50 protein-coding genes and 1 tRNA gene (1 of these 51 running past the window's edge) are annotated in these 57671 nt (G+C 38.4%); 29 read left to right on the top strand and 22 right to left on the bottom strand.

Annotated features, from left to right (window positions below):
* The 8 genes from ACHWSC_RS09845 to ACHWSC_RS09810 form a co-directional block, all read left to right on the top strand.
* Positions 1-709: the 3' portion of a hypothetical protein gene (locus tag ACHWSC_RS09845; RefSeq protein WP_317667650.1), read on the top strand. It extends 131 nt beyond the left edge of the window; the window shows 709 of its 840 coding nt (coding positions 132-840); the start codon falls outside the window, past its left edge; it ends in the stop codon at positions 707-709.
* 240 nt (positions 710-949) lie between these two features.
* Entirely contained in the window at positions 950-2149 is a 1200-nt protein-coding gene (tyrS, locus tag ACHWSC_RS09840; RefSeq protein ID WP_394676619.1) for a tyrosine--tRNA ligase, read from the top strand.
* 133 nt (positions 2150-2282) lie between these two features.
* Positions 2283-4040: an aromatic amino acid hydroxylase gene (locus ACHWSC_RS09835; RefSeq protein WP_394676618.1), complete on the top strand. Its 1758-nt coding sequence runs from the start codon at positions 2283-2285 to the stop codon at positions 4038-4040.
* A gap of 81 nt (positions 4041-4121) precedes the next feature.
* Positions 4122-4481, top strand: coding sequence for an S-adenosylmethionine decarboxylase family protein (locus ACHWSC_RS09830; protein WP_088160879.1), 360 nt, complete (start codon positions 4122-4124; stop codon positions 4479-4481).
* 3 nt (positions 4482-4484) lie between these two features.
* Positions 4485-5903 carry a hypothetical protein gene (locus ACHWSC_RS09825; RefSeq protein ID WP_394676617.1) on the top strand — a complete coding sequence of 473 codons (1419 nt, stop codon included), beginning with the start codon at positions 4485-4487 and terminating at the stop codon, positions 5901-5903.
* Between the two features lie 13 nt (positions 5904-5916).
* Complete coding sequence (locus tag ACHWSC_RS09820) at positions 5917-6135, top strand: DUF350 domain-containing protein (RefSeq protein WP_088163497.1); 219 nt, start codon at positions 5917-5919, stop codon at positions 6133-6135.
* The gene (locus ACHWSC_RS09815; protein WP_394676616.1) at positions 6128-7645 is read left to right on the top strand and encodes a polyamine aminopropyltransferase; all 1518 of its coding nucleotides are present in this window, start codon (positions 6128-6130) and stop codon (positions 7643-7645) included. Before ACHWSC_RS09820 ends, ACHWSC_RS09815 begins: the two co-directional genes overlap by 8 nt.
* Positions 7623-9239 (top strand): FAD-dependent oxidoreductase, encoded by a 1617-nt coding sequence (locus ACHWSC_RS09810; RefSeq protein WP_394676615.1) that lies wholly within the window; start codon positions 7623-7625, stop codon positions 9237-9239. The genes ACHWSC_RS09815 and ACHWSC_RS09810 overlap by 23 nt, the downstream gene beginning before the upstream one ends.
* A gap of 106 nt (positions 9240-9345) precedes the next feature.
* On the opposite strand, the gene ACHWSC_RS09805 is transcribed toward ACHWSC_RS09810, so the two are convergent.
* The gene (locus ACHWSC_RS09805; RefSeq protein WP_286732542.1) at positions 9346-10245 is read right to left on the bottom strand and encodes a flavin reductase family protein; all 900 of its coding nucleotides are present in this window, start codon (positions 10243-10245) and stop codon (positions 9346-9348) included.
* 10 nt (positions 10246-10255) lie between these two features.
* The gene (locus ACHWSC_RS09800; RefSeq protein WP_394676614.1) at positions 10256-11230 is read right to left on the bottom strand and encodes a fumarylacetoacetate hydrolase family protein; all 975 of its coding nucleotides are present in this window, start codon (positions 11228-11230) and stop codon (positions 10256-10258) included.
* Positions 11231-11547: 317 nt separating this feature from the next.
* On the opposite strand from ACHWSC_RS09800, the gene ACHWSC_RS09795 reads away from it, so the two are divergent.
* The 8 genes from ACHWSC_RS09795 (at position 11548) to ACHWSC_RS09760 (ending at position 21486) form a co-directional block, all read left to right on the top strand.
* Entirely contained in the window at positions 11548-12705 is a 1158-nt protein-coding gene (locus ACHWSC_RS09795; protein ID WP_394676613.1) for a homogentisate 1,2-dioxygenase, read from the top strand.
* Positions 12706-12736: 31 nt separating this feature from the next.
* Positions 12737-13864 (top strand): 4-hydroxyphenylpyruvate dioxygenase, encoded by a 1128-nt coding sequence (gene hppD / locus ACHWSC_RS09790; RefSeq protein WP_088160885.1) that lies wholly within the window; start codon positions 12737-12739, stop codon positions 13862-13864.
* The gene (locus tag ACHWSC_RS09785) at positions 13836-15122 is read left to right on the top strand and encodes a Glu/Leu/Phe/Val dehydrogenase dimerization domain-containing protein (protein WP_286732538.1); all 1287 of its coding nucleotides are present in this window, start codon (positions 13836-13838) and stop codon (positions 15120-15122) included. Before hppD ends, ACHWSC_RS09785 begins: the two co-directional genes overlap by 29 nt.
* An 818-nt stretch (positions 15123-15940) precedes the next feature.
* Positions 15941-16720, top strand: coding sequence for an N-formylglutamate amidohydrolase (locus ACHWSC_RS09780; RefSeq protein WP_394676612.1), 780 nt, complete (start codon positions 15941-15943; stop codon positions 16718-16720).
* Positions 16710-18542 carry a flavohemoglobin expression-modulating QEGLA motif protein gene (locus ACHWSC_RS09775; protein ID WP_145331289.1) on the top strand — a complete coding sequence of 611 codons (1833 nt, stop codon included), beginning with the start codon at positions 16710-16712 and terminating at the stop codon, positions 18540-18542. Before ACHWSC_RS09780 ends, ACHWSC_RS09775 begins: the two co-directional genes overlap by 11 nt.
* Before the next feature lie 13 nt (positions 18543-18555).
* The gene (locus tag ACHWSC_RS09770) at positions 18556-19560 is read left to right on the top strand and encodes a glutathione synthase (protein WP_120334858.1); all 1005 of its coding nucleotides are present in this window, start codon (positions 18556-18558) and stop codon (positions 19558-19560) included.
* Between the two features lie 132 nt (positions 19561-19692).
* The gene (locus ACHWSC_RS09765; protein ID WP_394676611.1) at positions 19693-20676 is read left to right on the top strand and encodes a lipoate--protein ligase; all 984 of its coding nucleotides are present in this window, start codon (positions 19693-19695) and stop codon (positions 20674-20676) included.
* 42 nt (positions 20677-20718) lie between these two features.
* The gene (locus tag ACHWSC_RS09760; RefSeq protein ID WP_145331293.1) at positions 20719-21486 is read left to right on the top strand and encodes a methyltransferase domain-containing protein; all 768 of its coding nucleotides are present in this window, start codon (positions 20719-20721) and stop codon (positions 21484-21486) included.
* Position 21487: 1 nt separating this feature from the next.
* On the opposite strand, the gene ybaK is transcribed toward ACHWSC_RS09760, so the two are convergent.
* Positions 21488-21964 (bottom strand): Cys-tRNA(Pro) deacylase, encoded by a 477-nt coding sequence (gene ybaK / locus ACHWSC_RS09755; RefSeq protein ID WP_286732534.1) that lies wholly within the window; start codon positions 21962-21964, stop codon positions 21488-21490.
* A 3-nt stretch (positions 21965-21967) separates the two neighbouring features.
* Positions 21968-23629: a helix-hairpin-helix domain-containing protein gene (locus tag ACHWSC_RS09750; RefSeq protein WP_394676610.1), complete on the bottom strand. Its 1662-nt coding sequence runs from the start codon at positions 23627-23629 to the stop codon at positions 21968-21970.
* Between the two features lie 260 nt (positions 23630-23889).
* Here ACHWSC_RS09750 and ACHWSC_RS09745 point away from each other — a divergent pair, with 260 nt between their 5' ends.
* Complete coding sequence (locus ACHWSC_RS09745) at positions 23890-25014, top strand: lipid II:glycine glycyltransferase FemX (protein WP_394676609.1); 1125 nt, start codon at positions 23890-23892, stop codon at positions 25012-25014.
* A gap of 3 nt (positions 25015-25017) precedes the next feature.
* Here ACHWSC_RS09745 and ACHWSC_RS09740 read toward each other — a convergent pair whose 3' ends face one another.
* Entirely contained in the window at positions 25018-26220 is a 1203-nt protein-coding gene (locus tag ACHWSC_RS09740; protein WP_394676608.1) for a hypothetical protein, read from the bottom strand.
* Positions 26221-26562: 342 nt separating this feature from the next.
* Here ACHWSC_RS09740 and ACHWSC_RS09735 point away from each other — a divergent pair, with 342 nt between their 5' ends.
* Positions 26563-26991 (top strand): nuclear transport factor 2 family protein, encoded by a 429-nt coding sequence (locus tag ACHWSC_RS09735; RefSeq protein WP_083663549.1) that lies wholly within the window; start codon positions 26563-26565, stop codon positions 26989-26991.
* A gap of 64 nt (positions 26992-27055) precedes the next feature.
* Here ACHWSC_RS09735 and ACHWSC_RS09730 read toward each other — a convergent pair.
* The 3 genes from ACHWSC_RS09730 to ACHWSC_RS09720 form a co-directional block, all read right to left on the bottom strand.
* Positions 27056-27129, bottom strand: a tRNA-Ala gene (locus tag ACHWSC_RS09730).
* 219 nt (positions 27130-27348) lie between these two features.
* Entirely contained in the window at positions 27349-28101 is a 753-nt protein-coding gene (gene bla, locus ACHWSC_RS09725; RefSeq protein WP_120334852.1) for a BlaB/IND/MUS family subclass B1 metallo-beta-lactamase, read from the bottom strand.
* 73 nt (positions 28102-28174) lie between these two features.
* Positions 28175-28513: a cupin domain-containing protein gene (locus ACHWSC_RS09720; RefSeq protein WP_394676607.1), complete on the bottom strand. Its 339-nt coding sequence runs from the start codon at positions 28511-28513 to the stop codon at positions 28175-28177.
* A 187-nt stretch (positions 28514-28700) separates the two neighbouring features.
* On the opposite strand from ACHWSC_RS09720, the gene ACHWSC_RS09715 reads away from it, so the two are divergent.
* Positions 28701-30641 (top strand): IGHMBP2 family helicase, encoded by a 1941-nt coding sequence (locus ACHWSC_RS09715; protein ID WP_394676606.1) that lies wholly within the window; start codon positions 28701-28703, stop codon positions 30639-30641.
* A gap of 82 nt (positions 30642-30723) precedes the next feature.
* On the opposite strand, the gene ACHWSC_RS09710 is transcribed toward ACHWSC_RS09715, so the two are convergent.
* Together ACHWSC_RS09710 and ACHWSC_RS09705 are read right to left on the bottom strand one after the other, a co-directional pair.
* Entirely contained in the window at positions 30724-32244 is a 1521-nt protein-coding gene (locus ACHWSC_RS09710; protein ID WP_394676605.1) for an acyl-CoA dehydrogenase family protein, read from the bottom strand.
* Between the two features lie 174 nt (positions 32245-32418).
* The gene (locus tag ACHWSC_RS09705; protein ID WP_201665136.1) at positions 32419-33285 is read right to left on the bottom strand and encodes an AraC family transcriptional regulator; all 867 of its coding nucleotides are present in this window, start codon (positions 33283-33285) and stop codon (positions 32419-32421) included.
* Between the two features lie 229 nt (positions 33286-33514).
* On the opposite strand from ACHWSC_RS09705, the gene ACHWSC_RS09700 reads away from it, so the two are divergent.
* Together ACHWSC_RS09700 and ACHWSC_RS09695 are read left to right on the top strand one after the other, a co-directional pair.
* A complete protein-coding gene (locus ACHWSC_RS09700) occupies positions 33515-34723 on the top strand; it encodes an exo-beta-N-acetylmuramidase NamZ domain-containing protein (RefSeq protein ID WP_201668835.1) in 1209 nt (402 codons plus the stop codon).
* Between the two features lie 24 nt (positions 34724-34747).
* Complete coding sequence (locus ACHWSC_RS09695; RefSeq protein ID WP_394676604.1) at positions 34748-36001, top strand: PQQ-binding-like beta-propeller repeat protein; 1254 nt, start codon at positions 34748-34750, stop codon at positions 35999-36001.
* Between the two features lie 33 nt (positions 36002-36034).
* Here ACHWSC_RS09695 and ACHWSC_RS09690 read toward each other — a convergent pair whose 3' ends face one another.
* Complete coding sequence (locus tag ACHWSC_RS09690; protein ID WP_120334846.1) at positions 36035-36385, bottom strand: DUF2200 domain-containing protein; 351 nt, start codon at positions 36383-36385, stop codon at positions 36035-36037.
* Between the two features lie 190 nt (positions 36386-36575).
* Here ACHWSC_RS09690 and ACHWSC_RS09685 point away from each other — a divergent pair, with 190 nt between their 5' ends.
* Both ACHWSC_RS09685 and ACHWSC_RS09680 read left to right on the top strand, forming a co-directional pair.
* Complete coding sequence (locus tag ACHWSC_RS09685; RefSeq protein WP_394676603.1) at positions 36576-37325, top strand: ThiF family adenylyltransferase; 750 nt, start codon at positions 36576-36578, stop codon at positions 37323-37325.
* Between the two features lie 118 nt (positions 37326-37443).
* On the top strand, positions 37444-38136 hold the full coding sequence (locus ACHWSC_RS09680) for a hypothetical protein (RefSeq protein WP_088160898.1): 693 nt from the start codon (positions 37444-37446) through the stop codon (positions 38134-38136).
* Between the two features lie 2 nt (positions 38137-38138).
* Here ACHWSC_RS09680 and ACHWSC_RS09675 read toward each other — a convergent pair whose 3' ends face one another.
* A complete protein-coding gene (locus tag ACHWSC_RS09675) occupies positions 38139-38900 on the bottom strand; it encodes a response regulator transcription factor (RefSeq protein ID WP_075991814.1) in 762 nt (253 codons plus the stop codon).
* Between the two features lie 805 nt (positions 38901-39705).
* Between ACHWSC_RS09675 and ACHWSC_RS09670 the strand changes: the two genes are divergently transcribed.
* The 3 genes from ACHWSC_RS09670 (at position 39706) to ACHWSC_RS09660 (ending at position 47767) form a co-directional block, all read left to right on the top strand.
* Positions 39706-42843, top strand: coding sequence for a GH92 family glycosyl hydrolase (locus ACHWSC_RS09670; RefSeq protein WP_394676602.1), 3138 nt, complete (start codon positions 39706-39708; stop codon positions 42841-42843).
* A gap of 357 nt (positions 42844-43200) precedes the next feature.
* Positions 43201-45486 (top strand): GH92 family glycosyl hydrolase, encoded by a 2286-nt coding sequence (locus ACHWSC_RS09665; protein ID WP_394676601.1) that lies wholly within the window; start codon positions 43201-43203, stop codon positions 45484-45486.
* Positions 45487-45520: 34 nt separating this feature from the next.
* Positions 45521-47767, top strand: coding sequence for a GH92 family glycosyl hydrolase (locus tag ACHWSC_RS09660; RefSeq protein WP_394676600.1), 2247 nt, complete (start codon positions 45521-45523; stop codon positions 47765-47767).
* Positions 47768-47836: 69 nt separating this feature from the next.
* Here ACHWSC_RS09660 and ACHWSC_RS09655 read toward each other — a convergent pair whose 3' ends face one another.
* The 3 genes from ACHWSC_RS09655 to ACHWSC_RS09645 form a co-directional block, all read right to left on the bottom strand.
* Positions 47837-48421 (bottom strand): GNAT family N-acetyltransferase, encoded by a 585-nt coding sequence (locus ACHWSC_RS09655; RefSeq protein ID WP_394676599.1) that lies wholly within the window; start codon positions 48419-48421, stop codon positions 47837-47839.
* A gap of 114 nt (positions 48422-48535) precedes the next feature.
* Positions 48536-48766 (bottom strand): hypothetical protein, encoded by a 231-nt coding sequence (locus ACHWSC_RS09650; protein WP_075991818.1) that lies wholly within the window; start codon positions 48764-48766, stop codon positions 48536-48538.
* 7 nt (positions 48767-48773) lie between these two features.
* Positions 48774-49022, bottom strand: a complete 249-nt coding sequence (locus ACHWSC_RS09645; RefSeq protein ID WP_394676598.1) for a redox-active disulfide protein 2 — start codon at positions 49020-49022, stop codon at positions 48774-48776.
* Between the two features lie 468 nt (positions 49023-49490).
* Here ACHWSC_RS09645 and ACHWSC_RS09640 point away from each other — a divergent pair, with 468 nt between their 5' ends.
* Both ACHWSC_RS09640 and ACHWSC_RS09635 read left to right on the top strand, forming a co-directional pair.
* On the top strand, positions 49491-49910 hold the full coding sequence (locus ACHWSC_RS09640; protein WP_394676597.1) for a hypothetical protein: 420 nt from the start codon (positions 49491-49493) through the stop codon (positions 49908-49910).
* Positions 49911-49936: 26 nt separating this feature from the next.
* The gene (locus tag ACHWSC_RS09635; RefSeq protein ID WP_394676596.1) at positions 49937-50812 is read left to right on the top strand and encodes a hypothetical protein; all 876 of its coding nucleotides are present in this window, start codon (positions 49937-49939) and stop codon (positions 50810-50812) included.
* Between the two features lie 66 nt (positions 50813-50878).
* Here ACHWSC_RS09635 and ACHWSC_RS09630 read toward each other — a convergent pair whose 3' ends face one another.
* Positions 50879-51988, bottom strand: a complete 1110-nt coding sequence (locus tag ACHWSC_RS09630) for a glutaminyl-peptide cyclotransferase (protein WP_394676595.1) — start codon at positions 51986-51988, stop codon at positions 50879-50881.
* A 200-nt stretch (positions 51989-52188) separates the two neighbouring features.
* Here ACHWSC_RS09630 and ACHWSC_RS09625 point away from each other — a divergent pair, with 200 nt between their 5' ends.
* The gene (locus ACHWSC_RS09625; RefSeq protein ID WP_394676594.1) at positions 52189-52953 is read left to right on the top strand and encodes a DUF72 domain-containing protein; all 765 of its coding nucleotides are present in this window, start codon (positions 52189-52191) and stop codon (positions 52951-52953) included.
* Positions 52954-52965: 12 nt separating this feature from the next.
* On the opposite strand, the gene ACHWSC_RS09620 is transcribed toward ACHWSC_RS09625, so the two are convergent.
* The 6 genes from ACHWSC_RS09620 to ACHWSC_RS09595 all read right to left on the bottom strand — a co-directional run bounded on the left by ACHWSC_RS09620 (position 52966) and on the right by ACHWSC_RS09595 (position 57557).
* Positions 52966-53298 carry a hypothetical protein gene (locus ACHWSC_RS09620; RefSeq protein ID WP_088160906.1) on the bottom strand — a complete coding sequence of 111 codons (333 nt, stop codon included), beginning with the start codon at positions 53296-53298 and terminating at the stop codon, positions 52966-52968.
* Between the two features lie 11 nt (positions 53299-53309).
* A complete protein-coding gene (locus tag ACHWSC_RS09615; protein ID WP_394676593.1) occupies positions 53310-53630 on the bottom strand; it encodes a hypothetical protein in 321 nt (106 codons plus the stop codon).
* Positions 53631-53662: 32 nt separating this feature from the next.
* Positions 53663-53977 (bottom strand): hypothetical protein, encoded by a 315-nt coding sequence (locus tag ACHWSC_RS09610; RefSeq protein WP_394676592.1) that lies wholly within the window; start codon positions 53975-53977, stop codon positions 53663-53665.
* A gap of 333 nt (positions 53978-54310) precedes the next feature.
* Entirely contained in the window at positions 54311-55369 is a 1059-nt protein-coding gene (locus ACHWSC_RS09605; RefSeq protein WP_394676591.1) for an L-dopachrome tautomerase-related protein, read from the bottom strand.
* Positions 55370-55688: 319 nt separating this feature from the next.
* Entirely contained in the window at positions 55689-56342 is a 654-nt protein-coding gene (locus ACHWSC_RS09600) for an alpha/beta hydrolase (protein WP_394676590.1), read from the bottom strand.
* A 150-nt stretch (positions 56343-56492) separates the two neighbouring features.
* Entirely contained in the window at positions 56493-57557 is a 1065-nt protein-coding gene (locus tag ACHWSC_RS09595; RefSeq protein WP_394676589.1) for an NADH:flavin oxidoreductase, read from the bottom strand.
* Between the last annotated feature and the right edge of the window lie 114 nt (positions 57558-57671).

The raw sequence follows: 57671 nt of genomic DNA, 5'->3' as shown, positions 1-57671 counted from the left end.
CCGGGTACTTGAAAAAGGTAAAGAAACGAAGTTGAAACAGGGAAAATATATTCTGCAAAAGAATCAATTTATGGGACTTTCCAATGCATTTATTACGATTAATCAGGATGGCATTGTCGATGGTGATTTTAAAATTGAAAAAGATGGGCGTACCGGTGATGTTATCGTAAGACATGGTGTATTGCAGCAAATGACTGTGAAATCTGCTGCATTGCCAGACTTTCAATACACCATAACGGATAGTTCAAGTGTGCAGCGTAATTTTAAGAATGGGAAAATCAGTCAAGAAAAAACGGTATTCTACCGAGCTGCAAATAGTGGTAAAAAAGTGACAAAAGTCTTCTTTGATAATTACTATACGGTTGAAAATGATTTTGACCATACCCGAGCTGACTATCGATTAGACAATACCTTAATGTACAGCGCCAAATTGAATTGTGGTGGGCAGATACAGGAATCAAAGTCATTTGATACCAATGGTCAATTACTAAAACATACCTATCGGAAAGCTAAAATTGATTACACTGATCTGTATCAGAATAATAATCTCGTTGAGCGGAAATATAACCTTAATAATTGCTTTTACCATGAGTATTTTAAGAATTCATTGTTAGTGCAAAAGGTCGTGGAGAAAAAGGATAAAGGGAATACAGAAAAGTATGTTTATAATGGAGCCGGAAAATTGATAAACAAAAATACTGGCGGATAATTTAAAAATGCATATCGAATCAAGGATGGATGCCAATATTTTTGCATTTTAAAAATATAGCACTACCTTTGTCAAGCAATGAAGAAAATGAACAACATATTGCGTCTTCCATTTTTCTTTAATTATTATCGCCCGATAATCGTTCGGGACCCCTATGCCTATTAAATTAAGAAATTCAAATTATTATTTATAGCTAAGCCCGAACATAACGTTCGGGCTTTTTTTATTTTATATAACATCATGTTAAAAGAGTTAGAAGAAAATATCGAAATTATTTTACCGAAGGAGGGGCTTGCATCGAAGTTGAAGGAGGCTGAAGAAAAGAATCGACCATTGATTATAAAACTTGGTTTTGATCCAACAGCACCGGATCTCCATTTAGGGCACGCTGTAGTGTTAAAGAAGCTGCGCCAGTTTCAGCAGCTGGGGCACGAAGTCGTGATCCTCGTTGGTAGTTTTACAGCTCGGATCGGTGATCCTACGGGAAAAAATAAAGCCCGTAAACCTTTATGCCAGGATGCGATAGCGCACAATGCGGCAACTTACATTGCGCAGTTGTCTAAAATTATTGATGTATCAAAAGCGAAAGTTGTTTTTAATGGAGACTGGTTGGATCAACTAAATTTTACAGAAGTTATCCAGCTGGTATCGAAAGTAACTGTCGCTCAATTGATGCAGCGGCATGATTTTAATAAGCGTTTTAACGAAAACCAATCAATAGCCATGCATGAATTGCTTTACCCGATATTGCAGGGCTTTGACTCTGTACATGTCAATAGTGATATTGAAATGGGGGGAACGGACCAACTGTTTAATTGCGCGATGGGCCGGCAGCTACAGGAATCTTTTGGACAGGATCCACAAATAGTACTGTGTATGCCCTTGTTGCGCGGGCTGGACGGAAAAGAAAAAATGAGCAAATCATTAAACAATACGATCGGTCTTTTGGATGAACCGAATGAAATGTTTGGTAAAACCATGTCTATTCCTGATCATTTAATTCCAGAATATATTGACTTGACAACTGATTTCAATCAGGAAACCAAACTTGGCATGAAGACCCGTATTGAAATGGGCGAAAATCCAATGGAAATTAAGAAACTTATTGCACATAATCTAGTTGCTCAATACCATGGCGAAGAGTTTGCGGCCAGTGCGGTTGATTTTTTTGTGAAGCAATTTCAGAGCAAGAAATTAGAAGAAAAGGCTTTTGAGGAGGTGTCGGGTCAAATATTGCGTGAACAGTTTGGTGAACAGATTAAACTGGTCGATCTATGTCATTTCCTAAGGGGGACAACAAAGTCGGCGATGCGAAGATTGATTATAGGCGGTGCAGTGCAGATCGATTCAATAAAACAGCTGAATCCGGAGCTGATGCTTGATTTGAATACTTGTTTTAAAATTAAATTAGGTAAAAGGGCTTATTTTAGAGTTATCTAGTAAGGTTTGTGAGGGTATACTTTTTTAATGTTTTGCTAAAAGTAGTAAAATAACATCGTGGTCCTTTCTTAAACCATAAATAATTTCTACCTTCATATAGGAGTCTCATACTTTATTTTCATACCAATTATAGATGGAAACATATAATAACATTGTTTTGGAGCGGTTGCCCAAACATTTGAAACGCTATGTAGTAGCCCAACGATATGAACGTTACACCGCGCTGGATCAAGCATTGTGGCGTTATGTCATGCGTCAGAATTATTCTTTTTTGAAAGATGTAGCCTATTACCCTTATATTCCGGGATTGAAGAAAGCAGGATTATCCATCGCGACCATCCCGAACCTACAGGACATGAACGATAGTCTAAAATTAATTGGTTGGGGGGCTGTGACTGTGGATGGATTTATTCCGCCGGCTGCTTTTATGGAATTTCAGGCGCACCGCGTACTAGTTATTGCTGCAGACATACGTCAATTGGAACATATCGAATATACACCGGCACCAGATATTATTCACGAATCTTCAGGACATGCACCTATAATCGGTGAGCCAGATTATGCTACATATTTGCAGTACTTTGGGGAGGTTGGTACGAAAGCACTTTCTTCGGGCAAAGATTTTGAACTCTACGAAGCTATTCGCCACCTATCTATTTTAAAAGAACACGCTACAACAACGGCGGCTGAGTTGGCGGAAGCAGAGAAAAATTTGCAGATCATTCAAGATAATATGGGCGAGCCTTCGGAGATGGCATTGTTGAGCAGGTTGCATTGGTGGACTGTGGAATACGGACTTATTGGAGATCTTCATAACCCCAAAATTTATGGAGCTGGTTTACTGTCTTCCATTGGAGAAAGCGCAAGCTGCATGCAGGAAGATGTGCCTAAGTTGGCGTATGGTTTAAATGCAATCGAATATCCTTATGATATTACCAAACCACAACCGCAGCTATTTGTTACACCGGATTTTGAACACCTAAAGCTCGTATTGGATAAATTTGCTGATACCATGGCTTTTCGCGTAGGGGGCAAACAGAGCCTTGACAAGGCAATAGACTGTAAAGCTGTTTGCACTGTGGAATATAGTTCCGGTTTGCAGGTGTCGGGTGTTTTTAAGTTGGCCAACGCGGATAAAAATCTCTCATATATTCAAACACAAGGACCTACAGCTTTGGCTGTAGCAGGTAAACAGCTTGAAGGTCACGGTATAATTTATCATAGCGAAGGGTTTGGCTCTCCAGTAGGACACTTGCGCGGTGCAGATCATAACTTAGCCGATTTTGATGAAGCAACATTGATTCAATATGGTATAGTGGAAGGGCAGCAGTGTTCGTTAAACTTTGCTTCAGGGATTATTGTATCGGGAATTGTTCAAAAGATTGTACGTCAATTTGGCAAGATTGTTTTGATTTCATTTATAGGATGTGAGGTATACCGTAGCGATAGGGAAGAGGTGTATTTTAAACCTGAATGGGGAACATACGATATGGCTGTCGGAGCGGAAATAGTATCTGTATTTGCAGGCGCTGCAGATAAAGATGCCTATGATGCGCTGGAAGAGCATTTGGATCAGGATCTATCTACAATACCTACCGAAACGGAAGATGTAAAACTAGTGAATTGTCATGCTGCGATACGGAATTTGCGGGACAACGGTTTTGATCAGAAAGTATGGCTGGAGATTTTCAATCAATTGGGACCGGAAATTGCAGATCATTGGTTAGGTTTGGTTGAATTATTTGAAATTGCCCGGGCTAATGATGGAGGGGAATTAACTACGCAGGCCGAACAGAGGCTCTTGGAATTTATTATCCTATATCCAAATTTGAAAAAACTGATTGATGATGGATTACGTGTTGCTAAGGAGGAAGATTTAAATAACCATTAGGTTAGATGATCGTGGATTATTATCGTAAATCATGTAAAACTTTCTATATTTGCGGAAACAAAATTAACCGCATTATTTTTGATGAATGATAAGTATACTCCAGGGAGACACTTGCTTTTGACTTTGCAAGTTGAGGACGTATTGTTATTAACTAGTTTGGATCCATTTTTGGAGTTTACGAAAGATCAGATTAAGGTCAATCATTTAAACATTGTTGGCACTTCGACGCATACTTTTCAGGGGGGAGGATTTACAGCTGCAATTTGTTTAATGGAATCACATATATGTATCCATACGTGGCCTGAGTTTGGACAACTCACATTGGATATTTATTTGTGCAACTATCTGAAAGATAATAGTGATAAAGTCTTTCGATTAGGCAGTCTTTTCAAGGACTATTTTAATGCCATTGTTATTAACGAAACAGTCGTAGATAGATAGTATATGGAAGTTGTTTGTCCTGACTGTGGCCATGTTCATAAATTTATTGTGGATGTATCTGATTTCTCTGGTTTTGTATGTGTCAACTGCCATAGTTATTTTAAAGGAACAACACTGGCGACGCTGACGTTTGTCAAAAAGTTTGAAGTCCCCAAAATCTTGCAATGGGCTAAATTGAATGAATCCATTCAATTTAAACGGATGAATTATAGGATTATAACCAAAATTCTTAGACTTACGACAACAGGGGCTTATGGCAATGAATATGTAGGATTAAATAATGGTAATAAAAATCCGATTTATTTAGCCGATGGTGTTGATTACACAAGTGTTCTACATGCTATTTCCAAGAAAAAGGTGATCGTTACCCCCGATAGCGTTTGTAAATTCGAGAGAGGAAATTATGATTTAACATATACAGATCGCCAGCGCGTCATCTATGCCGAAGGTTTTGTGTTTGAAGATTTAGATGCTGAATCTACTGTCAAGACCTATATTCGAACGATAGATGAAGATCGTTTTATTTCAGAGGAGTTTATAGACGATGATATCGAATACTATCAAGGTTCTTATATTGACGAGAAGTCATACTTTAGTCTATTTGATTTTTATAAAGATTATAAATTCACAAGTGACCTTGTAGGGCGAAAGTTTGAGAAACTTGGGGTTATTTTGGTCTTATTAATCGCATCCATCTTTCTTGCATTAAATTTTAAACAGATCGGAAGTGATGTCTATACTTTTGATGAAACGTTTAAGGTAAAGAAAGCCAGTAGCGAATTTATAGGGACGTCTTTTGAACTAAAAGGAGAGGTTTCAAAAACATTGCTGCTTGAAGGTATATCTGAAGCTAAAAATTATCCTCTTTTTCTGGAGATTAAGCTGGTAAATGAAAAAACAAATGCGGTGATCCAAACAAATTCTTTTGTACATGAAGATAATGATATTAATTATGCGCGAGGATTGACCGTAGATTTTTGTCGTGTGGAGCCTGGTATCTATCATCTTGTTTTTGTAACGTCGTTATCCAATGCTTCCCGAGATATGGCGCTTGATGTTGAGCTCTCTGAGGATTATAAATTAACCTATGGAGGTACAAGCTACCTTCTTATCATCTCCTTTTTGGTAGGAGCGATTATTTTATTGTGGGTCTATCGGTATTGGTCCTCAGAATTAAAAAATAAAGATTTTTTTATAAAACTTGATCACGTAAATCTTTTTAATATTTTAAAATTCAGAGGTTTAGGGTTTGTTTTGTTCATTTTTGTTGCCGCATTTATTGTAATAACAGTCCTTGTTAATTCGTCGACCAGTTGTAAAACAACAATCAGCACAAATACATTGGAGGATCATACCTATACGGGTTCTAGAGGGCATTACTACCGATCATACTATGATGAAGACGGTTCTGGTCATAAATAAAAACAATATAAACATGAATTACGAATTATTTTATAAAGGAGTAGCAGCTTCATTAATCTACTCAATTGTAGGGATAGCTGTATTGTTGTTGGCTTATTGGGTTATTGAGCGTTTAACCCCGGAAAAATCCTGGCAGGAAATTGTACAGAACAAAAATATGGCTTTGGCGATTGTTTTTGCTGCATTTATTTTAGGGATATCTATAATTATAGCTGCAGCAATACATGGGTAAGAGAAATAATCTGCCCATATTTCTTTTATTGGCAGTGTTTATCATTGCTACTTGTGGTCTGATCTATGAGTTGGTTGCTGGCGCATTGGCGAGCTACCTATTAGGGGATTCTGTTAAGCAGTTTTCATTTATAATTGGTACTTACCTGTTTTCAATGGGGGTGGGATCGTTTTTGGCAAAGTATATTACCAAAAATTTATTTGATCGATTTATCGATATTGAATTGATGATCGGACTTATTGGTGGTTGCAGTTCTGTCGTTTTGTTTTTGATGTTCCATCAGATCGAACATTTTCAGTTTGTGCTCTATTTCTTCGTGTTTCTGACAGGCTGCCTCTGTGGAATGGAAATCCCGCTGCTGATGAATATTTTGAAGGATAGAATACAGTTTAGAGATTTAGTTTCCAATGTTTTTGCCTTCGATTACATTGGAGCTTTGATCGCTTCGGTTTTATTTCCTATACTGCTTATCCCAAAGCTTGGCGTTATGGGGACATCGTTATTTTTTGGTATTATCAATATCTTGGTTGGTGTATTTTTATCGTTCTACCTTTCAAAAAAATTGAAAAATCCAATTTGGATAAAGATGAAATCTGTTTCTTGTTTGGTATTGCTATCCATAGTTTTTTTTTATTCAGATGATCTGTTGCAGTATTCCGAAAGCCAATTATATGGGAATAATATTATTTACAAACATTCTACGCCCTATCAGCGTATAGTCTTGACAGAAAATAGAGGTGATTATCAGTTGTTCCTAAACAATAATCTACAATTTAACACGAAAGATGAATATCGTTATCATGAAGTATTGGTGCATCCAGCCATGTCCATGGCTAAAGATGTTTCCAATGTTTTAGTTTTTGGAGGAGGGGATGGGCTTGCTGTAAGGGAAATCTTAAAATATCCTGAAGTAAAAAAGGTAACGTTGGTCGATTTAGATGAAGGAATGACAAGATTATTTAAGACGAATGAGCTGTTGGTTCGGTATAATCAAGGTTCGCTAAACGATCCTCGGGTAACTGTCATCAATCAGGATGCTTTTATATGGGCCAAGTCTGCAAAGGATAAATATGATGTCATGATTATTGATTTTCCAGATCCTTCTAATTATAGTTTAGGGAAATTGTTCACCAACAGCTTCTATCAAACTTTGGCAGCTCTAATGACAGATAACACCATGGTCTCGGTACAGACAACTTCGCCCTATTTCGCTCCCAAATCTTATTGGTGTATACATGAGACCATCGGTTCGGTTTTTCCGAATAATATTGCCTACCATACTTATGTACCGTCATTTGGAGAATGGGGTTTTTGTTTATTCTCTATGAATATGCAGCAACGCTTTACTCAATTACGTCGCCGTGTAGATAAAGTTCGTTATTATAATTATAAGTTTGAAGAATTGACAAATTTTCCAGCTGATATGCGTACAACGGAAAAGGTAGAAATAAATCGATTGGATAATCAAATTTTAGTGCGGTATTTTGATGAGGAATGGGGTAAAATCTAATCAATCCAGGCGAGGATTTCTCAAAGCGACAGTTTTATTGGCACTCGGTGTTCAATTTTTACAGGCCTGTCGAACGAAAGTGAACCATATTTTTCTGCAGCTAACAGGAACCAATCATATTTTGGGGCACCGGCTTCGATTTCCGGATTTCCCCGCTTCGACCGAAGTAATAGAAGTACCCATCCTGATTGTGGGTGGCGGCATAGCGGGGCTTTCAGCTGCTTACCGTCTACAACAGAAGGGCTATTCTGATTTCATCCTTTTGGATTTAGAAGATGAGGTTGGAGGAAATGCCCGGAATGGTCAGAATGCACATAGTGCTTATCCTTTGGGCGCACATTATCTTCCTATTCCCAATTCCTCCAATAGGGAACTGCTTCAATTTTTGGAAGAATCGGGAATTATAAAAGAATGGACTAGCACAGGCAAGCCCATTTTTGATGAAGAACAGCTTTCGTTTGCACCGCATGAAAGACTGTTTATTCATAATGTATGGCAGGAGGGAATTGTACCCAGCTATGGGATTTCGGATGCTGAATCCGCAGAACTTGCGCGGTTCTTTCGGCAAATGCAAGATTTCAAAAAGTTGAAAGGCGCCGATGGTAAATATGTATTTGATATTCCCATGCGTAATGCTTCACAGACCCATGATCGAACAGTTCTTGACGGGCAGGATATGCTATCTTGGCTGAAAAGTCAGGGATATCATACCGAAGCTCTTCTAGAATATGTAAATTATTGTTGCCGAGATGACTATGGTACTGGAATAAAGTGTACTTCTGCATTTGCAGGGATACATTATTTTGCAAGTCGCAAACACGATTGGGACGACTATCAGGATCTGGTGTTGACTTGGCAAGAGGGAAATGGGCGGCTGGCCTCTCATCTCAAAAAATATGTCAAAGGAAAAGTCTTGAATAAGAATATGGCCTTTCGGATTGACTTCAAAGCCGAGAAAGTAGAAGTTTCTGTATATGACGTAGCTAAAGCAATTACGAAAGTTATAAAAGCAGACCGTATTATAAATTGCTGTCCCCAATTCGTCAATCAGTATTTGTTACCGAATAGAACTTCAATAACTAGGGAATTTCATTATGCGCCCTGGATTGTAGCCACTATTGTCTTGCGTCGCTTTCCTTTTGCTGATGGTGTACCTCTTTCTTGGGAGAATATCATCTATAAGGGGCATGGTTTAGGATACGTTTACGATCAGCATCAAAGCTTAAAGCAATTCAATAGTCCATTTGTAATTAGTTATTATCACAGTTTAGGAGATGGCGATTTAAAACAAAATCGAAAGCAGTTATTTGCTTGGACGGATCAACAATGGAAGAGCTTTATTTTAACTGATCTTGAAAAAGCTCACTATGGAATAGAGAAGGAGATTATTAGTATGGAAATATTTAGACATGGGCATGGTATGATTAGCCCAGTCAAGGGATTTTTGACTTCACAAGCGCGTACTGAACTAGCAAAATCGATTGGGGACAAAGTATACTTTGCACACTCCGATTTAAGCGGTATTTCGATTTTTGAGGAAGCTTTTTATCAAGGTTTAGATGCCGTAGATCAGCTGATTGCCGATCTTAGCTAAGTGCGCGTTGTTACAAAGCTAACGGTCTGGTTAAGTTTTCACTTTCCATATACTTAGTGCAGCACAAGGAAAGTGAAAGAGATTTATATGCTAAGATACTTTAATACTAGCCCCTTAATAAAATTTGCCAGGCTTCATGAAGTTTGCCCGCATCTAATAGTTGGGCAGCATATTCGTGAATTTTTTGTGTGAACTTTGATGGGCTGTCTTCAAAGTTTAGCTTCAGATAGTTGAAGTACTTATCTTCTTGCTGCGGGTCTTTTAATGTTGGTCGTGTTTCTACATTAGCCAGCAACCCCAGGTGATTTCCGGTTAATACATTCGAAAATCTAATTTTTTCTGGAAGTTGGTCTATGCCAATTCCCAGGCTACGGAGGGGCTTCGGGACAATAAATAAGTTTTCGTCGGTTACACGACAATACCAATCACCACCGAGCCGGGCTACCAGATCCAAATCTTTTTGTTGAATGGTATTGTTCTTGCCCAACACGTGTTTATGGACATGCATATAGAGGATCTCGGCGATAACGAGATTTCCAGCTCCTGGCTCATCGCTTAATGCGATAACCTCTCTGACCCGACATTCCAGCTGGACTGGGGATTCGGCTACACGAGGTGGTGCGACTCGAATAGAGGGAATGGGCGTAAAACCCGACTTATCAAATTCATTTATTTCCTTGCCATATTCGGTACTGGCAAGTGATTGTTGCTGGACCATATCGTAGTTAACAATATTGATGACAACTTCATTAACCTCCTGTATATTATCCAATGTATGTTTGGTACTACCATCACGCATGCGTCGCAAGGGAGAAAAAACACAGATTGGCGGCTGATGGGACATCAGGTTAAAATAGCTGAAGGGGCTTAAATTTATGTTTCCATTGCTATCGATCGTGCTTGCAAAGCAAATTGGCCGCGGTGCAACAGCATACTTAATTAAATTATCTATAATAGCTTTGTCTTTAACAGATTCAAAGGTGATGGTTTCAAAGGAAGAGGTCATATCCGTAGATTTATGAATGGTATAATACAATAGAATTGGAAAGTTTTCCGAGCGCCGTGATTTCTAGTTCAATCTCATCGCCAAGGTCGAGCCATTGGTCTTTATGATTAGGATCCGCTATGCGTGCTGTACCATTGAGCTCAAGAAAGCAGCCTGTTCCGACTGTCCCAGAACCGATTATATCACCAGGGGAAATTTGTACACCATAGGAAACACGTTCAATAATTTCTGCAAAAGTCCAGTGCATACTCGCAAAATTACCCGCTGAGACTTGCGTGCCGTTTACTTTACAAGTCATATTGAGCTCATAACAGTCGCCAATATGTCCTGCTGCAGGTTGAACCTTATAAGGTTCCAATTCATCCTTTGTCACCAAGTAAGGTCCAATTGCTGTTGCAAAATCTTTGCCCTTGGCAGGGCCCAAACTCAATTTCATTTCCTCCATTTGGAGTTTTCTGGCACTAAAATCATTCATAATCATATAGCCAGCAATATACTCATCCGCCTGAGCAGCGGGGATATTGATTCCTGGTTTGTTGATGACTATTGCAATTTCTAGTTCGAAATCCAGTTGATTTAAATGTAAGGGCATGCATTGAACGGGACCAGGTCCCTGTATGGACTGATGGTTGGAGAAATAAAAAACGGGAAATTCATCAAATTCAGGGATCATATCTAATCCGCGGTTTCTTCTCGAGGTTGCGACATGCTGTCGAAAAGCGTAAGCATCACGAAAAGATGTTGGCTGTGGCACGGGGGCGATGAGTTGGATATCGTCTAGTAGACGATAGGGCCTGTTCATAGCTCCTTGACGCAAAGCTGTTTCAAAGATTTGTAGCTGATTCATGGTCTCTTCGCCACCATTGAGGAAGTCCGACATCGTTGTGGGAAGGTTTTGATCGATGACTGAGCAACTATAAAAGCGGTCGTCTATAACAATGCCCAATTCTTGTTGACCATTTTTAGTGCTAGTGACAATTCTCATATATGAAGTGTTCTATTTGGTTATTCAATGTTGTTAGCATTCGACACAAATATATTGTATAAGATTTGAAAAAAATATTTCTTCTCTTGAAAATAGAAAAATATTCTTACCTTTATTAAAGCATTATAAACTATAAAAAATGATCAATCGTGGTGTACATCGCTTTGCGTCCTCCATGCCCTATGTTGCTTTTAATAAAGCAATCATAGCTGATATCGTTTTTGCACAATACTAATCTTCTCTTTTACTACTTGCCGATAGTTCTATTGGCAATTTGGATATTCATTTAATTTTATAACCGTTTAAATCGTAGAATTATGCCATTTTATGTTAAACAAGGGCAAATTCCAATGCAGCGACATACTGTTTTTAGAAAGCCCGATAACACGCTTTATGCCGAGGAATTAGTATCCACACATGGTTTTTCCAGTCTTTATTCCTTAGTGTACCATTGTCATCCACCCACACTCGTTAAACAAATAAGAGAGCCTTATGATGTGTCTCCCCGGATTGCCCGCGACAAACATCTTAAACATACCAGTCTAAAGGGATTTCAGGTACAGGCAAAAGATGACTACCTCGAAAGCAGGACACCTGTGTTGGTTAATCAGGACTTACATATATCCTTAGCAGCTCCCCGTCGGTCGATGGATGACTATTTTTATAAAAATAGCCAGGCAGATGAGATTGTCTTCATCCATCAGGGGATGGGGAAACTCAAGACTGGATATGGGAGTATCCCCTTCAAGTATGGAGATTATTTGGTAATCCCCCGAGGAACGATTTATCAAATGGAATTTGAACAGGAAGATAATCGACTGTTTATTGTTGAATCATTCTCTCCCGTACGTACGCCCAAACGTTATCGCAATGAATTTGGTCAATTGATGGAACATGCGCCCTTTTTTGAGCGGAACATTCGGGTACCTCAAAATTTGGAAACTTTTGATGAACTGGGTGACTTTGAAGTGAAGATCAAGAAGCAAGGGATGATTTATCCGTATGTTTATGGGAGCCATCCATTTGATTTTGTTGGTTGGGATGGCTATCATTTTCCATGGGCATTTTCGATTCATGATTTCATGCCGATAACAGGTAAATTGCATCAACCGCCACCCGTTCACCAGACCTTTGAAACAGACAATTTTGTCTTATGCAGTTTTTGCCCTCGTATGTATGATTACCATCCTCATTCGATTCCAGCACCATATAACCATAGTAATGTAGATTCAGATGAAGTCCTATATTATGTGGATGGCGATTTTATGAGTCGAAAATCCGTGGAAAGGGGACAGATAACGTTACATCCAGGTGGTATACCGCATGGACCTCATCCAGGGACGGTGGAAAAAAGCATTGGGCAAGTGAAAACCGAGGAGTTGGCCGTGATGATCGATCCTTTTCGACCACTGATGTTAACCCAAGAAGCACTCGATATAGAAGATCCAGATTATTATAAATCTTGGATGAGTTAGGAAAAATAAAAGAATAACCTTTATATAAATTATGGCAAATACATTTGCAGAAAAGATTGCCCAAGCGCAAGATTTTCTACCTATTAATGGCACAGATTATATTGAATTTTATGTTGGCAATGCCAAACAGGCCGCACATTATTACAAAACAGCTTTTGGTTTCCAGTCGGATGCGTATGCCGGACCGGAAACAGGCGTTCGAGATCGGGTATCCTACGTGTTAAAACAAAATAAAATACGTTTAGTGCTTACCACAGCGTTGAAATCTGACCACCCTATAACAGAACATGTTAAAAAACATGGTGATGGTGTCAAAATATTGGCGCTTTGGGTAGATGATGCACGAAAATCATTTGAAGAAACAACAAATAGGGGAGCGAAAGTCTATCAGGAACCACAACTTCTGAAGGATGAAAATGGAGAAGTTTGGACAGCAGGCATTTATACCTATGGCGAAACAGTTCACATGTTTGTTGAACGCCGCAATTATGCTGGTCCATTTATGCCAGGATATGAAAAATGGGAAAGCGATTACAATCCAACGGAAACTGGACTGCTTTATGTTGATCATTGTGTGGGTAATGTTGGCTGGAATAAGATGAATGAAACTGTAAAATGGTACCAGGATGTGATGGGGTTTGTCAATATTTTATCTTTTGATGACAAGCAAATTAATACAGAATATTCGGCTTTGATGAGTAAAGTGATGAGCAATGGAAATGGCTTTGTTAAGTTTCCAATTAATGAGCCTGCCGAAGGAAAGAAAAAATCGCAGATAGAAGAATACCTTGAATTTTATGAGGGTGAAGGTGTTCAGCATGCGGCTCTAGCAACCAAAGATATTGTGGCCACCGTGCGGGAACTTAAAGCAAGGGGAGTAGAATTTTTGGGTGCTCCTCCCGAAGCATATTACGATATGTTGCCCGAACGAGTTGGAAAAATTGATGAAGAGATACGGATCATCCAAGAACTGGGTATTCTAGTTGATCGTGATGAAGAAGGTTATTTGCTGCAAATTTTTACAAAACCGGTAGAAGATAGACCAACTTTATTTTATGAAATCATCCAACGTAAGGGGGCACAAAGTTTTGGCGCAGGAAATTTTAAGGCTCTTTTTGAAGCAATAGAACGTGAACAAGAACGCCGAGGAAACTTATAGAAATATGAAAGGGATGAAGGAATTATTGCGGGCTTTTGAGCATAAAAGTCCGGAAATTGTTTTCGAATGGAAAGATAGTGAAACTGATGCTAGAGGATGGATTGTTATCAATTCTTTACGTGGAGGTGCAGCTGGCGGGGGCACCCGAATGCGGGCTGGATTGGATAGGCATGAGGTAGAATCCTTAGCAAAAACAATGGAGGTCAAATTTACGGTATCGGGCCCTGCAATAGGGGGAGCAAAATCTGGAATTGATTTCGACCCACGTGACCCAAGGAAAAATGAAGTCTTAGAACGTTGGTTTAAGGTTGTCACACCGCTATTGAAAAACTATTATGGGACAGGTGGAGATTTGAATATCGATGAAATTCATGATGTAATCCCGTTGACGGAAGAATATGGACTATGGCATCCTCAAGAAGGTATTTTGAATGGTCACTTTAAGGTGAATGAAAGCAATCGTATTCATCAAATTGGACAATTGCGTTATGGGGTTTCCAAAGTATTGGAAGATAGCTCCTACAGCCCGGATCTGAAGCGCAAGTACAAAGTGGCAGATATGATCACGGGATATGGCGTGTCAGAGTCAATTCGTCATTATTATGAACTTTTTGACGAAAATTGCTTTGGAAAGCGAGCGGTAATTCAAGGTTGGGGTAATGTTGCTGCCGCAGCGGCATTTTATCTGTCTAAACTTGGTGTAAAAATAGTTGGTATAATTGATCGAGTCGGCGGACTGATCAATCCGGAAGGATTTGGAGAGGAAGATATTACCCGTTTGTTTTTAGAGCGAAAAGGCAATGAGCTTTGTTCTCCGGATCTGATTCCCTTTGATCAGATACAAAAAGAAATATGGAGCCTGGAAACGGATATTTTTGTGCCTGCTGCGGCCTCCCGCCTAGTGTCAAAAGATCAGATCCAGCACATGGTAAATCATGGGCTTGAGGTGATCGCTTCAGGTGCCAATGTACCATTTGCAGATCAAGAAATATTTTATGGGCCTGTTATGGAGTTCGCAGATCAGCATGTTGCGGTCATACCAGACTTTATTGCGAATTGTGGTATGGCGAGAGTATTTGCTTATTTAATGCAACGTAATATCGAAATTAGTGATGACGCAATTTTTTCGGATGTTTCCAGTGTGATTTTTGAAGCATTAAAGAAAATTAGGACCGTTTCTTCTAAAAAGACACATATATCATCGAGAGCATATGAAATTGCATTAAAACAGTTGGTGGAAACCGGTAACGAACAATAAGAGGCTAAACTCTAATTTACTTCTGCTATAACGCTATAAAAAAAACACTTGAAGCGGGGAACTTCAAGTGTTTTAACTAACCAATTATTAACCTAAATTTATGAATGCTTAAAACAGTGCAATACCTATGCCAAAACTTATTTTCTTAGCATGAACATATTGTCATTTTTTTGTTATTAAAATTTCTGCCTGAAATTTGATTTTTTTGAAGTTTTGTTGAAAGATCAAAACGGGGTAGACTAAAAACAAATTTCATCCTGTAGTTTTCAAATACTGGTCCTCTTGATGAAATTTTTTGTTTTTTATTTTTCTTAAAGTACTGATAAACAAAAACTCCCGAAGCGGGGAGCAACAGGAGTTTTCCTAACCAATTATTAACCTAAATTTATGAAAAGTACCTATATAACGTAGTAAGTTCAAGAAATGTTTCAACTGATTGGAGTTTTTTTTACTTTTTAACATTTTTTGACTATTGGCTATTGATTTTCAATAAAATGTACTACTATTTATTTTGTTTTCTTTTTAGGGGAAATAAAAAACCTGTTAGCGGGGACTAACAGGTTTTTTATAAACTAACTAAATTATTAACCTAAATTTATGAAACTACAAAATAATATTCAAGAAGGATGCCAATGTACTGAACCCGTTAGCTGTTTAACGATTTTTAACAGCCTCTTTTCGGATAAGAGGGGGAGCCCCTAATTCTCAAGACAATCCAGTTAATTTTCAAACCTTTTGTTACTCATAAGCGTTTATCTAAACAAAAAGGTCAGCAATCAATGCTGTCTATTTGACGTAAACTGTTTAAAAAAAGGTACATGTCTTTAACATATCGCTATCAATTTGAAAATTACGATAGCCCATTTTGGGCTTTTGCCATTCATGATGGACATCAGGTCGATGCGCATTTGATGCCCTACATAAATATTTCAGACGAGGAACGATTACGCGAAGAGGATCCTTATACGGCTATTTTGGCCGAATTACCCTGTAATCGATTTGTATCTGGAACTTCCAGGTTTCAACTGGATCTTAATCGAAAACGAGAAGATGCTATTTATCTTACACCTGAGCAATCCTGGGGGATGCGGGTATGGCGAACAGATCTACCCAATGAACTAAAAGATCAGCTGTATACAGCCTACGATGACATATATGAGGAAATAAGCCAAGCGATTCAGCACACGATTGATCATTATGGCTATTTTATCGTGTATGATATTCATAGTTATAATATGCGTCGCGGGGGGGCTGAAACTAGTTTAAATAATGAAACCGACCCTCAGATCAATATTGGGACACAACATAATCATAAAAAATGGCGAACGCTGACTGATCAGGTTTTGGAAGCACTACAGACTGGAAAAGATGGACAAGTTTACGACGTACGTGAGAATGTCAAGTTTAAGGGCGGATTCCTTTCTGCGTATTTGAATGCTAAGTTTGGTGATAAAGGCTGTATTTTTTCTATCGAATTTCGGAAAGACTTTATGGACGAATGGACTGGGGAAGTATATCCGCAAAAGCTTCAGGAATATAAGCAACTTCTCTTGCACAGCATTGGAACACTGGAAAATTATTTTGCCTATGAAAGATAATGCGAAACAACTTGCTGGCATTTTAAAAATGATCAAAAATAAGGAGGTTTTCCACGTACAGATTCCACCAAAAAACAAACTGGTATTTAATCAAGTTGTTCCTTATCTGTTTTTATACAGACAGTTTTTTAGTCAAGATCCTATGCTGGCAGAGTTGGTTAAATCAGAACCAGCTTATTTTAGGGTAAGAGATCCACAGATGAATGTTTCTGAATGGATCGCTCCAATCCTCAATCAACTTGTCGAAGAGTTTGGTGCTTGTTTGATTATTGAAGCTTGGGCAGCGGATTCAGCACAGGAGGAAGATATCCAAATTCATATTGCACGGAAAAATGTACAAGCTATCGCTCAGTATCTAGGTAAGCAACTAACAACAGAAGAATCGATTTCCAAAGTGGAGATATTGACAGATTCCAAAACAAATGCAACGCAAAGTTTATCCCCTTCGAGTGTACAGTTGGATAATCTGAACACCAATATATTTTACATGGGGCTGGAGATAAAACCGAAATACCTTTTAGGCGTAGATCAGCAAATTTTACCGATCGATCTGCGTCATTTCCGTGAAGCCATATCCAGGAGTCTGTCGAAAACATTCTTTGAATTCATTCGTATACATACCTTATCTAAACCTACGGCATTTAAAATAAGTCAGCCTAAAAAGATGCTTCCTTTAGCTTGGGAGATTGATCAGAAATTAGCGCGGGAAAGCCAACGATTTGATTTTTTATTATTGGTTACACCAACAAATTCTTATGATGCCTGGCAGCAATTTAAGAAGGGAAATTATCGAAAAACTCCTGTTTTTCGATATAGGCCCATGCCTATTGATCCAGATATTATCAAGAGAAACCTCTATAACTTGCATATCGAAGATTTATTTGATCCATCCATTGCTTATTTGTTTCGTGATAAACGCAAGGAGCTTGATCAGATGATGACCATGTTGAGTGAGCGGGGAAAAGAAGGATTTTTGTTGGGCAGTATGCAGGTTTTTGGTACTGTCAATGAAAAATTGTTGGAAAAGGCTCAGGCAATTTTGACCATTACGACAACGGATCGAGAAGTGAGAACGAAAGAAGAGGATATTGTCTATGCCGAAGAGTTCGCTAAGCTCGCCCAGGAAGAATTGGATTATCTGAAAAACCAAGATCCAAGCTTTGGCACCACAGTGAGGCTACGGGATGATATTTATGGCGTGATGGTGAATCAAGGCGTACTCAATATAAGTAAGCAGTATAGTTTGCCAAGGAATAGGGTAAAGGCATTGATTCAACATGAGGTCGGTACACATATTGTTACTTACTATAATGGGAAGCAACAGCCGTTCAGTCTCTTTAGATTAGGGGTTCCCGGTTATGAAAAACTTCAGGAAGGCCTCGCTGTACTTGCTGAGTATTTGGTGGGCGGTCTGACAAATAATAGACTACGTATTCTGGCAGGCAGAGTTATCGCTGTCCATCATATGCAGCAGGGCGGTTCATTTATTGATACATTTTCAGTATTGGTAGATAAGTACCAATTTTTGACCGAAACAGCTTTTCAAATGACGATGCGGGTCTATCGAAGTGGTGGGCTTACCAAAGATGCATTATACTTGAGTGGTTTAATCGAATTGACTAATTATATCAAGAGCGGGCGAGATCTATCCCTGTTGACGATGGGTAAAATCCGCGAAGATTATATACCAATCGTTGAAGAACTCATGTTAAAGGGCGTCTTGAAGGCCCCGGTCCTGACACCAAGGTATCTAATGGATCCATACAAGGATGCCTTGTTACAGCTCAAAAAAAGTAATGGAATATTTCAAATGATTCAGTAATCAGATATTTTATATGAAGATAGCATTCGTGATCAACCAAACCCATAAAGAAACTGCTCGTTTCACGACGACTGTTTTGGCATTGAAAGCCCATCAAATGGGACATGAAATTTATTATATTGGCTTGGCCGATTTCTACTATGAGTCGGCCCATATTGCCGCCCATGTGCGAAAAGTACTCCCTGATCAGATGCTTACCTCTACCAATAGCCTCATGGAAGTATTGCGCGCAACAGAGAAAACGAAGATGATTTTGGAAGATATGGATGTGGTTTGGCTACGGTTTGATCCAGTCCTCGATATGGTTAGCCGACCTTGGGCTGCCGCTTCAGCCCTACAATTTGCCGCTCTCCTAAAAGAAAAAGGTGTATTGGTTATCAATGATCCCGATAGCCTTAGTCGGGCTAGTAATAAGTTGTATCTCGAGGGATTTGATGAATCTATTCGACCTAAAACAATTGTAACCCGAAACTATGCCGATGTCATTGAATTTTTTGAACAACAGAATAAGCTTATTATTTTGAAACCCTTGAAGGGGTCCGGCGGCAAAAACGTATTTTTAATCAATAAGGATAATCAGCAAAACCTCAAGCAAACTGTAGAGGCTATTGCTCGAGATGGTTATGTGATTGGCCAGGAATATCTTCCGGAAGCTGCCCGCGGTGATATTAGATTCTTTTTACTAAATGGAGAGCCTATTTCGATCAATGGTAAATATGCTGCTGTTCATCGCGTGCAACAAGGGGATGAGATTCGGAGCAATGTGCATCAAGGTGCAAAGACCCAAGCAGCTATTATTTCACCGGAGTTATTGCTTATGGTCGATAAGATCCGGAATAAATTAGTTCAAGACGGAATGTATTTTGTTGGTTTGGATGTGGTAGGAGATCGTATTATGGAAATCAATGTATTTAGTCCGGGTGCATTATGCCAGACTGAAGAAATTGTAAAAGAGGATTTTTCGGCGCTTATTATTGAAAAATTAGCGGAGAAGGTTGCTTTCAGAGAACGAGGTTGATGACAGTTGTATAAATGAAAATTGATGTTGGCGAAATCGCTGCGGGAGTGCTAAGCTAATGATTTGCGGTAATTATGAATTTGAAATGAATTACAGGAATTAAATTCTTGTTATTTTTGAAAAAAGAAAAATATGCTGATTATCGATTCTCCATCCCGCAACGCCTATTTTAACATCGCTTCAGAGGAGTATTTATTGGGTAAATTTCCTGAAGAGGATATTTTTTTACTCTATGTAAATGACCCTTCAATTATCGTGGGTAAATTTCAGAATACCTTGGCCGAAATCAATCTTGATTATGTCAACGAGCATCAGATTAAGGTTGTGCGACGAATGTCTGGCGGTGGTGCTGTTTATCATGATGCTGGAAACTTAAATTTTTCTTTTCATACCTTATTGGGAAATCATGATTTTATGGATTTTTCGACCTTTACACAGCCGATTGTACATATTTTGAACAAATTGGATATCCCTGCAAAATTAGAAGGAAGAAATGACCTCCTGGTAGATGGGAAGAAGTTTAGCGGAAATGCCAAGCTTGCAAAAAATGGGAAGATGATTCAACATGGTACGATATTGATTGATTCGCAGATGCAGGTATTAAGCGATGCTTTAAAGGTCAATCCATTGAAGTTTGTAGATAAGGCGGTAAAATCGAATCGCGCACGTGTCACAAACTTAATTGAATATCTACCTGCTGGTTTTACGACTGGAGATTTTAAGGAATTGTTGATTGAAGAAATAAAACGTGAGAATCCGGCAGCCAAAATGATTGAGTTTACTGCTTCGGATATTGAAAATATAGAAAAATTGGTTGAAGAGAAGTATGAAACATGGGATTGGAACTTCGGTTTTTCACCAAATTATAACTTTAAAAAAGCAATTAAGATCCCTGCGGGATTCATCGAGTTGCATTTGGATGTACATAAAGGATACATTGAAAGGGCTAAAATTTTCGGTGATTTTTTTGCATCCCGATCAATTCATGAACTTGAAAATTTATTGATTGGTGAAAAGCATGAAGTAGGAGAGATTGATACCTTACTGAAATCAATTGATTTGACGACGTATTTTGGAAAAGTTGAACCCGCAGAAATTCTTACCTTGTTTAAATAGAAAATGTAGTATTGCCCGATACGGGTGTTAATTAATAAATATATGCCTTGGAATCCAGCTATATACAATCAATTTAAAGATGTCCGTTTTAAACCGTTTTATGATTTATCTGAACTAATTACTACCGATAAAATGGAACATGCCGTCGATTTAGGTTGCGGTACAGGTGAACAGACAGCTATCTTAAGCGAACAATTTTCTCAAGCGACCTTTCTTGGGATAGATTCTTCTGCGGAAATGCTTTCTAAAAGCCATAAGTTGGAAACGGAACGTCTGAAATTTAGGCAAAGTTCCGTCGAGACCTTCCTTGCAGAGCCAAAAACCTGGGATCTTATATTCAGTAATGCTGCTTTACAATGGCTGGAAGATCATCAGGTTCTTTTCCCTCAAATTATTTCTAAGCTTAATGTTGGTGGGCAATTGGCGATACAAATGCCTTATCAGCCCGAAAATATACTCAATAAAATTTTATTTGAATTGGCGACGGAAGAACCCTATCGATCCTATTTAAGGGGCTGGAATAGGCCTTCTTCGGTATTGGATATTGATACATATGCGCAATTGTTATTTGATAATGGCTTGGATCAACTAAACCTTTCTCTTCGTGTCTATCCGCTCATCGCTGCTGATGCAGACATGCTTTATAATTTTATCGCTGGGTCTGCTTTGATTCCTTACATGGAACAATTGGAGGAAGATAAGAAGTCTGTGTTTGTAACTGAATTTAAAACACGCATCGAAAAACATTTCACTAAATTTCCAGCGATCTATTCTTTCAAGCGCATTTTATTATATGGGCGTAAAGGGTAATTCACATATCGATCAAATCGGACCAATGGGCAGCTGTGATCGTAGCCAGGTCTGTTGGGGCTAAAATAATCTGAAGCCCCCTTTTTCCCGCGCTTACCGAAATCGCTGTCTCCAATTGTGCGGCCTCTTCAACAAAGGTTGGGAACTGTTTTTTCATGCCAATAGGTGAACAGCCACCACGAATATAGCCGGTCACCGTTAAAAGGTCTTTCATCGGGAGCATTTCGCAGTTCTTATTCCCAGAGGCTCTCGCTATTTTTTTTAGGTCGAGCTGTGCATTTCCGGGAACTACGGCTACAATATAAGGATCTTTGTTGCCTTTTAAGACCAAGGTTTTATAAAGTGTCTCGGGCGACAAACCTAGGGTTTCGGCGACATGCTCAGCACTGACGTCCTGTTCGTCTACCTCATATGCTCTGAGTTCATACGTTATTTTTGCTGTGTCCAACAGCCGAACAGCATTTGTTTTACTCGACATACCCTAGCCTTGTTTTTTCTTATTAAAATAGGTCGTTATGGCATCTAGCGTGTATGTATTCAAACAGTTGCTTGCTTGCATACCACCCTTTTGCGCCACCAATACACCATATTGCATATCGTGCAATCCCTCTGTACGATGGGCATCGGGATTGATGGAAAGTAAAACTCCTTTCTCTACTGCATAACGGTGCCATCTCCAATCCAGATCTAATCGTAAAGGATTTGCATTTATCTCAATGACAACGCCATTTGCCGCACAAGCATCGATTACCCGTTTAAAATCTAAGGGATATCCGGCTCTACTTAATAATAGTCTTCCTGTTGGATGGCCTAAGATTGTTGTATACGGATTTTCGATCGCTTTGATTAGTCTTGTTGTGGCTTTGTCTTCGTCCATTTTCAGATTGGAGTGTACGGAGGCGACAACGAAGTCAAACTTAGCCAATACCTCATCGGGATAGTCTAATGAACCGTCAGCTAGAATATCAGATTCAATTCCCCTGAAAATCTTGAATGGAGCCAATTTTTCGTTTAATGTCGCAATCTCATTCCACTGCTGCTCCAATCGCTCAATGGAGAGGCCGTTGGCATAAACTGCCGTTCGCGAGTGATCGCATATACCCAAATATTCTAGCCCCAGGACATCTTTACAATGTAATGCCATTTGCTCGAGGCTATGTACGCCGTCACTATAGGTGGAGTGATTGTGGAGTGTTCCCCTGAGATCTTTATATTGAATCAGCTTTGGCAGTGAATGCGTTTGAGCCTGCACTATTTCATTCAACCCCTCTCGTAATTCGGGTTCAATATAATCTAAACCCAAGTTACGGTAAATGGCCTCTTCACTGGAAAGTGAAGGAAGATCCGGTAGAATATTAAATAGAAGATTGAGATGTGCAGTGGATCCAGTACTAAGAATCAGGTCGCGATAAAAATCATTGATATTACTACTGAATACTTTGAAAGTAAACCCCAATTCATCGGTCAGTTCTATGGAGTTTTCTGTTTTTTCCACTAAAGTAAATCCATCGAGGAATTTTTCGACGTTGTCTATACTTTCCGATATTAAAAGATCTACGGTACTCAAAACCTCGTATTTTCTTCTGAAATCTCCTGTATATGACAGCAGCGAAGAAGGGAAATGCAATTTCAATTCGTTGAAAAATTTTTCTGCGAGTGGAAGTACTTTTGCATATAAAAACCATCCCTTGTTGGAAATAGAAAACTCAATGGATTTTTTGATGTCTTCCTGCGTTTTAAGACCAAACCCTTTTGCTTCTACGAGACGGTTTTCATTACAGGCGTAAAGTAATTCGCCCACACTTTCAATCTCGAGTTCTTTCCAGATAATTTGAATCTTTTTAGGGCCAAGGCCCTTAATATTTAACATTTCAATAATACCGGATGGTGTGTTTTCAATAAGATCCTCAAGCTCTTTGAAAGTTCCTGTAGCGGCAACTTCTTTGGCTTTTTCGGCCGTACTTTTTCCTATTCCTGGCTGTGCACTCAAATCTTCAAGACTGGCCTCTTCAATACGGAAAGGTAGCTTGTCCAACTTAAAAGAGGCACTTGCAATGGATTTTGTTCGAAAAGGATTTTCGTTGTGAAGCTCCATCAATTGGCTACATAATTTGAAAATTTTTGAGATCGCTTTATTGTCCATCGTATTTGAATTGTTAAGCTACAAATATCTTAAATTTTAGGTCAAAATAACAATTCAAATACGGATATTATAGCGTTAAATAATGTAAAAAAGCTACTTTAAATGCCTGTTTTTCTCTATTTCTTGAAATTAACAACAAAGTGACAAATGCATGTGTGCTTAACCAAACATTTTGGCTATGTTTGCCGTTTTTGGGTGTTAAAATTGTGGTTATTTTGAGCATATCCTATAAAAACAACCCTATTAAATAGTAAAATGTCATGATAGCAGACATTAGTGACAAAGAAATCAGTGGGCTTTATAAAACAGGTATTATTCAACAAACTGCTTATTGGTCTGCAGTAAAAAAAATGCAAGGTATACAATCCAAGGCATTTAATTTTAAATCCAAACAATCCGATCTGTATGTTGGGGTCGAAGACGATACCTATTTTATCGGCGATCTATTAATTATCATACAAGCCATAGATCAGGAACATAGCATTGCCTATGTACCTTATGGGCCTGAGATTGAACCTTCAGATGAAAACCAAGGCTATTTTTTAGAACAGTTATCGGAGAGCTTACGTTCCCATCTGCCACCAAATTGTATCATGATACGCTATGATCTATCTTGGGAATCACATTGGGCTAAAGAGGATGATTGTTATGATCTTCATGGTAACTGGCTAGGGGTACCGGAGAAACGTATTCAGGAAATGCGCTTTAATTTTAATACAGAAAACTGGAACTTTCATAAAGCCAATACAGATATACTGCCTTCCAATACTATTTTTATGGATCTTAGAAAGGGTGAGGATATGTTGCTTGGAAATATGAAATCTAAGACGAGATATAATATCAATTTAGCAGAGCGAAAAGGAGTACGTGTGCGTTCGCTGGGGCTTGAAAGTTTGGAGATTTGGTATGAGCTTTATCGGCAGACAGCTCTTCGAAACAACTTTTTTTTACATGATATAAGCTATTTTAAGATCGTTCTTTCTGCAAGGGCAAGTGATACATTATCTCCCGCAGATGTATATCTTTTAGTAGCCGAAGTGGATAACCAGCCTTTGGCCGCTATGTTTTTGGTAATTGCGGCAAATCGGGGGACTTATCTATATGGAGCTTCTGCTTCCGAAAATCGTAATCATATGGCGACATACGCTTTGCAATGGCGTGCGATGCAGCTTGCGAAAGAAAAAGGCTGTACGGAATATGATTTCTTTGGAGTATCGCCACAGGCAGATCCTTCACACCCTTTATATGGCCTTTATCGTTTCAAAACAGGATTTGGTGGTGAAATCTACCATCGTATGGGCTGTTGGGATTATCCCTTGGACAATAGGAAATATCAGTACTATGCGTCAATGGAGTTTAAAAACCAGAGCTATCATTTAAGTTAGAAATTAGAAGACCTCACCCAAGGTGAGCCTAACGCCGCGGTGATTCTTACTGATACCATAGTCGATTCCAATGTTGGTGCCCGAGTTTTTGTTAAATTTAATTCGTGCACCAGCACCAGTGCCGACGTTCCAGTCTTCGAACATGGAATTCTTTGGTCCGTTTAATGTGGTAAAGTTCATAAATGCAACAAATCCAAATAAGCCATTTTGGGTGATATCACGACGATATTCCGTTTCTAAATAGTAAAGTGATTTGCCACGAAAGCGGCTGACTGGAAAGCCTCTTCCCGAACTATTGTATGGATCCCATCCTAAATTCGGAAGATCAAGATAGGGCGCTTTACTATTAAATACAGTCCAGAAGAAACTCCTTATGGCAATCATATTTTGACGATTTCTGTCTTGGGTAAGCCTATGGTATCGTCTAACTTCGAGAAATAGCGATTTCCAGTTCTGATCGCTTCCTAAGAATGTCGGATTTACACGGAACTGTAAATTGGCATAGTTACCCGACCAAGTATTGATCGAATTGGCGCGCGTATCGTAAATTAAATTGAAGCTGACTCCTGAAGACATGGTATTGTCTTTTAAATCTGTTCCATAAGGGTAGGAAGTGTAGTCTTCGAGCTTGGTATTGCTCGTAGACTTAATATTCATTCTATAATCCAGGTCATAACCAATTCCCATAAAAAGGCCCCCATGAATTCTTTTTAATGCATGTTGGTATAAACGAAAGTAGGTGTAATCTAAATTAATCTGCTGGTCGCCATGATGCTCTTTGCCGATACCCCAAGTTTCGTGCGGATATTTTAATAGGCGGATATCGCCATCAATCACCCATGTATTCTCTTTTAACCAGATGTAAGAACGGATTGGCAGGCCAAATCGTTTTCCAAAATTTGTGTAGGGCGTAAATGTCATTTTGGACATATAGGTATCGGAACGATCTCCTAAATAAAACCCTGCGGTTGTACTTGTAATTAAAGCATGCCCTCCTCCAGGAACATTTGTCGAAAAGGGTAAAAAGGAAAAATAGATTTTCTTTCCTGTACTATCGACATGTTGGGGAGGCTTGATATGTAATATTTCTTTTCCAATATCAATCAGGTCCCGTTGTTTACTTGTATCAGCGAGATGTTTGGTAGTTTCTATTTCATTGACGGGACGTTGTGCATATGCAGTATCGGCAAGTACAAGTAGAACCATCAAAATAGACCATTTAATATAAAAAAGATATGCGCTATCGTAGTGTGTCATGAAAGAATGCAATCTAGTAGGAAATAGACAGAATAACAATATTCAAACCAATAATTTATTCATTCTGTCACGTTTTGGCTATAAAGAGAATTGACTGGAAATTTCATTCGCCTAGAAAAAAATATCATTTACCGATTTTAATGTAATGTTAATCTAAATGTAATGAAATCAATATATGCGTTGTCTTAACTTTGAATCAGAAAATAAATAAAAAAAGTACGCAACAAATTTATATAGTAAGCGACAATAAAATAAGAAAATATACTAATACATTATAAAATTGAAAAAGATATGAAAACTTTAGTAAAAACATTTGTAGCAGCGGCAATGATTGCAATCTCTACTTGCTCAATGGCTTCAGTTAAACCAGAAGAACGCAATTTAATTACTGCTGATTTAGCCATCGATGAATACGTTGGTGCAATGACCGAAGGTCAAGTAGCTAATTTGGACAAGCTTTTTACAGCTGATTTTGACCAGAAAATTTGCGGTAAACAAGATTTGAAACATAGCCGTCATGAGATGATTGAATTTTTGAAAAAACAAAAAGGAATCAAGATGAACTGCAGAACAACAACACAGATCGTTGAAGAATTACCTGATTATGCAATAGCGAAAGTTACGATGCAATTTGATGGTTTTGCTAAAACAGATCTGATCACACTTGTTAAAGAAAACGGAACCTGGAAAATTTCTAAATCTGTAAACTCTTATAAATAAGAATTTGCTGTCAAAATTGGTCGATTAAAAATAAAAAAAGGGTACTTAAGTACCCTTTTTTTTGTGGAGCATATCAGATTCGAACTGATCACCTCTTCACTGCCAGCGAAGCGCTCTAGCCAAATGAGCTAATGCCCCTGCTTTATTTGGTGTCGCTAAGATAGTACTTTTTTGGATAAACAAAGCCTCTTTTTTATTTTTCTACTGTTTTTTGTAGATCTGTTATCTAGTTGCTTTTTTTTGACGACCTAAATGCATTATAATCAATGGTTTTATCTATTTGGTTCCTTACAGATATTTTTATCCTATTGAAAAACAAGAGAGTTTACCGGCGTACTGGAGGATATGAACAATGTATTAGTGTCCTCCTGTAAGCAGAGCTTCGGTTCGCTTTATCTGACCTTTATCTTTCCAGGCATCGTGCCCAGGAATAACCATATTAATTTCGGGATATTTTGCCAATAACCTCGCTAGGGATGGCTTCCAGGATTTTATATCACCATCTGCCGTAAATCCTAGATCTTGGGCTTCGGAGCTTTTTATAAAACAACCACCGTCTAGGATCTTATATTCGGGAAACCAGACAACAACATTGTCCATGGAGTGTCCGGCACCAAAAAAGTTCAAAACAAAAGATTGTCCGCCGACGCTGTAGGTTTTATTGGTGGAAACAAGATGAGTGGCCTGGGCTTTGTGATTTGCCTTTAGCAGGTCGTTCGTCATTTTTGTTGCATAGGTTGGAATTCCAATGCGATTGTAATAAGCAAAGCCACCTGCCCGGTCTTCGTGCCAGTGTGTCGCGTAAACAGCAATGACGGGTAAATTATGTTTCTGTTTGATACTGTCCAATAAGGGTTGATATTGTGTGGAATCCCATGGTGTATCAAAAAGGATAACGCCTTTTTTTGTAATTAGATATACCGCATTAGCAGCATATTTGGTCCCTTCAAATGTATTAAAGGTCGTGTAAAGATACAGTTGCGGATTTATCTTCTCTATTAAAAGAGGCTTTTCTTGCGCTTGTAGAGATGGGGAAAGACCGAGTAAACCAATGCTCAGGCATACACCAGCAAATGTTGAGCGAATATGAGGAGAAAGAAGTGAGATCATATTTTTGAATGTTATTGCATTAACGTTAGAACAAAATGATTATTATTTTTTCAAGATCTTATTAATACATTTTTTAGGTAGACTGAACAAAGTCTTCGCGATAAGGAGTGAACGAATCGATCAGTTCACCCTCCTCAAGACATTCACATCCATGAATCAATTGCGAATAGATGATACAAGAATCACCTGCGGTTAGGATGCGATCAACACCATCAATATGGTATCGGAATTTTCCCGCACTCACATAGGAAATCTGTGTGTGGGGGTGTTGATGAAGTGCACCGATGGCCCCTTTTTTAAAACGAACTTTCATGAGCATGAGTTCATCATTAAAAACGAGTATTTTTCGCATAACGCCGTCGCCCAGGTCTGTCCATTGCTGCTCGCTGTCGTGTAAGAATATTTCGCTCATCTAATTGTTGATTTATGGATGTTTTGATTGGAAAACGCTCTTTTTTCCAATTATAGTAAAAAATTACGAATTTACGGCCAGATCCATTGCTTCTTTTGAAGCATATCAATTTGCTTTATAAAATTTGACAAAAGATGGGTTGAATTAAAAACCAAATGGTCTAAATACGTGAAAAAACAGTTATTTTGTGCTTGAGCAATATGTATATTACACGATGAATTATTTCGACGAGCTTATTACTTTATTACAAGAAGAGCAGCAATTTGATCGATTACAACATGAAAACTTGTTGTTGAAAAGTAGTTTGAATGAACGAAGAATGCAAGGTGTCACCTGGTTTCCGATTCAGATAACAGATACGGAGCTCGGAAGAGGAGACTATTTGTCCGTTAATTTAAATCGAACAAATCATTATGAGGTCGAACATAAGTTTCGCTTTGGTATGCCAGTTTGTCTGTTCTCAAATCACGATCCCGACCGAGATCGAATAGAGGGCATCATATCTTCGATCAATAGGGATGGGATGCGAATTTCATTTCGTGTCGATGAACTTCCAGAATGGAGCAGAAGAGGGAAGCTTGGTGTTGATTTGTTATTTGATGAGTATTCCTATCGGGAGATGTTCAATGCATTGGAGAAAGGAAAGGAATTGAGCCGTGATGCAAAGCAAGGTAGTTTTGTGAGAAGATTAATCGGTGAAGAGGTGATTCCAACTGAATCTATTGGAAAATTCTTTGAGCATCCCAACTTAAATACGGGACAAAATAAAGCGATCCAACAGCTATTGGAAGCAAGTACTGTGGCTCTTTTGCATGGGCCGCCGGGGACAGGGAAAACAACAACATTGGTTCAGGCCGTGAGCGCATTGCTAAAACAATACAACAAACAAGTATTGGTTGTTGCGCCGAGCAATACGGCCGTTGATCTGTTAACCGAACGTTTAGACGCTGCTGGAATTGCAGTAACAAGAATAGGAAACCCTGTTAAGGTTTCGGAACATCTTCAAGAATTGACACTCGATGCAAAGATTGATCGACATCCCGCAAATAAGGATATTAAAACACTTCAAAAACAAGTGCGGACGTATACAGAGATGGCTCAAAAATATAAACGTAATTTTGGAAAGGCCGAGCGGGAGCAAAGAAAAGCATTGTTTGATGAGGCCCATCGAATCAGAAAAGATGTCGATAAGATTCAGGATTTTATCAGTGCAGATGTTTTGGATAAATCGCAGGTAATCACTGCAACTTTGGTTGGATCGAATCATGAGGTTATTCGCAATCGCGACTATGAAACAGTCATTATTGATGAGGCCGCACAAGCGTTGGAGCCTGCTTGCTGGATACCGATATTAAAGGCACATCGAGTTATTTTGGCGGGAGACCACAATCAATTGCCTCCTACTGTAAAATCCAGTAGGGTACCTCACCATGGCCTGAGCCATACATTATTCGAAAAATTGGTGGACCATAATCCGCAATTAGTTTCTTTGTTAGATGTGCAGTATCGCATGAATGAACAAATTATGGAATACCCGTCCGCAGCTTTGTATAATGGTTTGTTGAGAGCAGATAGTACAGTGGCACAATGGAGCTTAGCAGTGGATACCGAGCCGGTTTTATTTATCGATACAGCGGGAGCGGGGTTTGAAGAAACAGAAAGTGATGGCGCAATCTTCAATCTAGGAGAAGCTCATTTTATTAAAGCTCATCTGAACGACCATATTGGAGCTTGGAAAGCTTCCTTGAGCCTAAATGAAAGCCTGAGCATCGGGGTGATTGCACCTTATCGAAAGCAGGCCACTTTATTGAAGGAGATATTGGATGGGGAAGAAGCGCTACGACCTTTCAACGACTTGATTAAAATACAGACAATAGACAGTTTTCAAGGACAGGAGAAGGATGTTATTTATATCAGTTTGACCAGAAGTAACGCTGAACAGCAGATTGGTTTTTTGTCTGATGTTCGCCGGATGAATGTGGCAATGACTAGGGCTAAGAAGAAATTGGTTGTTATTGGAGATAGTGCTACAATAGGTTCACATCCGTTTTACCGAGAATTTATTGCCTATACCGAGTCGATAGGGCACTATCATAGTGTGTGGGAATGGGATATTTCAGCAATATAACGCAAGATGCCACTTCATAGGAAGTGGCATCTTGCGTTATATTGAAACTTACTGACTCGATTGATTATGTAGTCACTCCTTATTAAGAAGTGAACTTCATCCAATCCGTGTTATCGTCATAGTTCATAAGTGGTTCGGCATTATTGTTATTTGATAATTGGCCTACCAACATATAAATATCCATGCTCACGTGTTGACGTGTTATTTCTGTCATCTTATCATTGAACCCGGCATTGTTAATTTGTAAAACATACTGAAAACAAATGACGCGAGCGATTATCTTTCCAAGTGTAACCAGCTCACGTTGTTTCGGCTGTAGCGGAAAGTCAAAATTCAAGATTGATGAGAAAAATGGTGCTGCAAATTCAGTTGAGCTATATTTTTTTAAGAAAGACAATAAGTTGCTTTCTTTGGTTTTGCGCATAAGTTTACCGATCGCTTCAGCAACTTGAGAATATAGCATTTCATTTGATCCCTCAAAGATTTGAAAAGGTCTACTGTCTATGAGGCCACGACCGGCAACATGGTCTAACCTGTAGCCATTAGCACCGGATAATTGCACACATATTTGCGCGGCTTCATGCATTAAGTCTGTCACAAATGCTTTCACACTATTGGCATCTACACCATAGGCTGAAAGGTCATTATGGATAGAGCTGATCGAGACACTGTATGAACACATTGCAGAACACAAGGTAAATGCAGCCTGTATGCGCGACAACTGAAATTTAACAGAGTCTAATTCATTTAAACTAATACCTGCTACACGACGTTCGGAACAATGTGTCATGGCCTCATCCAACATCCGTTTTATAAAACCCATGCCCATTCCTGGGAACTGTAATCTGCTGCGGTGGAGGGTATCTAACATCAATTTAATTCCTGTACTTTCCGGGTTTAGTTTGTGATCCGTGGGTACATTAATGTCGATGTTGTTCACACCATAAGGAATTGCATAGAGCCCAAGGCTATTGTATTTCTTTGTAACAACAATCTTTTGTTCTTCGACGGCATTTTCTGTGACAAAGAAATCTATATCCCGCACCAGTTCTCCATTTTCATTTTTCTTGCGTGCCGTCACGAGCCAAAAGTCTGCAGCTCCAGTAAGACCTTGCCAGTGTTTTTCACCTTTTATATAGTACTTATCGTCCTTTTGTTCGTAAGATGTTCGCATATTGAGTGCGTCACTGCCGTAAGCCTGTTCGGTAATCATTAATCCTCCCATTGCCTGGTTTTCCAAAAATTGATGGAATACCCGCTCTTGAAGTAAGGTGTTGCCGTATTTGGCAAAAGGTTCCAAAAATAGCGCAATATTAATCCCGAAGATTAGCGATAAAGATAGTGATTCATAAGAAGCAGCTGCCAGTACACCCAAACATTCTTTTACATGAAGTCCCCGACCACCGTGATGTTCTGGGATAGCAACCGACAAGGGTTGCATTTTCATGATCTCAGCTAAAAACTCAGGCGGTAGCCCACGCGTTAAACTGAGCGAGTTATAATCATACTCTTTATTAAATAAGCTTGATAGCCTAGTTTTAAAATCCGCAATAAACAAATCGAAATCTTGGGTTATATTGTTGTGTTCTGAAACCTTAAGCATCTTTAAATATGTAATTAAATGATGGAACAATGTAAATTGAAACATGAAGAAGAACTGCCGGTTGACCAAAAATTCTCTTTTGCTTCAATCACTTACACAAAAATAACTCCAATCAATTTGATTCTCTTGTGTACTTCAGTATAAAAGATAGGACAAATCGTGCATATTGAAAACCTAAGTTGCTCTGTTTCGATAAGAAGTAGGAGAAACGCCAACTATTTTTTTGAAAAGCCGTGAGAAATAAGAGGGATCAGAAAAATCCAATTCATAACAGATATCTGCAATGCTTTTAGTGGACTCAAACAATAGAAATTGACTGTGCATAATCAGCACTTCAAGAATGAGTTCCTTGGACGATTTCTTGAATACAGAAAATACGCATCGATTAAGGTAGTTTGTAGATACCGCGAGTTTATCCGCGTAGAATGAAATATTTTTTTGCTTTTTGAAGTTTTTGTGCACAAGCTGTTTGAACATCATAGCAATTTCCTGTCTCCGATTGAGCGCTAGGTTGGATGAAGATAGCTTGATAATTTTTAGAATTGCAGATTTTAATAAATTTTCAAATAGTTCTTTATAAGGTAATTCCGAAAGCAATTCATCATAAAGTAATCTGAAAAGCTCTTGAAGATCGCTGCTGTCTCGCGCCGTTAAGTTCAGTAAGGGTGAGATATTAAAGATATTCAAAATCTCCTGTTCTCGGAATATGGAAGTCATCGCATTGTCGTTTATTAAAACGCAATGCCCTTTCGCAGATTTATCGACCGACTTTATTGTTGAGATATTGCCGTAATTGCTGATAAGAATTGCCGGAGCCTGAACGACATATTCTTTGGCACCGATCTGATGTTTAAAATAACCTTCCGTTATATGAACGAGGAGGTTATAGCCCAAGAAAATAGGTGGGGTAGGGAATTTAATGTAAGGAGCGATTTCACTGAGCTGAAATATCTTGATCGGCGATTGCTGGTAGCGAAGGTGCTCCAAACTACCTGTCATAAAACGATCTACAAATTCACCCGCATTTACCTGCTTTTCCATTCTCAATTATTATTATAAAATTTAGTATGCCACAGCTTCTGAATGTCATCTATTGTTTCATGTGCAAATCATGCTCCCAATAATATTCCAAAGGTAGCTGGATAAAACTTGTTTATCAATTTTAACAAATGATTTGCTAAAATAAAGCTTTATCCTTAGTTTAGTTTTTGCAATCGGATAAATAGCCTGATGCTCAGGGGCTATATTTTAATATTATAACCAAATGAATATGAAACTAGTGCTCATTTCTATCTTGACTCTATTCCTGTTCAGAAATGCAACTGCACAGATCTCGTTGAATTATTGTAATGATCGTATACAAACTGGAGCAGAACAAACCGAGCGTTATCTTCCTTATTTAATGAATAAACGTATTGCAATATTGGGAAATCCATCTACGGTTATTAAAGGGAGACATCTTGTTGATAGTCTACTCGCGCGCGGGGTTCAGATTGTGAGAATTTTTGGACCTGAGCACGGATTTCGAGGCAATGCAAGTAATGGAACTGAAGTGGGGGACGAAATCGATCCGACAACCAAAATTCCTATTGTCTCTTTATACGGAAATAAGAAAAAGCCAACAGCGAAGGATTTAAAAGATATCGATCTGTTTATTTATGATGTGCAGGATATGGGGGTGAGATTTTATACCAATATTAATACCCTTCGGGATATTATGGAAGCTTGCGCAGAAAATGATAAGGAGCTCTTGATCTTAGACCGGCCCAATCCCAATGCCTATCTAATTGACGGTCCTATTTTGGAGGAAGAATATAAGTCGGGTATTGGGCAATTTCCTGTTCCTATTGCACATGGGATGACTACAGCTGAATTTGCCCAGATGATCAATGGAGAAGGTTGGATGAATACTAAAAAGAAGTGTAAATTGAAGATTATTCCTGTAGCAGATTATGATCATAGTATGCTTTATAAGTTACCTGTCAATCCTTCGCCCAATTTAAATACGGAACAAAGCATACTCTTATATCCAAGTACCTGCCTCTTTGAAGGTGTGAAAGTGAACCATGGTAGAGGCACCGATTATCCCTTTGTTGTGATCGGTAGCCCAAGCTATAAGGGTATATATGATTTCTCATTTGTCCCCGTCAGTAAAAAAGGGATGAGTGAATCGCCACTGTTTATGAATGAAGAATGTTATGGAATAGACCTGCGTAAATATGATCTGCAGCAGCTAGTAGATAGCAAAAAAATAAACCTATCCTGGATGATAGCGCTGTATCGGAATTCTCCGGAAAAAGACAAGTTTTTTGATCAATCATTTTCGAAACAGATTGGCAGTATCGAAAAGCTGGTGGGCGTAGGTTTATTTCGCAAGCAAATTGAAGCCGGTGTTTCGGAAGAAGAAATCCGAAAAAGCTGGGAGCCGGGCCTAAGTAATTATAGAAAGACTAGGGAAAAATACCTTATTTATCAATAATATAACCTGAATAAAAGTACATCGATGTTTGGACTAAAATATGATTGGCGCCCAATTATTATCCTATTTATTGCAGTGGGATGTTTTTGTCAATTACGGGCGCAGCAGCTGGCTAAAGGCCTAGATCGCCAAAATTATACAGCACAATCCAACATTAGGTTAAATCCCGCATTGAAATGGAAATTCAAAACAAAGGGAAGGCTGTTTTCTTCGCCCGTCGTTTGGCGGGACATTATTTTTGTCGGGTCTTGCGACAGTAATCTTTACGCATTGAATAAAACGAGCGGTAATATACTTTGGAAGTATAAAACTACCGGTGAAATTCGGTCGACTGTTGCCATTGATGGCGGAACAGTGTATTTTTTAAGCACTGATGGCTACTTGTATGCCCTGGATGCCCAAACAGGTCGAAAATTATGGCAGTTTTCAACCGATGGTGAAAAGAGTTATGATGTATGGGACTATTTCCTCTCATCTCCTGCTGTTGCAGATGGTGTAGTTTATTTTGGGTCTGGGGATCACCATGTCTATGCCGTAGATGCTAAATCAGGAAAACTTGTTTGGAAATTCCTGACTGGGGGCATTGTGCATGCAGCCCCAACGCTGACACAAGAGCGTGTTTTCATTGGTAGTTTTGATGGTTATTTTTATTGTTTGAAAAAAGATGGTACCCTTCATTGGAAGTTTAAAACGGTTGGCGAACGTTATTTTCCAAAAGGCGAGATTCAGTTCCATGCAGCAGTCGCCGACAGTACAGTCTATTTTGGTGCTCGTGACTTTAATGTATATGCGCTTAATACCGCGAATGGAAGTGGTTTTTGGGTATATCATCAGCCGGGGAGCTGGACGAGTGTTCCTAGTATTTTTGACGATAAGCTTGTCGTAACCATGTCGGATTCCTATAGTATACTTGTTTTAAATAGAATGGACGGTGTGAAAATAGTTGAACCTAAAGTGCCTTTAAATACATTTAGCAGTGCCACTATCGTAGGTAATGAGGCCTTTTTTGGAACGCTGGATGGTGTAATTTATAGATTGGATATAAAAAATGGAGGGGTTGTACCTATTTTTCAAACTGAGTCAAGTAAAAAGAATAGGCAATTGTTTATAAATGATGAAAATGTGCTGCGCGCTGATCTGCAACAAAAATATGAGGATGATATTACAAGACTGTTTGCAGACTACCTGCAGATGGGAAGTATCTTTTCAACAATTTGGATTGATGAAAATCGGCTTTATTTTAGTTCCGCTGACGGTGCCATCTATGCATTGGAATAGTAAGTACGTGCTATTTACGAATCGTAGCAGGGTTTACTTTCTCAAAATTTTTTCCATGGATTTACCTTTGGCCAGTTCATCAATTAATTTATCGAGATAACGAACCTTCTGAACCAGCTGATCTTCAATGTCCTCGATGCGATAGCCACAAATTACGCCTGTGATCTTCGAAACATTCGGGTTTAAACTTGGTGCTTCTTTAAAGAAATGTTCAAAGTCAATTTTATCGTCAATCGTTTGCTGTAACGATATGGGGTTATAGCCGGTAAGCCAGAAAATGATTTCGTCAACCTCTTCTTTTGTGCGTCCTTTTCTTTCGGCCTTTTGTATATAAAGCGGGTATACACCAGCAAATGACATGCGATATATTCTTGTATTATCCATTTTTACACGTTGATTTTATTAAAGGTATTCATTTTGAATGAAAATAGAAACAAAGGATAGTTGGCTAAATTAAGCATGATCATTGCTAATTGCTGCTACGTAACTATAAAATTTACTTAGCAATTTCTTTAATAATAATATAAATTATAATTCTATCTTTATGTGATACAAAATTATTGAAAGATTATATATGGATTTGAGGTATATTCGAAATAACATACATATTAAAGAAGAGGATCAACAACGTATCAAAGACTTTCCTGTGCTGATAGGAGGGTGTGGAATAGGAAGTTACATTGCAGAGTGCTTATTGCGTATGGGTTTCGAAAATTTGACAATTGCCGATGGAGATGTTGTCGAATTGACAAATCTAAACAGACAAAATTACACAAACAAGGATATTGGTATTAAGAAAGTATTTGCTTTGCAGGAACGTTTACATTCAATTAACCCGCAAGCCAAAATAACCGTGTTTTCTGAATTTATTAACAAAGATAATCTATATAATATCGATATTAACCATAAGGTTGCCATTAATGCGTTGGATTTTTCTTCCGATATTCCTTTTGTTTTTGACCAGTATATGGCAAAAAGAAATATACCGGTAGTACATCCTTATAATTTGGGCTGGGCAGGATTTTTAACAGTTCTTCCACCTGAAGGTCTTAATTTACATTCACTGGAAAAGGCTCACAAGACATTTGAATTAAATGTCGGTAAATTTATTGTAGAAAGTTTAAAAACAAAGGGAATAGAAACGAAATGGTTTGAGGAATTTTTGGTAGAATATGGTAAAATAGCGCTGAAGTCTTCTCCTCCGCAGTTATCATTAGGTCTGTATTTATTATCGGGAATGGTTACTCATATCGTATTTAATTTAGCGACATCTAAACCTGTAAAATTCTTTCCAGATTCCTATTATTTATCAATGATTAGTTGAACTTAATATAATTGAAAAAAACATTCGTTCCATTACACTTTTGTGTAGTAAATTTGTCTCTGTGGGAATTTAAACGAAAAGTCTTTATTTTTATAATTGCATATCGAATAACATTTGCATGAACTGGACGCCTGAAAATTATTATTTTACCAAGCTTAATAAAAACGAACTTCCTGAACTTATTCATTTTTATTTAGTAACGACTCAGCAGCATTACAAACTGGATAGTTATTCCGAAGAAGAATATGCGTTTGATTTTGAGTCATTGATAGGAGAGGATCAGATTTTTTTTGATCGTTCCATTTATTATGTGCTTCGAAGTAAGCTTGATGACTGTATTCAGGCATCCATTAGAATTACATTTTGGGATAAGGAAACGAGTTTGCCGATTCAGAAATTATTTGATATCGAGACAGAAAGTTTGTTAATTCCGCATGTAAAGAATTTTTGGCACATTGGGCGTTTTGTAATTTCTGGAAAGATAATAGGTAATCGGATCAATATTCTGAAAAAGATGCTTTTTGACGCATTTTATGGCCCTTATAGCCTTGGTAGCGGACTAGTCATTGCAGAATGTGATCGAAAGGTGGTAAATACTCTTCGGAAATTAGAAATAGAATCTTTTGAACTTGGTGATCCAATTATCTACCTCTATTCTGAGACATTACCGATCTATATTAAATCAGAATGGCTGGACACTTTTATTGAGAAAAATAAATATTCCCAATTTAGTATGGGAAACCAGGTCGATATTCAAAAATTTGTTGAGATGTCTAAACTAATGCTGTTATGTTCAAAAAATAGTGAATAACATTAGAAAAGAGATAGTTCAATTGCTAATGCTGTAGCTTCTGTAATGCTTTTGACTTTCAGTTTTGAAAATATTTGTTTTTTATGAAATTTTACTGTATCAATTGATACATAAAGTCGATCTGCTATTTGATCCATAGTAAGACCCTGTGCGGAAAAAAGAAGAATATCCTTTTCACGGGGTTTCAATTTAATGCGAGGAGTTTCTACCCAAATATCTTTATCCAAATCATATTCAAACTGTTTCCCATCCTCATCAGATTTAAATCTAATGTTTCCCGAGTTTGCATGTGAGGATATAGAAACCAAGCAGAGCGCGATCCAGGGGTTGGAAAATTTATCTAGGAGCAGAGGTTTTAGTTTATGGTTTACTAATAGTGGTTTATTTCCAGGTTGTTTTAAATGAAAATCATAAGATATCGAGAATTTTAAGCGATCTTCGGCATCCAAATCTCCAAAAAAGTCAAAACCAACGTCGTTGATCTTTTTTAGTAAATGTAAATCGCTCTCAGGGACATTATTCACATAGTGGTAATAGCCTTCCCGCATGACTTCCGCAGGAGTGCTTCCACACAAAAAGATTGGGTTATCAGAAACAAATAAAAAGCTTTTCTTTGAATAGTCAATTAAATATATACTTTGGTAGGTTAACCTGCTTAAGGATTTGGCAAAATTTATAAAAGCTTCGACAATCTCATAATCATCTTTGCTAAAGTCGTCTTTAACTTGTACCGGCTTGAAAAAATCTTCAATCTTAATTTTCATAGTGTAAATTACAAAGATGATCCGCAATCGCTTTTGAATACCACGTAAAATCGATGTTGTCCTGGCGTGCAAGTTACAAAAATAAGGGCATAATCTCAATTTATACGCTAGTAATAGGCTTTTTCACGTTCCTATCCTTACTTTGTAATCATCGTCAACGTTAATAGTGGAACTTGTTTAAAATATTAAATCTCTATCCAGCAATGAAATAAGTTTCTACACAAATGTGTAGAATATTGTTTATAATGATAATACAAAAGATAATACTCTTATCTTTAAGGTCTCAAAGCAAATAATTGTATAAATATAACTTATTAGATCCAAATAGCCAATATTAATTATTGCTTTACTTGAGTTTTGACAAAGTTTTAATCCTAGAATAATGAACTCTAGGTAAATTATTGCCATGTGCACCCTTCTATTAAGTTTTTTTTTATCATAAATAATCTGTAGAAACACTTTTCTAAGTAAAGACAATTTTTCCCCGAAAACTAGGAAACAGGATCGATATGGCGCAAACTACAAATTGACCTAACTTTTCTATCCAAGAATCAAAACCTTTCATTTTCCCAGCTTGTGTTAATTAGATTCAGTTCATTTTTTTTCCCTTTCTATATGTATATACATTTTAATTTTATTCATTTGATATTTGTTTTTTTTGTAGTAATATTGTGCTTAAAGTTTTGCTTTTAAACGTTTTTGTAGATTATTAATGTATGTACAATGTGATGTGTTTTGTGAATTGTTTCGTGCATTTTATGAGGAAAGCAACTGATGTAATTAAAAATTATAAAATCTGATACTTATGAAATTACGTTTCTCACTTTCTTTTGCCGCCGGTCTGTTGTTCATGTGTGCTCAGTCTGTTGTTGGCCAGGAGCACAAAATATGGCAATTGGGAAATTCAGACGGTTTGAGCAGCGAATTTGCCTTGTCCCCGAATGGATATAAGAAATTTTTGGAACATGATTTCGGTTATGAAGACAATGCGTTTATCATCGGTCAATCTTCTTTAACAAGGGATTTACCCTATGTATTGCCCGGTCCGGCTAATGAATGGGGCGGGACTGGAGGAACCTCTGGTCTGAGAACACATTTTTTGAATTTATACTATGTGTTAAACAATAGTACAAAAAATGGTCAGTGCACACTTCAGGTTAAATTGGCCAATAGTGACCCTAAAAATAAACCCACACTACAGATCGTAATCAATGGCAAGCCCTATAATTTTGAGGTGGAGCGGGGAGCAGGAAATGGTGAGCCACTAGAGAATCCTTTAAAATCTGGAAATTCTACGATAAATATACCATTACAAGCTGATCTCATTAAGAAAGGCGGAAATCAGATTACGATGACTGTCATAAAGGGAGGTTGGGTTGAATTTGATTCCTTTAAACTGCTCGGGCCACAGCAAGTAAAGTTAATCGCCAATCGTTCTGTAATTGTTAAAAATGTACAGCAAGCTGAATTTGAGATCTTAAATGCAGGGAAACCCGTCCAAAATATGCTGGTTGATCTCTTGACATTGAAAGATGATGAACAGTTGAAAGTAGTCTTAGATGGAAAGAAAATTTATGAGAAAACACGTGAAAAAGGTGCAGCGAAATTGGAAATACCAATGCCTTATGTCGCTAAGGATATATGGAGTAAGTATGAAATTTATAGCAGTGGGCAATTAATACAGTCTTCAACAATCAAGCGGGGCCCAAAAAGACTAGGTGGAGTTTCAGATTATGTGAACACGATGATGGGGGCAGCACATTCCAGATGGATGATAGCCCCGGGTCCATGGATGCCTTTTGGCATGGTAAAGATAAGTCCAGATAACCAAAATATTGGCTGGCAGGCAGGTTATGAACCTTCTATCGAATCTATTGGTACATTTAGCCATATTCACGAATGGACAATGGCTGGATTGGGAACATTTCCGACAGCAGGTCAATTGAAAACTCGGGTCGGAGATCAGTACAGTACAAATTCAGGATATCGATCAGCAATAGATAAAACCAGCGAAAAAGCTCCATTGGGATATTATGCTGTTCATCTCCTTGATCACGATATCGACGTAAAATTGACGGCTGGTACACGTTCCAGCTTTCAACAATATACCTATCATAAGTCGGACACAGGACGTATCATGATTGATCTCAAGGTTAACGGAGAATATGATTATAAAATTAAAGATTTCTCGCTGAAAAAGGTTTCTGACTATAAGGTTGTGGGATACAGTAATCAATTATCTGAAAACGTTTGGTCCACAGATGCAAAACAGGATTATGTCGTATACTTTGTGATGGAGTTTGATAAACCTATCATAAACTATGGCACATGGCATAATGATCGGTTGACTGAACGGGCTGATTTGGTTGCTGATAGCGCTCAATTTGCGGGGATGTACGTGGAATTTGATGTGCATAAAGATAAGGCTGTACAACTGCGCACAGGGATTTCTTATGTGAGTTTAGCCAATGCAGAGGAGAATCTAAAAACGGAACTGTCGGAGCCATTCGGATGGTCGATTGATCGGGTCGTGGAAAATCAACATAAAGTTTGGGATGAACTTTTAAGTAGATTGGCGATAAAGTCTTCAGACTATTTTGAAAAAGAGAAATTCTATACCAATATGTATCGCACTTTGGCAAGCCGAAACACATTTAGTGATGTGAATGGTCAATGGAGATCTTCGGATGAAGTGATACGAACTTTAGCCCATAAAGGGGATCTCGCTTTAGGTTGTGATGCTTTCTGGAATACCTTTTGGAATTTAAATCAGTTTTGGAACTTGGTTACGCCGGAATGGTCCAATAAATGGGTCAGATCGCAACTTGCGATGTATGACGCAAATGGATGGTTGGCGAAAGGGCCGGCTGGAATGGAGTATATTCCCGTCATGGTAGCTGAACATGAAATACCGTTAATTGTTGGGGCATACCAGATGGGGATTAGAGATTACGATACTGAAAAGGCATTTGAAGCTGTTAAAAAAATGCAGACAACAAGTCCATTGAAATTTGAAGGCGGTTTTGCGGGCAATAGGGATTTGGATGTCTATTTAAAATATAAGTACGTTCCTTATGATTTGGGCCGGTTTTCTAATTCAATGGAATATAGTTTTGACGACTGGACAGTTGGGCAGTTTGCAAAATCGTTAGGAAAGGAACAGGAGTACAACTATTTTAATGATCGCGGAAACTGGTGGAAAAATGCGATAGATGTCAGTAGTGGCTATGCCCGGATGAAGGATTCAAAAGGAGAATGGTATAAAGATTTTGATCCTTTTAAATCGGGAGCTAACCATCATTATGTAGAAGGAAATGCATGGCAACTGACTTTTTTTGTGCCACAGGATATTCCCGGGTTAGCTAAAATGATCGGACAGGATGTGTTTTTAAAACGATTGGAATGGGGATTTCCAGAAAGTGAAAAATGGCGCTATAACGGCCCTAATGATCAATATTGGGATTATCCTGTTGTTCAGGGAAATCAGCAATCAATGCATTTTGCCTATATTTTTAATTGGTTGAATAAGCCCTGGTTGACACAAAAATGGAGCCGCTCTATAGGTGAGCGCTATTATGGCCAAGGGGTTTCGAATGCTTATCTCGGCGATGAAGACCAGGGGCAAATGAGTGCTTGGTATATCATGAATGCTATTGGTTTATTTCAGATCGATGGCGGAACAAGGGTCAAGCCAATTTATGAAATAGGAAGCCCACTCTTTGAGGAGGTTAAGATTAGATTGGATGGTAAATATGGAAGAGGTGAACAGTTTATTATCAAAGCGAAAAATGCAAATAAGAAAAATATGTATGTGCAACGCGCTACGTTAAATGGAAAACCGCTCAATACCTTTTATTTTGATGCTTCCGAATTGCTAAAAGGAGGAGAGCTCGTCTTAGAAATGGGCGCTACCCCGAATAAACAATGGGGACTGTATCAATAAAAAATATATTTACTGCTAGATCTCAATAGACCGAGTTGACCTATAACAATGATTTGTTAAAATTTGGTTAAACTAAGAGACCTGATATAAGAAACTCATTTTTGATGACGTTATATCATTAGTTTCATAATTTAGGTTAATAATTGGTTAGTTAGTAAAAGCCTGAAGTTCCCCACTTCAGGCTTTTGTTGTTATTGGCCATCATAAATCTCTTTGCTTAACATGTATAGTTTTGCTAAATCCTATTAACAAACGTAAAATCATCGATATAACCACTTGTAAGATTTGTAAATCTTTGCGATTATCTGTAGTATTGTAGGTACACGCTAAAATGCGCGGCCTATGGTGTTTGCTTGAATGAAAGCAATTAACAATGTCGTCTATCAAGATTATATGATCAAATCTATTCGTTTTTTACTTTTAGGATTATTTCTTTGGGAGAACGTTTCTGCCCAAAAGCTTCCTACAGACTATGTCAACCCGTTTATCGGTACCAGCAATTATGGAACAACTAATCCGGGTGCTCAGGTTCCCAACGGCTTGATGAATGTTTCTCCGTTTAATGTAATGGGATCATCACTTAATGCCTTTGATAAGGATGCAAGATGGTGGTCTACTCCCTATGAACATAGCAACAGTTATTTTACAGGTTTTTCTCATGTTAATTTAAGTGGGGTAGGATGTCCAGACATGGGAAGTCTGTTGTTGATGCCAACCTCAGGGAAATTAGAGGTAGATTATCATCAATATGGAAGTACCTATACGCAGGAGGTTGCCCATCCAGGGTATTATAGCAATGTGTTAAAGAAATACGGTATCAAGACCGAAGTTTCAGCAACAACCCGTGTAGGTGTTTCTAAATTTACTTTTCCAAAAGGACAGGCAAATATCCTGCTTAATTTGGGCGAAGGTTTAACAAATGAAACGGGAGCAACAGTTCGTTATGTAAGTGATACCGAAATAGAAGGATCTAAGTTGCTGGGCTCTTTCTGTTACACGAACAATCAGGCTGTTTACCCGATCTTCTTTGTTATGCGCGTCAATAAAAAACCGTCAAAAAGAGGATATTGGAAATTCCAGCGTGCCGGAGAAAAATGGGAAAACGATTGGAATAAAGATGCCGGAAAATATAAAATTTTTACGGACTATACCGATCAGCTTTCCGGCGATGATCTTGGCGCATATTTTAGTTTTGATGTCAAAGAAAATGAAAGCTTAGAAGTACAGCTGGCCGTATCATTTGTGAGCGTTGAGAATGCGCGTAAAAATCTAGATGCTGAGCAAGCAGACTTTAGCTTTGAAAAAACACAAAAGAATGCAGCTTCGCTTTGGAACAATGCATTGTCAAAGATACAGGTAGAAGGTGGTACAGAGGACCAAAAAACAGTGTTCTATACAGCATTATATCATGCCATGATTCATCCAAATCTCTTGCAGGATGTAAACGGAGAGTATCCTGCTATGGAAACTCGGAAGACACTTGTTGCAGATCACAATCGTTACACCGTGTTTTCGCTATGGGATACGTACCGAAATGTTCAGCCTTTAATGTCACTGGTTTATCCTGATAAGCAGGTGGGCATGATACGTTCCATGATCGATATTTATAAGGAAAGTGGTTGGATGCCCAAATGGGAGTTGTATAGCCGAGAAAGTTATACCATGGATGGCGACCCTGCAGTTCCAGTAATCGTCGATGCATGGATGAAAGGCATTCGGGATTTTGATATCAATACAGCTTATGAAGCGTTTCTGAAATCGGCAACGACTACGGACTCCACGAATAAAATTAGACCAGACAATGCGGATTATGTGAAGTATGGGTATGTCCCATTGCGCGATTCATTCGATAATTCGGTATCTCATGCCATTGAATATTATGTTGCAGATTGGAATCTAGCGCAGTTGGCTGGTTCATTGGGGAAAACCAAAGATGCCCAGCTTTTTGCTAAGCGAGCGCAGGGATATAAACATTATTATTCTTCGGAGTATGGGACTTTTAGACCCATTCTTCCTAACGGCGAGTTTTTAAGTCCGTTTAGCCCATTGATGGGTGCCAATTTTGAACCTAATCATGGTTTCCATGAGGGTAACGCTTGGAACTATAGCTTTGCCATTCCATTTGATATCCCTGGTTTGGTGAAATTGATGGGCGGAAAGCAAAAATTTGTGGATAGACTGCAGGCAACGTTTGATAAAGGGTATTTTGATGTTACTAACGAACCAGATATGCTGTATCCACATGTGTTTTCAGAAATCAAAGGAGAAGAATGGCGTACCCAGAAGCTAGTCAAAGAAATTTTAGAAAAGCATTTTACGAACAGCCCTGGGGGGATACCGGGAAATGACGATACGGGAACAATGTCTACATGGGCTTTAATGAACATGATTGGAATCTATCCTTTTTGTCCAGGTAGACCAGATTATACCGTTGTAACACCTGTATTCGACAAAGTGACCATCCAACTCGATAAGAAATATTATCCAAACGGCGACAAAGTGACGATAAGACGTCAAAAAGAGGGTGCTGGTGATTATATCAAAAAGATCGTTATCGATGGAAAACCATTCAATGGATTTAAAATCAACCATCAAACTTTGGTCAACAGTAAGGATATTCTAATCGTTACTGGAAATAGATAATTAGGCAAACTAAATTGAAAAACTGATCTACACGATGAAATATATTAATTATGCGGTCTGTGCAGGCCTTTTGTCCTTAATTGGTTGTGCTTCACTAAAAAACTCCGATGAGACTTCTTATGTCGGATATGTAAATCCTTTTATCGGAACGGATTTTACGGGCAATACATATCCTGGAGCACAGTCACCTTTTGGAATGGTACAGCTTAGCCCAGATAATGGACTACCCGGCTGGGACCGTATTTCCGGATACTTTTATCCTGACAGTACGATTTCCGGCTTTAGCCATACACATCTAAGTGGAACTGGTGCCGGCGACTTGTACGACATATCTTTTATGCCGGTTACCTTACCATATCATGAAGCTGCGGCTCCCTTAGGTATACATTCCAAATTTTCGCATAAAGGCGAAAAGGCTCACGCCGGATACTATCAAGTAAAACTTACTGATTACGATATAAATGTGGAGCTGACAGCAACGGCACGCTGCGGAATTCAACGTTATACCTTTCCAAAAGCCGAGTCTGCTGTATTTTTAGACTTAAAGAAAGCAATGAATTGGGATGCTACCACGGATTCGCACATCGAAGTGGTCGATTCTGTCACTATTCGTGGTTATCGTTTTTCGGAGGGCTGGGCAAGGGGCCAACGCGTTTATTTTGAAACTCGGTTTTCTAAGCCTTTTATGGCCGTTCATATCGATAGTTCAGCAATTTTATCCAGCGCTGATACAACGGCAAAAAGTGCAAAACGAATTGGTACAGCATTCAAAGCACGTTTTGATTTCAAGACAGCAGCTGGAGAACAAGTGACTTTAAGTACGGCTCTTTCGGGTGTTAGTATGGAAGGCGCTTCCAAGAACTTAAAAGCAGAAGTTCCAAAAGATGACTTTGATTATTATTTAAAGGAGGTCGAGCAAAATTGGAATCACGAATTGGGTAGGGTAGCGATCGAGACCAAAGACAAAGAGGAGCAGGTTAAGTTCTATACAGCGTTATATCATTCCATGTTAGCACCGACGATTTTCGGTGATGTTGATGGTGCGTATATGGGGGCTGACCGGAAGGTACATCAGGCCGAAGGTTGGACTAATTATAGCACATTCTCACTTTGGGACACTTATAGAGCTTCGCATCCGTTATTTACCTATATCGACCCTAGTCGAGTAAATGATATGATTAAGTCCTTCATAGCCTTTTATGAACAGCACGGCCGATTGCCGGTATGGAATATTTACGGGAGTGAAACGGATATGATGATTGGGAATCACGCAATTCCTGTCATTGTAGATGCATATTTAAAAGGAATCGGTGATTTTGATGCATCAAAAGCGTTAGAAGCTTGTGTTGCCACAGCTAATATTGACAATTACCGGGGTATAGGTCTGTATAAAAAGCTAGGCTATGTGCCTTATGATGTCAAAGATGAATACAATGCCGAAAACTGGTCCCTATCAAGAACACTTGAATATGCCTATGATGATCATTGCATCGCAATGATGGCCGATAAGATGAGAAAGAAAGAGATTGCGGGAACATTTTTTGCAAGAGCTCAAAATTATAAAAATGTGTATAATCCGGCTACTTCATTTATGCAACCTCGAGATAGCCATGGTAAATTTATTACTCCATTTGATGCGGAGGAATATAGCGCGCATATCTGTGAAAGTAATGCATGGCAATATTTTTGGTCTGTACAACATGATATCCCTGGATTGATTAAACTCGTTGGTGGACAAGAGCGCTTTGGACAGAAGTTAGATAGCATGTTTACATTTCATCCTTCTGACACCAGCAAACTGCCAATTTTTAGTACAGGAATGATTGGGCAGTATGCGCATGGTAACGAGCCGAGCCATCATGCACTCTATTTATTCAATGCAGTTGGACAGCCTTGGAAAACGCAGCAATATGCGGCAGAGGTAATGAACAAACTTTACTTGAATACACCTTCGGGATTAAGTGGAAATGATGACTGCGGGCAGATGTCGGCTTGGTATGTATTTAGCTCATTGGGATTTTATCCTGTAGATCCCATAAGTGGAAAATACGAAATCGGTACCCCTTTATTTGAAAAAGCTGAATTGAAGTTGTCCAATGGAAAGAAATTTACCGTGAAAGCGAACCATGTCAGTAAATCCAATATTTATATACAAGCCATTACGATCGATGGTAAGCCTCTTGAAACAAGTTATATTACACATGAACAAATTATGTCTGGAGCGACATTGGTGCTAGAAATGGGCGAAAAACCGGGACCGGTATGGTACAAAAATAGATAGGGTCTATAGGTATATGGAGTTTCTTATGTGAAACTCCCAAATAATTAAGAGAAGCCTCCAAATGAATGTTTAATCGTTTCGGAGGCTTTTTATTTTGTCTGCTGGAACAATCAGGTTTTTGTAAAAGTATGTCGTGCTACACCATGTTCCATTCGGGAAGAGCGCATAATTTGGGATATCTCCGACTATCGTCCAGCCACATTTTTGATACATAATATAAGCCGGGCTATCGGTTACAGTATCTAGTACCAGTAGAGTCTTATTTAGATCAATGGCTATATTTTCAATGTGTTGAAGTAAATTTTGTGCAATGCCCATTCTTCGAAAGTCAGTATGGACTAACATTTTGGCTACATCTGCACGATGTGTCTGATTTGATGGGAGGTCGATTTGCAGTTGAACAGTTCCTGCGATTCGATGCGTAAAGGCATCTCTTGCAATAATCAATATTATTTTCTGTTCCTTGACCTTGTTCAGTACATTAGTCCAAAATTTTTTTGCCTGTTCAACTGTTATATCTTCCATGAAACCTACGGAGGCACCTCCTTGGACAATATTAAAAGTCAGGTCTACTAGTTCAGAAATTAAGTTAATGCTAGATTCTTTGACTTCTTCAATGACAAAATCTGTATGGGAAATAGGTGAGGAACTCATGGGTTTGATTGGGGACGAGATATAGAAAAGGTATTGATCGCGATGTTATGTAAGAAAAGACATTCTGGTCATGATCGGCTTGGCTCTTCTGGTGAGAATCATATTTAAGAATCGTTACTCGTTGCGGGTGAATGCAAAATAGATGACATATAGCCAGCCAAGTATTCCATGAATTAAAGCCCAGAGTATGGATTTATTGCGATCCCATGAGGTGACAACGGCAATTACAGAACCGAGTCCAATACCCGATTGTGTGATCGTCTGTGTCGTTGATTTACTTATCTCTTGACCAAATGCGATATCCGCGATGAATATAAAGAATACGAATAATGAGAGGTGTTTCATGACGAATTTATTGAGCTCCTCTTATTTTGAGTTCTTCATTGATTTCTTTTATTCTTTTAAAATTCAGAATAACAATGGGAGATAAGGCGAAAGGAATGGCCATCAGTGCACTGAATCCTTTGCTAATTGAGGTGTAAATTCCCATACCTAATAGGATAAAAAGCATGGTTGTGAGCATCCAAGTAATTACCAGAGCATTTTTTTTGTTGGTTTGAAGCTCTTCGTCAGTCATTCCGTTTAAAGGTCTATTATTCATATTTCGGTGGTTTATAGTCTCTAAGTTCCGTAATTCTTTTTAAGAAACAAAGTTTTCTGCGTTAAATGATGTGTGAATCTTATTAAATATAACGTTTTTCTTGTTTTTTTAAAAAAAAGATTAATTAAATGGCTAAAATAGTAGGTTTTGAAGGACCTTTTTTCTTAATAACAGAGCATAAGGTGATTATTATGGATTCCATTTTTTAAAAGAGCAACCTTCTCATCTTTCGGGGTAACGAACAGTTTGTTTAAAGTAGGTATAAGCGTATTGTTTTGAACAAGTGGATTGTGCGGAAAATAACGAATCTTAAAACAAAGACCACGAATATTAAACGAGACGGAAAGACTGTTTTAAAAAGCTGTTATTTGTGAAAAAAATCAAGAAATGAGAATGCTAGCTTTAATCTTTATGCTGTGTACTATGTGTTCCTGTAGGGGTAATTTGGAATCGGGGTACAACGAGAAAATGGCTAAGCTCTTTCATAGCTGTCGAGAAAAAATGGATGAGAGCTATGGAAAATTGCTGGAAGGGGAATATGATGTCGATAAATCAGACTATTCCTATCACATGAAATTGAATGAGGCACGTGCTTTGAGTAGTTACATAAAAGGAATAAAATGCGAAGCTTCTCAATTGAAATACAGTAAAACTGCCGAAAGTTTTCACATCGCTACAATTGGTTATATGACGGAGATCGTTGATGGATATGGTGTTTTATTAATTAAATATATTGATGAACAGAAAAAAGGGACTCGGAAAAGTCTGTTGCGGGAGATTACAGATGAAAAAGAGAAAATTGCAGCCTTAGCTGAGTCGTGTTTAGGACATCAAATAGCCTTCTTGAATCAAGCTGGAATAAAAGTAGATAGTCAAAAAGGAAAGTAGTTGAAATATATTTTAATTTTATAACAATGTTAACACTAAAAAATAAGTGGTATTTGCCTATCATTTTACCCATGATGGCATTGTCCTGTAAGAGCAAAATAGCTGCGCATCAGCCAATACCCCCGTATTCATTGGCTGATACTGTGAAACCCGATTGGTATCGCGAATACTATGGTCAGGTTGTGATGATCGACAATGAATTTGTGACTCAGAAAAATGGCAGTTATTTAATAGATCTTCCTTTGCAGATCGTGCCAGATTCCACTTACGTTTTCTTTTTGAGTACTAGAATTCCATTGGAGTTACTAAAAAGGTCAACTGAATTCTATCCCGATCTTCAACATTTTGTACTGATTGTCCCCGATTGGAAGTATTATGATGAGGTTGCCAAAGAAGCCTCGAAAAATGGAATGTGTATAGAACCTGCGACGACCAATTTTTATTATTCCATAAAAAGAGAGGATGGTGCGGTTAAAGTCGACAGTATCCGGCTTTCTGGTGAAGAAAACGCGAGGTTCGATTTTGTCAAACCAATTTCACCCAAAGGCATGCTTACCGTTTATCGAAGAGAAAGTTACGGATCGGTTTGTTGCCCGCGTGACCCCAAGTGGGATAACGTCGATAAAGATGAGCTCTTTATACGTGAGTTTGAACACCGCAGTCACCTGAACGTGACCAAAGGGAGGTATGTACAGATGGAAGGGAAAGAAGGCGAAAAAAGTATCTATTATACTTTACCAGGATTATCTTCAGCACAGCGATTGGAATTTTTAGCAGATAAGTATACGGAATGGGTTGTCAATAAAGATATGGAGGCAAAGACGTTTATGCCACAGTTATTTACACCGCAAATTGTACCTATGGTAACCGAAGGTTTTAACAAAATGAAAGAATTACCATAAAGTTAGCGATACCGCAATTTGGATGTTTCCATAACAATACGCTGTTTTTAAATGTTCGAAATAAAGCTATTCTGTTAGCTTTATTTCGAACATTTTATCCCAATTTTTACCGGTAACAAAGAAAGTGTTTGATCTTTTATTGTAGGCGATACCATTTAATACATCTAAATCCACATGTTGTGTTACATGTTCACGTAATTTAGATAGATCGACTAAAGCCTCCACTGCACCTGTTTTAGGGTCGATCCGTCCAATGACATCCTCCATAAAGAAATTTGCATAGATTTTTCCTTTTACCCATTCCATTTCATTGATTTGATCCACCATGGCTGTATTCGTTGCTGCACGGATATAGTCCATTTTTGAGAAGTCATTTGGATTAAGCGTATAGATATAATCAGAACCATTGGACATGTATAAGTTTTTACCGTCAGAAGTTAAACCCCAGCCTTCCATTGGCTGAAAGTAAGGAAGTGTTTTAATAACAGAAAGGGTGTTTATATCGTATAGGTAGGCTAGATTGTTTTTATAAGTCAACTGATATAATTTTCCATTTAGGACGGTGGCTCCTTCGCCAAAAATTGAATCATCCAATTCAATTTTTTTGGTGGGCTGACCCGTTTTTGGATTAACAATACGAACACTCGATTTACCTTTATTTCCGCTTGGACCAATCCCATTCCCGGTACTTTCGATCAAATTATCCCCGTAGAACTCCAATCCCTGTGTGAAAGCTTTGATATCATGGGGGTAAATATTCACAATGCTATAGCTTAGCAAAAGCGGAGGAGTGGACGCGAATAGATCGATGTTGACCGAATTTTCTTCTCGTTTTCCAGCACTAAATACGACAGCTTTAATAATCTGCTTGCCAAATTTCTCCTGTTTTAATGAATAATGGAAAGATTCATTTCCGATTACTTGACCAATCTTTTTATCGTTTATAGTGTAAATAACAGAGTCTATTTTCGGCGTTTTTTCGCTGTCCATCTTTAAGATCAGATCCTCGCCCTGCGTATAGCTCTGTTTGATGTTGTCAAAGGTAAATGTCGGATTTTCATCGGCATATTCGGGCTGAGAGCTTGAAGTTGTATTTGTATTGTTACTTTTATTTCCGGTACAACCGCCCAAAATGGTGCCAATAACGAAACAAATGAGGTAAGATTTTTTGTGCATTGATAGAGGGTGCTTGATTAATTATCCGCTAATAAATTAGATAGCGAATTGATTATAAATAACTGTTGCTGTAATGCTCGTTTCTCAAACTTAGATAAATTGTTTTTTATATGCAATTCAATTGCTGATCAATAAAAAGATAATTTGTCTGTGAAAGAAAAAAAATGAACAATTACATGCTAGTCTATTGTTATAAAGGTATGGAAAGATTATATTTTACTGGAACGAGCGGTATCCTTTTGCCTTACAAGAATAAAAGCTACTATCCTGAGGAGTTTCAGGATAAAAGTCGATTGGCTGTATATAGCTTATTATTTAATTCATTGGAAGTAAACAGTTCTTTTTATAAAATCCCCAAAGAAGAAACCGTCAGAAGATGGTCCGAAGAAACGACCGATAATTTTCGGTTTACGTTTAAACTATGGAAAGGAATTACACATCAAAAAGAACTCAAATTTGATCCACAGGATGTCGTCAGATTTCTATCCGTTATTGATGCTGTCGGCCAAAAGAAAGGGTGTTTGCTCATACAATTACCACCATCTTTTAAATTTGCTTCTATTGGATTGCTTGCTGAATTGCTGGATTGTATTGCTCAGGATAAGAGAAGTGAGGGGTGGCCGATCTGTGTAGAATTTAGGGATCCCGTTTGGTATAGGGAAGAAACTTCTGAACTTTTAAAATCTTATGATATGAATCTGGTTATTCATGATAAGAATATACAAGGTATGCGTCTTCAATACGCAGATGCAAACATAATCTATATGCGATTCCATGGCCCAAATGGTGACTATAAAGGAAGCTATACGGACAACATATTGTTTGAATACAGCACCTATATTAACGACTGGATTGCAGAGGGAAAAGAAGTCTATACTTATTTTAATAATACAATCGGAGCGGCACTGTCTAATCTGAATACATTAGCCAAGTATATCACAGCGAGCAAAATATTTCCCGCTTAAAAACTGTCTTTTTTAAAGTGCACTGCCACGGATATATTCCGTTCCCATGTAGCCGTCCCAGCCTTCATGTTCACGCATAATCCGCTGATAAGCTGCGGTCAATGCCTGAACCTTCGTAAATAAAGGAATACCTCTCCGGATGCAGTCGTGATCAGCGTAAGTCCCGGCATTATCGTACCATTGTAGCCACGCAAGTAATTCTTGTCTCTTCATAAGCGTTAATCTATCGAATAGCGTCTTATCTTTTAAACTCATGAGCTGATAACGCCAATCCTTGCGATGCGATTCCATGGCTAGAATTTTTGGAAGCTGATGCGCTATGATCTGTTTAATAAGAGATTCCATAATTTGAAATTTTAGTTGTTAAAGATGAGTTGTGCATGTGTATTCGAAAAGTCATTATATCTTCTTTTCATGTGGATGCGCAGGATTTCTTTATGTATATACGCGACAGCCTTTAATTTGGAAAGCTGCTGCACGCCATTTTCAACACATTTGCGATCTGTATAGTTTCCTTTTGGATCATGCCATTGCAGCCAATCAAGGAGTATTTCTCTTTCTAATTTCTCGAGTCTATGTTGTAAGCCGATTAATTCACTTTCCCGAAGTTGTTCGCGCCAGTCAGACCAGGTCGGGCCTGACACTATACCTCGCTTCTCTTTGAATTTGTTTTCCATATTTTACGTCGAATTTGAAGATCTAAAATTTGTTAGATGACTAGCTTACTGATAATAGCATTACCAAGTTTACTTTTCATAAATAGCTCAATTTGTTTCAGCAATTCTGGACTTACTTCGGGGACTCTTTCTAAATCTCGTATAAACCACTTCTGAATAACAGGCGTTTGTTTGGAACGTTGGTCAAATTTTACGACTTCAGCGCGTGATGATTTTCCTGTAGGATCATAGTATGACCACAATACAATGAAAATCGTATTCGGATCTTCATCGGGATAAGGAGTATGAAAGCGAACAATGTCGCCTACGTGTAAATCCTTATTGTCATATGCTGCGCTGTGTTCCATAAAAAGCGTTGTCTAAAACTGATATTCAAATATACTAAAAATATTAGTATTAAAAAGTTTTTGCTAAAAATTTTATACTTTGTCTAAGAGGCCGTTGTTTTTTATAATTGGAGGCATGTCTCGGTGATTTGTTCTTTTACTTCGATTTTATTGTTTTTATGAGGTTGAATTTTATCACCTTATCTTGTGGCTGGGTAAAGTGGACAAATATAAAGGGGAACTATTCGAAGGGAATTTTGTTAAGGCTGCGCATGGGATAATATCTAGGTAAAAAAAGTAGATGTGTTAGCGCGAGTTTTATGCTTCAGAACTTCACTTGTTGTAACATTCTTTTCAAAATTTCGGTAATTTGACTTTAAAGACATAATATGGCAACTCAACCTTATCAACTCCCTTATTCCATTGCGGGTCTTTAAAGAGCTGTGCACAGGAGAAATAAAGGTATCCATCTCCGCTGATGCCCATAGAATCGGGCCAAAGTATTCGGGAGTCCCGTACCAGGGTATTCACATTTCCATCAGGATTTAAATATTTAATACTATAATCTATTGACGATGTTAGGTAAATATTTCCATCAATGTCTGCTAGTAAGCCATGCGTGATTCCGACTTCCCCTTTGTCTTCTACTTTTTCTTCCAATTCTTCATTCGTCAGCCTTGCGTCGGCTAAAAATTCTGTTGCAATACAATACAGATGGGTTTGATTGATCGGTTTGAAATATAAATATTTGAAATCGTGACTCAATGCTATGCCATTAACGTTGGAAGAAAAAGGCTTTCCATTTTCATTACGCATTTCAATACCATTATAGCTTAATATTACATCAGGATCAGCCCGCGTAAAACGGCTTCCAGTTAAAGCCTTTCTAGTCTGTCCTGTTTTGAGGTCTAAAATAATGATGGCCGCTTGGCCGGGATCGGAGAGATAGGCTAAATTTCGCTTCTGGTCAATGCGCATATCATTTAGACCTGATTTGGTTTTATCAAGGTCGTCGAAACGATAAATATGTTCAATTTTATTTTTTTTTGTATCGATTTTTAACAATTTAAATCGGCCTTGAGTTGATTTTTCATCTTTTCCAAAAATTGATCCGGCAGAAGATGGTTTAGAATCCAATACCCAGAGATTGTCCTGGGTATCGACAAATATATCCTGGACATTTACAAAGTGGGAACTCTCTTTTCCTTTTAAATTCCATTCTTCATTTGGATAAGGAACAGGTTTTCCATTGATGATTTCAGTAAGTGCATACTGATAATTTTTCGCTTGTTTTGGGAAGGAAACAAATAATCGATTGTTGGAGGTAACGCTCACACCGATCGGACGGTATGGACCTAAGGCTGCTGCGAACTCCAGTTTCGGGGCTGTAGTATTATTGACTTGTGCCAGCATAGTGAGAAAAAAGATGTGACAGAATAAAAAACTTAATATGAGCCGTGTTCGCATATTCTTGTTATAATTGTAACCTAACTATATTGCTTTTGACTGTTCCCACTAAGTAATAAAGAGGGATTTTTAGCTTCCATAAAGAGACCGCGCTCTCATAGAAGAACCTTCTATTCTCAATTATTGTTTGTCCTTTTCTCCAAATAATACTTTTTTACACTGATCAGCATGTCGTGCGACTAATGCCGATAGGAATCCACGTGGATTTAATTTTCTGAGCGACTAGAAAAGTTGGGAGTGGCTTCGGTGGTTAAAAGGTGTTGATTTACGAACAAATTTCTTGCAAGAGCTTTTCAACTTCCTGTGCATGTGTCACAGTCATAAAATGTCCCGCACCCTTAATGATAAAGTTGGGCTTTACATTTTTGATGGGGATAATACGATCGCTACTACCGTGTACATGAATTAAATTGTCCGGAACCGAATTGTTTTTCCATTGTAAAATTTGATGTATTGCCCAGGCCATAAAGATTGGATCTGTATCCTTTAGGATTTGTTTCAGCAGTAAAGAATCTTCTTTGCAGCGTATACCAAAAAAATAATCCGACAGAAAGCTATGGGTCTTGAGCAGTGAATTAGGGACAAACACGTTCAGCTTGAGTCTACCCGCTAATCGATACAGTACGGGTAATTCATCCCGTCCTTTGGCAGAAGCTAGCAGAATAACTCGTTGAACAGTTATAATTTTGGCAATTTCCATTGCAAGCATTCCTCCGAAAGAAAGCCCAATGAGGATGGGTTGCTCTGCGGTAATTTTAGCAGATATTCTTTTTGCATAAATAGATAGTGGTTCATTGCGGCTTGGTGTAATCCAATCCAGATAGGTTATATCAAGCGAGCCAAAGTCTATCTTGCTGAATACACGTTGATCTACACCCAATCCGCTGATGACATATATTTTGGTTGCGGTGATTTTCATTTAATCAAGTGTTTGTATCCATTTGTGGAGACAAGTTACTGAATTATCGCTATAAAACAGGGGCAAAAAATTGATTCGAAAATCAATTTTTTGCCCCTGTTTTATAATATTGAATAACGTAATTTTAATCCACCTAATCGCGCGAGCTTACTAAGATAAGCTCGCCAAGCTCTTAGCTTCAAAAGTAGACAGTTCGTCGTATTTTTCGGCTTGCACTTTCTTCACCCAATTGGGGTCTTGTAAGATGGCCCTGCCTACTGCTACAAGGTCAAAATCGCCACGTTCATAACGACGAACCAGTTCGTCCAGTGAAGCGGGAGAGGACTTGAATTCAGAATTGGTAAATACTTCACCAAAGTCTTTGTCAAGGCCTACAGATCCAACCGTGATTGTGGGCTGTCCTGAAATCTTTTTGAGCCATCCAGCAAAATTTAAGTCACTGCCTTCAAATTCCGGCTCCCAATAACGACGTTGGCTTCCATGAAAAATGTCGACACCGGCATCCGTCAATGGTAGAATCCAATCTTCCATCGCTGTAGGGGTAGGGGCAAGCTTGGCTGTATAGTCCTGCTGTTTCCATTGTGATAAACGTAGAATAATCACAAAATCAGGTCCGACCGCTTTTCGCATTGCTTTTACGACTTCAACAGCGAATTTGGAACGCTCCTTAATTGTTTTTCCACCAAATTCGTCTGTTCTGTGGTTCATTCCTTCCCAGAAAAATTGGTCGATCAGATAACCATGGGCCCCATGGATTTCAAAAGCATCAAAACCGAGGTCTTTTGCAGATTTTGCAGCGTCAGCGTAAGCCTGTATTGTGGCCTCTATATCCGCTAATGTCATTGTATCTGGGCTTTCAAACGCAGCAGGCGGAGTCCATTGCATTGGGGTATAGCCAACATGCCATAGTTGAGGGGCTATTTTTCCGCCTTTTTCGTGCACAGCATCGACGATATTTTTCCAGCCGTCCAATGCTTGGTCACCGTAAAAGTTTGGAATATCCTTTAAATTCTTTGATGAAGGTCTTTCAATAACTGTACCTTCCGTCAAAATTAAACCAACATCTCCCGCGGCACGACGCTCGTAATAACCCGCTACAGCCCTGTCGGGAACCCCATCCTTAGAAAATGCTCGCGTCATTGGCGCCATTACAAAGCGGTTTTTGAGTATTAAGTTTTTGTACTCAAATGGATTAAAAAGTTTTTGTATGCTCATTTTTCTTGTTTTAAATCGTGAATCTTCACAAAGATATTTTAAATAGTATATATTTGTAACTATTATTGGTATAAACTAGTTACCTTTGCGTATGCTCGCGTCATTGGCGCCATT

Source organism: uncultured Sphingobacterium sp. (genome assembly GCF_964277905.1).
Lineage (GTDB): Bacteria > Bacteroidota > Bacteroidia > Sphingobacteriales > Sphingobacteriaceae > Sphingobacterium > Sphingobacterium siyangense.
This window is presented reverse-complemented; position numbering and strand designations above follow the sequence as displayed.

Excerpts from the sequence above, each read along its gene's own strand:
- tyrS (WP_394676619.1), top strand. The coding sequence starts at position 950 with ATGTTAAAAGAGTTAGAAGAAAATATCGAAATTATTTTACCGAAGGAG.
- ACHWSC_RS09835 (WP_394676618.1), top strand. The coding sequence starts at position 2,283 with ATGGAAACATATAATAACATTGTTTTGGAGCGGTTGCCCAAACATTTG.
- ACHWSC_RS09830 (WP_088160879.1), top strand. The coding sequence starts at position 4,122 with ATGAATGATAAGTATACTCCAGGGAGACACTTGCTTTTGACTTTGCAA.
- ACHWSC_RS09825 (WP_394676617.1), top strand. The coding sequence starts at position 4,485 with ATGGAAGTTGTTTGTCCTGACTGTGGCCATGTTCATAAATTTATTGTG.
- ACHWSC_RS09820 (WP_088163497.1), top strand. The coding sequence starts at position 5,917 with ATGAATTACGAATTATTTTATAAAGGAGTAGCAGCTTCATTAATCTAC.
- ACHWSC_RS09815 (WP_394676616.1), top strand. The coding sequence starts at position 6,128 with ATGGGTAAGAGAAATAATCTGCCCATATTTCTTTTATTGGCAGTGTTT.
- ACHWSC_RS09810 (WP_394676615.1), top strand. The coding sequence starts at position 7,623 with ATGAGGAATGGGGTAAAATCTAATCAATCCAGGCGAGGATTTCTCAAA.
- ACHWSC_RS09805 (WP_286732542.1), bottom strand. The coding sequence starts at position 10,245 with ATGACCTCTTCCTTTGAAACCATCACCTTTGAATCTGTTAAAGACAAA.
- ACHWSC_RS09800 (WP_394676614.1), bottom strand. The coding sequence starts at position 11,230 with ATGAGAATTGTCACTAGCACTAAAAATGGTCAACAAGAATTGGGCATT.
- ACHWSC_RS09795 (WP_394676613.1), top strand. The coding sequence starts at position 11,548 with ATGCCATTTTATGTTAAACAAGGGCAAATTCCAATGCAGCGACATACT.
- hppD (WP_088160885.1), top strand. The coding sequence starts at position 12,737 with ATGGCAAATACATTTGCAGAAAAGATTGCCCAAGCGCAAGATTTTCTA.
- ACHWSC_RS09780 (WP_394676612.1), top strand. The coding sequence starts at position 15,941 with ATGTCTTTAACATATCGCTATCAATTTGAAAATTACGATAGCCCATTT.
- ACHWSC_RS09775 (WP_145331289.1), top strand. The coding sequence starts at position 16,710 with ATGAAAGATAATGCGAAACAACTTGCTGGCATTTTAAAAATGATCAAA.
- ACHWSC_RS09770 (WP_120334858.1), top strand. The coding sequence starts at position 18,556 with ATGAAGATAGCATTCGTGATCAACCAAACCCATAAAGAAACTGCTCGT.
- ACHWSC_RS09765 (WP_394676611.1), top strand. The coding sequence starts at position 19,693 with ATGCTGATTATCGATTCTCCATCCCGCAACGCCTATTTTAACATCGCT.
- ACHWSC_RS09760 (WP_145331293.1), top strand. The coding sequence starts at position 20,719 with ATGCCTTGGAATCCAGCTATATACAATCAATTTAAAGATGTCCGTTTT.
- ybaK (WP_286732534.1), bottom strand. The coding sequence starts at position 21,964 with ATGTCGAGTAAAACAAATGCTGTTCGGCTGTTGGACACAGCAAAAATA.
- ACHWSC_RS09750 (WP_394676610.1), bottom strand. The coding sequence starts at position 23,629 with ATGGACAATAAAGCGATCTCAAAAATTTTCAAATTATGTAGCCAATTG.
- ACHWSC_RS09745 (WP_394676609.1), top strand. The coding sequence starts at position 23,890 with ATGATAGCAGACATTAGTGACAAAGAAATCAGTGGGCTTTATAAAACA.
- ACHWSC_RS09740 (WP_394676608.1), bottom strand. The coding sequence starts at position 26,220 with ATGGTTCTACTTGTACTTGCCGATACTGCATATGCACAACGTCCCGTC.
- ACHWSC_RS09735 (WP_083663549.1), top strand. The coding sequence starts at position 26,563 with ATGAAAACTTTAGTAAAAACATTTGTAGCAGCGGCAATGATTGCAATC.
- bla (WP_120334852.1), bottom strand. The coding sequence starts at position 28,101 with ATGATCTCACTTCTTTCTCCTCATATTCGCTCAACATTTGCTGGTGTA.
- ACHWSC_RS09720 (WP_394676607.1), bottom strand. The coding sequence starts at position 28,513 with ATGAGCGAAATATTCTTACACGACAGCGAGCAGCAATGGACAGACCTG.
- ACHWSC_RS09710 (WP_394676605.1), bottom strand. The coding sequence starts at position 32,244 with ATGCTTAAGGTTTCAGAACACAACAATATAACCCAAGATTTCGATTTG.
- ACHWSC_RS09705 (WP_201665136.1), bottom strand. The coding sequence starts at position 33,285 with ATGGAAAAGCAGGTAAATGCGGGTGAATTTGTAGATCGTTTTATGACA.
- ACHWSC_RS09700 (WP_201668835.1), top strand. The coding sequence starts at position 33,515 with ATGAAACTAGTGCTCATTTCTATCTTGACTCTATTCCTGTTCAGAAAT.
- ACHWSC_RS09695 (WP_394676604.1), top strand. The coding sequence starts at position 34,748 with ATGTTTGGACTAAAATATGATTGGCGCCCAATTATTATCCTATTTATT.
- ACHWSC_RS09690 (WP_120334846.1), bottom strand. The coding sequence starts at position 36,385 with ATGGATAATACAAGAATATATCGCATGTCATTTGCTGGTGTATACCCG.
- ACHWSC_RS09685 (WP_394676603.1), top strand. The coding sequence starts at position 36,576 with ATGGATTTGAGGTATATTCGAAATAACATACATATTAAAGAAGAGGAT.
- ACHWSC_RS09680 (WP_088160898.1), top strand. The coding sequence starts at position 37,444 with ATGAACTGGACGCCTGAAAATTATTATTTTACCAAGCTTAATAAAAAC.
- ACHWSC_RS09675 (WP_075991814.1), bottom strand. The coding sequence starts at position 38,900 with ATGAAAATTAAGATTGAAGATTTTTTCAAGCCGGTACAAGTTAAAGAC.
- ACHWSC_RS09670 (WP_394676602.1), top strand. The coding sequence starts at position 39,706 with ATGAAATTACGTTTCTCACTTTCTTTTGCCGCCGGTCTGTTGTTCATG.
- ACHWSC_RS09665 (WP_394676601.1), top strand. The coding sequence starts at position 43,201 with ATGAAAGCAATTAACAATGTCGTCTATCAAGATTATATGATCAAATCT.
- ACHWSC_RS09660 (WP_394676600.1), top strand. The coding sequence starts at position 45,521 with ATGAAATATATTAATTATGCGGTCTGTGCAGGCCTTTTGTCCTTAATT.
- ACHWSC_RS09655 (WP_394676599.1), bottom strand. The coding sequence starts at position 48,421 with ATGAGTTCCTCACCTATTTCCCATACAGATTTTGTCATTGAAGAAGTC.
- ACHWSC_RS09650 (WP_075991818.1), bottom strand. The coding sequence starts at position 48,766 with ATGAAACACCTCTCATTATTCGTATTCTTTATATTCATCGCGGATATC.
- ACHWSC_RS09645 (WP_394676598.1), bottom strand. The coding sequence starts at position 49,022 with ATGAATAATAGACCTTTAAACGGAATGACTGACGAAGAGCTTCAAACC.
- ACHWSC_RS09640 (WP_394676597.1), top strand. The coding sequence starts at position 49,491 with ATGGCTAAGCTCTTTCATAGCTGTCGAGAAAAAATGGATGAGAGCTAT.
- ACHWSC_RS09635 (WP_394676596.1), top strand. The coding sequence starts at position 49,937 with ATGTTAACACTAAAAAATAAGTGGTATTTGCCTATCATTTTACCCATG.
- ACHWSC_RS09630 (WP_394676595.1), bottom strand. The coding sequence starts at position 51,988 with ATGCACAAAAAATCTTACCTCATTTGTTTCGTTATTGGCACCATTTTG.
- ACHWSC_RS09625 (WP_394676594.1), top strand. The coding sequence starts at position 52,189 with ATGGAAAGATTATATTTTACTGGAACGAGCGGTATCCTTTTGCCTTAC.
- ACHWSC_RS09620 (WP_088160906.1), bottom strand. The coding sequence starts at position 53,298 with ATGGAATCTCTTATTAAACAGATCATAGCGCATCAGCTTCCAAAAATT.
- ACHWSC_RS09615 (WP_394676593.1), bottom strand. The coding sequence starts at position 53,630 with ATGGAAAACAAATTCAAAGAGAAGCGAGGTATAGTGTCAGGCCCGACC.
- ACHWSC_RS09610 (WP_394676592.1), bottom strand. The coding sequence starts at position 53,977 with ATGGAACACAGCGCAGCATATGACAATAAGGATTTACACGTAGGCGAC.
- ACHWSC_RS09605 (WP_394676591.1), bottom strand. The coding sequence starts at position 55,369 with ATGCTGGCACAAGTCAATAATACTACAGCCCCGAAACTGGAGTTCGCA.
- ACHWSC_RS09600 (WP_394676590.1), bottom strand. The coding sequence starts at position 56,342 with ATGAAAATCACCGCAACCAAAATATATGTCATCAGCGGATTGGGTGTA.
- ACHWSC_RS09595 (WP_394676589.1), bottom strand. The coding sequence starts at position 57,557 with ATGAGCATACAAAAACTTTTTAATCCATTTGAGTACAAAAACTTAATA.